58 protein-coding genes, 2 riboswitches and 1 other annotated feature (2 of these 61 running past the window's edge) are annotated in these 57,671 nt (G+C 38.1%); of the genes, 19 read left to right on the top strand and 39 right to left on the bottom strand.

Features of this window, described 5'->3' with window-relative positions; genetic code table 11:
* From V6670_RS02495 to V6670_RS02485, 3 genes are all read right to left on the bottom strand, one after another.
* Nucleotides 1-295 carry the beginning of a collagen binding domain-containing protein gene (locus V6670_RS02495; protein ID WP_338652436.1) on the bottom strand. Its footprint begins 4,895 nt before the window's first position, so 295 of the gene's 5,190 nt are visible here — the first part of the coding sequence; its start codon is at nt 293-295; its stop codon lies off the left edge, out of view.
* A gap of 380 nt (nt 296-675) precedes the next feature.
* Nucleotides 676-1,983, bottom strand: coding sequence for an HD domain-containing protein (locus V6670_RS02490; protein ID WP_080717019.1), 1,308 nt, complete (start codon nt 1,981-1,983; stop codon nt 676-678).
* Nucleotides 1,984-2,569: 586 nt separating this feature from the next.
* Nucleotides 2,570-2,797 carry a DUF1450 domain-containing protein gene (locus V6670_RS02485; RefSeq protein ID WP_036117359.1) on the bottom strand — a complete coding sequence of 76 codons (228 nt, stop codon included), beginning with the start codon at nt 2,795-2,797 and terminating at the stop codon, nt 2,570-2,572.
* Between the two features lie 235 nt (nt 2,798-3,032).
* Between V6670_RS02485 and V6670_RS02480 the strand changes: the two genes are divergently transcribed.
* Entirely contained in the window at nt 3,033-3,683 is a 651-nt protein-coding gene (locus V6670_RS02480) for an RsfA family transcriptional regulator (RefSeq protein ID WP_036117361.1), read from the top strand.
* Nucleotides 3,684-3,724: 41 nt separating this feature from the next.
* Here the strand turns inward: V6670_RS02480 and V6670_RS02475 are convergent, their stop codons facing one another.
* Nucleotides 3,725-4,558, bottom strand: a complete 834-nt coding sequence (locus tag V6670_RS02475; protein WP_141903892.1) for a lipoate--protein ligase family protein — start codon at nt 4,556-4,558, stop codon at nt 3,725-3,727.
* Between the two features lie 154 nt (nt 4,559-4,712).
* Between V6670_RS02475 and hemQ the strand changes: the two genes are divergently transcribed.
* Nucleotides 4,713-5,462 (top strand): hydrogen peroxide-dependent heme synthase, encoded by a 750-nt coding sequence (hemQ, locus tag V6670_RS02470; RefSeq protein ID WP_036117365.1) that lies wholly within the window; start codon nt 4,713-4,715, stop codon nt 5,460-5,462.
* A gap of 42 nt (nt 5,463-5,504) precedes the next feature.
* Here the strand turns inward: hemQ and V6670_RS02465 are convergent, their stop codons facing one another.
* Complete coding sequence (locus V6670_RS02465) at nt 5,505-5,834, bottom strand: hypothetical protein (protein ID WP_338652433.1); 330 nt, start codon at nt 5,832-5,834, stop codon at nt 5,505-5,507.
* The gene (locus V6670_RS02460; RefSeq protein WP_186436126.1) at nt 5,831-6,001 is read right to left on the bottom strand and encodes a hypothetical protein; all 171 of its coding nucleotides are present in this window, start codon (nt 5,999-6,001) and stop codon (nt 5,831-5,833) included. The genes V6670_RS02465 and V6670_RS02460 overlap by 4 nt, the downstream gene beginning before the upstream one ends.
* Nucleotides 6,002-6,247: 246 nt before the next feature.
* On the opposite strand from V6670_RS02460, the gene V6670_RS02455 reads away from it, so the two are divergent.
* Nucleotides 6,248-6,673: a cell wall hydrolase gene (locus V6670_RS02455; protein WP_036117377.1), complete on the top strand. Its 426-nt coding sequence runs from the start codon at nt 6,248-6,250 to the stop codon at nt 6,671-6,673.
* 22 nt (nt 6,674-6,695) lie between these two features.
* On the top strand, nt 6,696-7,031 hold the full coding sequence (gene gerQ / locus V6670_RS02450; RefSeq protein ID WP_004227629.1) for a spore coat protein GerQ: 336 nt from the start codon (nt 6,696-6,698) through the stop codon (nt 7,029-7,031).
* 83 nt (nt 7,032-7,114) lie between these two features.
* Here the strand turns inward: gerQ and V6670_RS02445 are convergent, their stop codons facing one another.
* The 5 genes from V6670_RS02445 to V6670_RS02425 form a co-directional block, all read right to left on the bottom strand.
* Nucleotides 7,115-8,290, bottom strand: a complete 1,176-nt coding sequence (locus V6670_RS02445; protein ID WP_141903893.1) for a M20 family metallopeptidase — start codon at nt 8,288-8,290, stop codon at nt 7,115-7,117.
* A 163-nt stretch (nt 8,291-8,453) separates the two neighbouring features.
* Complete coding sequence (locus V6670_RS02440) at nt 8,454-8,834, bottom strand: DUF423 domain-containing protein (RefSeq protein ID WP_141903894.1); 381 nt, start codon at nt 8,832-8,834, stop codon at nt 8,454-8,456.
* A gap of 26 nt (nt 8,835-8,860) precedes the next feature.
* Nucleotides 8,861-9,127, bottom strand: a complete 267-nt coding sequence (locus V6670_RS02435; RefSeq protein ID WP_036117384.1) for a YwdI family protein — start codon at nt 9,125-9,127, stop codon at nt 8,861-8,863.
* A complete protein-coding gene (locus V6670_RS02430) occupies nt 9,124-9,303 on the bottom strand; it encodes a uracil-DNA glycosylase (protein WP_141903895.1) in 180 nt (59 codons plus the stop codon). Before V6670_RS02430 ends, V6670_RS02435 begins: the two co-directional genes overlap by 4 nt.
* Before the next feature lie 75 nt (nt 9,304-9,378).
* A complete protein-coding gene (locus tag V6670_RS02425) occupies nt 9,379-10,056 on the bottom strand; it encodes a uracil-DNA glycosylase (protein WP_141903896.1) in 678 nt (225 codons plus the stop codon).
* A gap of 175 nt (nt 10,057-10,231) precedes the next feature.
* Here V6670_RS02425 and thiD point away from each other — a divergent pair, with 175 nt between their 5' ends.
* From thiD to bshB2, 4 genes are all read left to right on the top strand, one after another.
* Complete coding sequence (gene thiD, locus V6670_RS02420) at nt 10,232-11,062, top strand: bifunctional hydroxymethylpyrimidine kinase/phosphomethylpyrimidine kinase (RefSeq protein WP_141903897.1); 831 nt, start codon at nt 10,232-10,234, stop codon at nt 11,060-11,062.
* A gap of 176 nt (nt 11,063-11,238) precedes the next feature.
* Nucleotides 11,239-11,520, top strand: coding sequence for a hypothetical protein (locus V6670_RS02415; protein ID WP_141903898.1), 282 nt, complete (start codon nt 11,239-11,241; stop codon nt 11,518-11,520).
* Between the two features lie 548 nt (nt 11,521-12,068).
* Nucleotides 12,069-12,419, top strand: a complete 351-nt coding sequence (locus tag V6670_RS02410) for a YojF family protein (protein ID WP_036117395.1) — start codon at nt 12,069-12,071, stop codon at nt 12,417-12,419.
* 13 nt (nt 12,420-12,432) lie between these two features.
* Nucleotides 12,433-13,122: a bacillithiol biosynthesis deacetylase BshB2 gene (bshB2, locus tag V6670_RS02405; RefSeq protein ID WP_036117397.1), complete on the top strand. Its 690-nt coding sequence runs from the start codon at nt 12,433-12,435 to the stop codon at nt 13,120-13,122.
* A gap of 469 nt (nt 13,123-13,591) precedes the next feature.
* Here the strand turns inward: bshB2 and V6670_RS02400 are convergent, their stop codons facing one another.
* Nucleotides 13,592-14,335, bottom strand: a complete 744-nt coding sequence (locus V6670_RS02400; protein ID WP_141903899.1) for a TerC family protein — start codon at nt 14,333-14,335, stop codon at nt 13,592-13,594.
* Nucleotides 14,336-14,602: 267 nt separating this feature from the next.
* Between V6670_RS02400 and ilvA the strand changes: the two genes are divergently transcribed.
* A complete protein-coding gene (gene ilvA, locus V6670_RS02395; protein WP_058843265.1) occupies nt 14,603-15,865 on the top strand; it encodes a threonine ammonia-lyase IlvA in 1,263 nt (420 codons plus the stop codon).
* 533 nt (nt 15,866-16,398) lie between these two features.
* On the opposite strand, the gene V6670_RS02390 is transcribed toward ilvA, so the two are convergent.
* The 3 genes from V6670_RS02390 to V6670_RS02380 all read right to left on the bottom strand — a co-directional run bounded on the left by V6670_RS02390 (nt 16,399) and on the right by V6670_RS02380 (nt 19,321).
* A complete protein-coding gene (locus V6670_RS02390; protein ID WP_141903900.1) occupies nt 16,399-17,193 on the bottom strand; it encodes an ABC transporter ATP-binding protein in 795 nt (264 codons plus the stop codon).
* On the bottom strand, nt 17,186-18,214 hold the full coding sequence (locus tag V6670_RS02385; RefSeq protein WP_141903901.1) for an ABC transporter permease: 1,029 nt from the start codon (nt 18,212-18,214) through the stop codon (nt 17,186-17,188). The genes V6670_RS02390 and V6670_RS02385 overlap by 8 nt, the downstream gene beginning before the upstream one ends.
* A gap of 84 nt (nt 18,215-18,298) precedes the next feature.
* The gene (locus tag V6670_RS02380; RefSeq protein ID WP_141903902.1) at nt 18,299-19,321 is read right to left on the bottom strand and encodes an ABC transporter substrate-binding protein; all 1,023 of its coding nucleotides are present in this window, start codon (nt 19,319-19,321) and stop codon (nt 18,299-18,301) included.
* Nucleotides 19,322-19,641: 320 nt separating this feature from the next.
* Nucleotides 19,642-19,686: riboswitch (PreQ1 riboswitch) on the top strand.
* 6 nt (nt 19,687-19,692) lie between these two features.
* On the opposite strand from V6670_RS02380, the gene V6670_RS02375 reads away from it, so the two are divergent.
* Nucleotides 19,693-20,175, top strand: a complete 483-nt coding sequence (locus tag V6670_RS02375) for a QueT transporter family protein (protein ID WP_141903903.1) — start codon at nt 19,693-19,695, stop codon at nt 20,173-20,175.
* Nucleotides 20,176-20,246: 71 nt separating this feature from the next.
* Nucleotides 20,247-20,446 (top strand) — a binding site (T-box leader).
* Between the two features lie 57 nt (nt 20,447-20,503).
* Entirely contained in the window at nt 20,504-21,667 is a 1,164-nt protein-coding gene (trpB, locus tag V6670_RS02370) for a tryptophan synthase subunit beta (protein WP_141903904.1), read from the top strand.
* Nucleotides 21,668-21,895: 228 nt separating this feature from the next.
* Here trpB and V6670_RS02365 read toward each other — a convergent pair whose 3' ends face one another.
* From V6670_RS02365 to V6670_RS02290, 16 genes are all read right to left on the bottom strand, one after another.
* A complete protein-coding gene (locus V6670_RS02365) occupies nt 21,896-22,849 on the bottom strand; it encodes an L-threonine 3-dehydrogenase (RefSeq protein ID WP_141903905.1) in 954 nt (317 codons plus the stop codon).
* Nucleotides 22,850-23,200: 351 nt separating this feature from the next.
* Nucleotides 23,201-24,871 (bottom strand): methyl-accepting chemotaxis protein, encoded by a 1,671-nt coding sequence (locus V6670_RS02360; protein ID WP_338652425.1) that lies wholly within the window; start codon nt 24,869-24,871, stop codon nt 23,201-23,203.
* Between the two features lie 499 nt (nt 24,872-25,370).
* Complete coding sequence (locus V6670_RS02355; RefSeq protein WP_338652423.1) at nt 25,371-26,342, bottom strand: BadF/BadG/BcrA/BcrD ATPase family protein; 972 nt, start codon at nt 26,340-26,342, stop codon at nt 25,371-25,373.
* A 21-nt stretch (nt 26,343-26,363) separates the two neighbouring features.
* Entirely contained in the window at nt 26,364-27,365 is a 1,002-nt protein-coding gene (locus tag V6670_RS02350; RefSeq protein WP_338652422.1) for an asparaginase, read from the bottom strand.
* 18 nt (nt 27,366-27,383) lie between these two features.
* On the bottom strand, nt 27,384-28,535 hold the full coding sequence (locus tag V6670_RS02345) for an ROK family transcriptional regulator (protein ID WP_338652421.1): 1,152 nt from the start codon (nt 28,533-28,535) through the stop codon (nt 27,384-27,386).
* Nucleotides 28,536-28,549: 14 nt separating this feature from the next.
* Nucleotides 28,550-29,431 carry a sugar phosphate isomerase/epimerase family protein gene (locus tag V6670_RS02340; RefSeq protein ID WP_338652420.1) on the bottom strand — a complete coding sequence of 294 codons (882 nt, stop codon included), beginning with the start codon at nt 29,429-29,431 and terminating at the stop codon, nt 28,550-28,552.
* A 1-nt stretch (nt 29,432) separates the two neighbouring features.
* Complete coding sequence (locus V6670_RS02335; protein ID WP_338652419.1) at nt 29,433-30,491, bottom strand: Gfo/Idh/MocA family oxidoreductase; 1,059 nt, start codon at nt 30,489-30,491, stop codon at nt 29,433-29,435.
* Between the two features lie 12 nt (nt 30,492-30,503).
* Complete coding sequence (locus tag V6670_RS02330; protein WP_338652418.1) at nt 30,504-31,382, bottom strand: sugar phosphate isomerase/epimerase family protein; 879 nt, start codon at nt 31,380-31,382, stop codon at nt 30,504-30,506.
* A 16-nt stretch (nt 31,383-31,398) separates the two neighbouring features.
* Nucleotides 31,399-32,364: a dipeptide ABC transporter ATP-binding protein gene (locus V6670_RS02325; protein ID WP_338652417.1), complete on the bottom strand. Its 966-nt coding sequence runs from the start codon at nt 32,362-32,364 to the stop codon at nt 31,399-31,401.
* Complete coding sequence (locus V6670_RS02320; RefSeq protein ID WP_338652415.1) at nt 32,357-33,349, bottom strand: ABC transporter ATP-binding protein; 993 nt, start codon at nt 33,347-33,349, stop codon at nt 32,357-32,359. Before V6670_RS02320 ends, V6670_RS02325 begins: the two co-directional genes overlap by 8 nt.
* A gap of 11 nt (nt 33,350-33,360) precedes the next feature.
* Nucleotides 33,361-34,257 (bottom strand): ABC transporter permease subunit, encoded by an 897-nt coding sequence (locus V6670_RS02315; protein ID WP_338652413.1) that lies wholly within the window; start codon nt 34,255-34,257, stop codon nt 33,361-33,363.
* 13 nt (nt 34,258-34,270) lie between these two features.
* Nucleotides 34,271-35,194 (bottom strand): nickel ABC transporter permease, encoded by a 924-nt coding sequence (nikB, locus tag V6670_RS02310; protein ID WP_058843625.1) that lies wholly within the window; start codon nt 35,192-35,194, stop codon nt 34,271-34,273.
* A 68-nt stretch (nt 35,195-35,262) separates the two neighbouring features.
* Nucleotides 35,263-36,846 carry a glutathione ABC transporter substrate-binding protein gene (locus tag V6670_RS02305; protein WP_141903915.1) on the bottom strand — a complete coding sequence of 528 codons (1,584 nt, stop codon included), beginning with the start codon at nt 36,844-36,846 and terminating at the stop codon, nt 35,263-35,265.
* Between the two features lie 490 nt (nt 36,847-37,336).
* A complete protein-coding gene (locus V6670_RS02300; RefSeq protein ID WP_338654441.1) occupies nt 37,337-38,689 on the bottom strand; it encodes an aspartate aminotransferase family protein in 1,353 nt (450 codons plus the stop codon).
* Nucleotides 38,690-38,710: 21 nt separating this feature from the next.
* Complete coding sequence (locus V6670_RS02295) at nt 38,711-40,240, bottom strand: CoA-acylating methylmalonate-semialdehyde dehydrogenase (RefSeq protein ID WP_338652409.1); 1,530 nt, start codon at nt 40,238-40,240, stop codon at nt 38,711-38,713.
* A 23-nt stretch (nt 40,241-40,263) separates the two neighbouring features.
* Entirely contained in the window at nt 40,264-41,676 is a 1,413-nt protein-coding gene (locus V6670_RS02290; RefSeq protein WP_338652407.1) for an amino acid permease, read from the bottom strand.
* Between the two features lie 222 nt (nt 41,677-41,898).
* Here V6670_RS02290 and V6670_RS02285 point away from each other — a divergent pair, with 222 nt between their 5' ends.
* Nucleotides 41,899-43,467 (top strand): PucR family transcriptional regulator ligand-binding domain-containing protein, encoded by a 1,569-nt coding sequence (locus V6670_RS02285; RefSeq protein ID WP_338652406.1) that lies wholly within the window; start codon nt 41,899-41,901, stop codon nt 43,465-43,467.
* Between the two features lie 51 nt (nt 43,468-43,518).
* On the opposite strand, the gene V6670_RS02280 is transcribed toward V6670_RS02285, so the two are convergent.
* Nucleotides 43,519-44,313, bottom strand: coding sequence for a carbon-nitrogen family hydrolase (locus V6670_RS02280; RefSeq protein ID WP_338652404.1), 795 nt, complete (start codon nt 44,311-44,313; stop codon nt 43,519-43,521).
* 96 nt (nt 44,314-44,409) lie between these two features.
* Here V6670_RS02280 and V6670_RS02275 point away from each other — a divergent pair, with 96 nt between their 5' ends.
* The gene (locus V6670_RS02275) at nt 44,410-45,579 is read left to right on the top strand and encodes a pyridoxal phosphate-dependent aminotransferase (protein ID WP_338652403.1); all 1,170 of its coding nucleotides are present in this window, start codon (nt 44,410-44,412) and stop codon (nt 45,577-45,579) included.
* 120 nt (nt 45,580-45,699) lie between these two features.
* On the opposite strand, the gene V6670_RS02270 is transcribed toward V6670_RS02275, so the two are convergent.
* The gene (locus V6670_RS02270) at nt 45,700-46,203 is read right to left on the bottom strand and encodes a PPC domain-containing DNA-binding protein (protein WP_338652402.1); all 504 of its coding nucleotides are present in this window, start codon (nt 46,201-46,203) and stop codon (nt 45,700-45,702) included.
* Nucleotides 46,204-46,325: 122 nt separating this feature from the next.
* Nucleotides 46,326-46,430: riboswitch (SAM riboswitch) on the top strand.
* Between the two features lie 88 nt (nt 46,431-46,518).
* Here V6670_RS02270 and V6670_RS02265 point away from each other — a divergent pair.
* The 6 genes from V6670_RS02265 to V6670_RS02240 all read left to right on the top strand — a co-directional run bounded on the left by V6670_RS02265 (nt 46,519) and on the right by V6670_RS02240 (nt 52,305).
* Complete coding sequence (locus tag V6670_RS02265; protein WP_058843618.1) at nt 46,519-47,349, top strand: MetQ/NlpA family ABC transporter substrate-binding protein; 831 nt, start codon at nt 46,519-46,521, stop codon at nt 47,347-47,349.
* A gap of 105 nt (nt 47,350-47,454) precedes the next feature.
* Nucleotides 47,455-48,480: an ATP-binding cassette domain-containing protein gene (locus V6670_RS02260; RefSeq protein WP_141903928.1), complete on the top strand. Its 1,026-nt coding sequence runs from the start codon at nt 47,455-47,457 to the stop codon at nt 48,478-48,480.
* On the top strand, nt 48,473-49,144 hold the full coding sequence (locus V6670_RS02255) for a methionine ABC transporter permease (RefSeq protein ID WP_338652400.1): 672 nt from the start codon (nt 48,473-48,475) through the stop codon (nt 49,142-49,144). The genes V6670_RS02260 and V6670_RS02255 overlap by 8 nt, the downstream gene beginning before the upstream one ends.
* A 13-nt stretch (nt 49,145-49,157) precedes the next feature.
* The gene (locus V6670_RS02250) at nt 49,158-49,937 is read left to right on the top strand and encodes an enoyl-CoA hydratase-related protein (protein WP_338652399.1); all 780 of its coding nucleotides are present in this window, start codon (nt 49,158-49,160) and stop codon (nt 49,935-49,937) included.
* A gap of 14 nt (nt 49,938-49,951) precedes the next feature.
* Nucleotides 49,952-51,112 (top strand): alpha-hydroxy acid oxidase, encoded by a 1,161-nt coding sequence (locus tag V6670_RS02245; RefSeq protein WP_338652398.1) that lies wholly within the window; start codon nt 49,952-49,954, stop codon nt 51,110-51,112.
* The gene (locus V6670_RS02240; RefSeq protein ID WP_058843615.1) at nt 51,109-52,305 is read left to right on the top strand and encodes a CoA transferase; all 1,197 of its coding nucleotides are present in this window, start codon (nt 51,109-51,111) and stop codon (nt 52,303-52,305) included. The genes V6670_RS02245 and V6670_RS02240 overlap by 4 nt, the downstream gene beginning before the upstream one ends.
* Nucleotides 52,306-52,435: 130 nt before the next feature.
* On the opposite strand, the gene V6670_RS02235 is transcribed toward V6670_RS02240, so the two are convergent.
* The 6 genes from V6670_RS02235 to V6670_RS02210 all read right to left on the bottom strand — a co-directional run.
* Nucleotides 52,436-53,635: a glycine C-acetyltransferase gene (locus V6670_RS02235; RefSeq protein ID WP_338652397.1), complete on the bottom strand. Its 1,200-nt coding sequence runs from the start codon at nt 53,633-53,635 to the stop codon at nt 52,436-52,438.
* Between the two features lie 58 nt (nt 53,636-53,693).
* On the bottom strand, nt 53,694-54,770 hold the full coding sequence (locus tag V6670_RS02230) for a nucleotide kinase (RefSeq protein WP_141903933.1): 1,077 nt from the start codon (nt 54,768-54,770) through the stop codon (nt 53,694-53,696).
* A 101-nt stretch (nt 54,771-54,871) separates the two neighbouring features.
* Nucleotides 54,872-55,507 carry a YitT family protein gene (locus tag V6670_RS02225; RefSeq protein ID WP_141903934.1) on the bottom strand — a complete coding sequence of 212 codons (636 nt, stop codon included), beginning with the start codon at nt 55,505-55,507 and terminating at the stop codon, nt 54,872-54,874.
* A gap of 118 nt (nt 55,508-55,625) precedes the next feature.
* Complete coding sequence (gene ybaK, locus V6670_RS02220; protein WP_036117473.1) at nt 55,626-56,120, bottom strand: Cys-tRNA(Pro) deacylase; 495 nt, start codon at nt 56,118-56,120, stop codon at nt 55,626-55,628.
* A 24-nt stretch (nt 56,121-56,144) separates the two neighbouring features.
* Complete coding sequence (locus tag V6670_RS02215; RefSeq protein ID WP_141903936.1) at nt 56,145-56,870, bottom strand: hypothetical protein; 726 nt, start codon at nt 56,868-56,870, stop codon at nt 56,145-56,147.
* A gap of 297 nt (nt 56,871-57,167) precedes the next feature.
* Nucleotides 57,168-57,671 carry the 3' portion of a VanZ family protein gene (locus tag V6670_RS02210; RefSeq protein ID WP_338654439.1) on the bottom strand. Its footprint extends 72 nt past the window's final position, so 504 of the gene's 576 nt are visible here — the last part of the coding sequence; its start codon lies beyond the right edge, outside the window; it ends in the stop codon at nt 57,168-57,170.

Genomic DNA, 57,671 nt, shown 5'->3' with positions numbered 1-57,671 from the left:
CAGGCTCATCTGCTGCTTTTTCTTCTTCAGGAGCCTCGCCCTCAGGAGCTTGCTCCGTGTTTTCATTTTCCGATGGTGTTGTAGAAAGCTCTTCTTCACCTGTGCTGTCTTCTGTCAAATCTGTGCCATCGTCGACAGGCGTAGATAGGTTTTCTGTCATTCCAGCTTCCGCACCATTGTCATTTGCGACTGGTGGTGTTGAAAGGTCATCTGCTGCAAATGCTGACAGTGGGCTTAGTAGTGTTTGGAACACTAACAACATGGTCAGCATAGCAATGTTCATTTTTTTCCTCATGTCTCTCCTCTTTTCTAATAGATAGAGAGCTTGAATTGTTTGCTATGACGATAGCTTCCTTTCACTGTTTAGGAAAGGCGTGCTACAAACAATCAGTTGCTCCCTCTTTCCTAAAATTAACTTGTCACTCTTGTGAATAAAAGCCAAATTGTATGCTAACATAGGTCATAAGAATTAACAAATTATAGCCTTTTTCACTTTTCATTTTATAAGCACTACTTTTGTGACACCTACAATAATTGGCCTCACCCCCCTTTAGGATTTTTGTTCCATTATAACTAGGGGTCCTGAACAAATTCTAAACAAATCATGTATACATACAAAAAAGCAGTAAACAACGCTCTTATTTAAACGTGTTTACTGCTTTGTTTATTCGTATTTTATTTGCTGTCTTCCCTTAACAGTGTTAAGATTTGTTTTTTAATAGTTGAGTGAATAGAGTCATCCTCTAAGAAATCTAATGGAAAATAGATTTTATGGTCTCGTTTCATACGACCTGAAATGGAATCAACGATGATGGATTCACGCGAAAGCTCTCGTAGCTCGCCATTTTTCATTTCTAGAAAAATCGGCACACGCACCTCTTCCTCCCCAGGTCTATAAAAATCATAGGGCAAATCTGCCGTTGTATCATGAACAAGATAATAATCTGGATTCAGGTCTGCTTGCTTGAAAAGCTCTTGTAGTTTTTGATATTTATCTAGCTCAACACCGGGATCTAAATCAATGTATTGAAATAGCTTACGATTAACAAAGCGACGACTTAAATCACTTAGAATAGCATCACCCTCTTGCATCCATAGCTGAAAATATGTAAAAAGTATACTCTCATCTAAAGCAAGATAATCCTCTAATGTAATAGCATTGCGGAAAAATGCTAAGAAGTGAGTAGGTTCATGCTTAAATGTATAACCTTCTTGGCTTAATTGTTTAACTCTTTTTAAAATATTATTTAAAATAACTTCCGCACTCCGTGACACAGGGTGGAAATAAATTTGCAAGTACATTTGATAGCGGCTCATAATATAATCTTCCACTGCATGCATGCCTGTTGCTTTAATAACCACTTGGTTTTTACGTGGACGCATTACTCTTAAAATCCGCTCCATATCAAAGTGACCATAGCTGACACCTGTAAAATAAGCATCACGTTGTAAGTAATCCATACGATCCGCATCAATTTGGCTGGAAATTAAACTGATGACTTGCTTATTCGGATATGTCTTTTCAATCACTTGCGAGACCTTTTCTGGAAAATCATCTGCTACTTTTCTTAAAACAGCATTTACCTCTGTATCCCCTAATAAAATTTGCCTTGTATAGTATTCATGATCCAGCTCGAAGACATTTTCAAAGGCATGTGAAAATGGACCGTGCCCTAAATCATGCAAAAGGGCTGCACATAATACTAATAATCTTTCCCCTTCATCCCAATCGGGACGACCGACGAAGATATCATCTACTATGCGGCGTACAATTTCGTAAACACCAAGTGAATGACTAAAGCGGCTGTGTTCCGCCCCATGAAATACTAAAAATGTGGTACCTAGCTGACGAACTCTGCGTAAACGCTGAAATTCTCTTGTACCCACTAAATCCCATATCACTTGATCGCGAACATGTACATATCGGTGAACAGGGTCTTTAAATACCTTCTCTTCTTGTAATTTAGCGTTTGCATATGTCATTTGGATAGCACCTCCATTTTGTGATAGTTCTATTATATGCCATAAATCTAGGACTAGCATACTTATTAACTTTTTTCTATAGATACTAACAACCTTTTTTCGCCATATGCCTATTTATTGTAAATTTCTATTGATCTAATATTCACAGCAACTTAAAAATATACAAAGCAAATGCTATACCTAATATGTAGAGATAGCAAAGTGTTGAAAAACAAAACAATGGCATTTTTATGAAAGATGAGAGGTGGGAAAGATTTTCCGTTCAACAAAATTTAGCAAAGCTTTCACAAATCAAACGAAGATAATGGTTGTTGAAATCAATCACTTCTCCACATTGAAAATTAAGAGGCTATCCTTTCTTTAAAAATAGAAATCATGGGCTATTTTATTCACTACTACTAGTATGTAAGACAAAAAAAAGACACTTTTGTAGTACGGTTGATTAGAGTGACGTCTCCCTGGAAAGGACGCTGGCGGAACGGAAATCACCTCCTCACCTTGCCAAAAGGTCATTTTCTACTAATGACAATATCTTTTTTCAACAACATGAAAAGCTATCCCTAACAAATAGAGATAGCTTTTTATTTTACTTATTCTTTAATTTTGCTAAAACCTTTTCCATTAGTTCGTCTTCTGTTAGTGCTGCAACAGGGCGACTATTTACAAAGGTGAATGTTTTTTTGCGTCCTGGGCCACAATAAGAATGACAGCCAATTTCGATGGTTGCATCAGGATCGATTTCCTTTAATTTTGGAATTAACGTCTTTAAGTTAACGGCCTGACATTCATCGCAAACTTTAAATTCGTTTGCCATTTTGTCAACAACCCTTTCTATATAGTATTTTTTCAACAAAATATCGCTCTATTGAACACATGACCTTCACATATTTAAGTATGCAGCATGTGCACAAACCTACATCGGGTATTGTATCGTACTTTTCCCCTTCTATTCAAGCATAATTCCTTCTACATAGATGAATAAAAGGTTAAAAGATTGGTCATGCTAGTCTTACATAACAAGTTCCAAATAAAGGTGGGAGGATTTTAAGATGAGTAAAATAAGACAAGATGCTTGGTTACAAGAAAACGATGAATTATTAGCAGAGGCGGTTATTCGTCATGTGACGGAAGGTAGCACACAGCTCAATGCTTTTGAAGAAGCTGGTGATGCATTAAATCGTACTGCTGCAGCCTGTGGTTTCCGTTGGAATGCGGTTGTTCGTAAAGAATATGAGGAACAATTAGCAGAGGCTAAAAAAGAAAGAAAAGAGAGAATGCGAGTGTTAGGAGCACCAGCGAGACGTCGTGCCTCTAGTATGTTTACCGTGAATAATAGTGCTGCAGAAGGAAAATCAATTCCGCTATCTGCTCTTTCTCTTGATATTGTGATAGCTTATTTACTACGTTTACAGCATTCTGGTGAAGTAGGAAATGAATCTTCAAAATGGAGACAGCTAGTACATGTAACATCTGAGAAAAATAAAAAACTAGAGAAAACTATTACAAAACTAGAGGAAGAAAATCGAGCAATCCGCAAAGATTATGAGCAGTTTGTTCAAATTATGAATCGTGCTCGACGTCTTGTAACACTGGATGAAGAAGAAGAGCGAATTGCACCCGTTTTCAAAATGGAGAAAAACGGAAATCTCGTAACAAGTGGCCCAGTTTATCAATCAGAAAATGGCGATGCGCTAAATTAGCAGCATCGCTTTTCCCTTTTATGTTTCATATAATCAGCCTATTATTTTCGTTCAAGCATTTTGGCATTACGCTCAAATACTCGCTGTAAATAGAAACCGTATAATGTTAATTCTTCATCATAGAAAGATTGTGGACGAACTTCCTCGGACAACTGATGAAGTAATTGCTGTAGACGAATAACAACCCCTTCTACTGTTAAATCGGGGTCAACAAGCTCTGATAATGATGCCATCACTTCAGGTATGATTTGAGGATAAATAAACTTTGTCTCCTCTTGTCGCAAGCTTACTTCATAAAAGTCACGAATGAGTGCCGCACGTTGTGAGCCACTTCCTTCAATACATAAATAAATTTGCACAGCCACCCCTTGGCGTAAGCGTCTTTGTGATATACCAGCAAATTTTTTCCCCTCAATACTTAGATCATAAGAGCCAGGGCAATAGGAGCCTACAATTTCATAAGCTTCTATTTTATCAGCTACTTCTGGAAACAATCCCCTCACAAGGTCTACCATCACATCATAGCCATCGTTTATACTAAGCGACTCTGATTGTTCAGACAATACAATAGAAATATTGAGAACTCCTTCATCTAGCACAACTGCTAATCCACCAGAGTTACGAACGATTGGATGATAGCCTCTAGACTCTAGTAAATCCATACCTTGCTGAACATACGGCAAACGATGATCTTGAATACCAAGCACAACGGATGCCTCATGAACCCATGTACGAATAGTTGGCGGAGAAGTTAATTGTCCAACTAATTGGCACAACGTATCATCCGTTGCAAACGATTCTAATGGTGATCGTTGCTTCGCACTAATGGATTGATCATAAAAACGCCAAATTGGCTGTTGTAAAATACTTTTCATATTGGTACTCCTCTAGTCACTTATCTTCTTCTTAGAATACATCATCTTTAGTTGGTGTCAAATTCGTGAATTACTGTCATGAACTTAGGGATTTTGTACAAACTATGATAAACTAATTTTGAATGGTATTCACTTATAAAGGAGTGTTTCAATAATGAATGAAGCAGCAATTACATTAGATGGATGGTACGCTTTACATGATTTCCGCTCAATCGACTGGGCTTCTTGGAAACTTGTTTCTGCAGAAGAACGTCAAGCAGCAATAGAGGAATTTATTGCTTATTTAGAAAAATTGAACGAAGCAGATATCGCTAAAACAGGCGCTCATGCCTTTTATGCTATCGTGGGTCAAAAAGCTGACTTTATGGTTATGACATTGCGTGAAACAATGGATGAACTACAAGAGATTGAAGCAGAATTCAATAAATTAGCAATTGCTGATTTTACAATTCCTACATATTCTTATGTATCTGTTGTGGAGCTTTCAAACTATTTAGCTGGCGAATCAAATGAAGATCCTTACCAAAACCCACATGTACGTGCACGTTTATACCCAGAACTTCCACGTGCCAAATATGTATGCTTCTACCCAATGGATAAACGCCGTCAAGGGAACGATAACTGGTACATGCTATCAATGGATGAGCGTAAATCATTAATGCGTTCTCATGGAATGATTGGTCGTGGCTATGCAGGTAAAGTGAAGCAAATTATTACTGGCTCAGTAGGCTTCGATGATCACGAATGGGGCGTAACACTATTCGCAGACGATGTATTACAATTCAAAAAATTAGTATATGAAATGCGCTTTGATGAAGTGTCTGCTCGCTATGGTGAGTTCGGTGCATTCTTCGTCGGAAACCTACTTGATAACGATAAATTAGTTAAGTTCTTAACTGTTTAATACACATAGAAAATGCGAGTCCTCCACAAAGGACTCGCATTTTTAAATTTCGTTTTCTTCAGCATTCTCAGATTCAAATATTAAAATAATGATGTGAATAAAGAACCCAGTAAGAACCATGAGAAAAACTAAATACCAATTATATGGTTGATGATAGTATTCTGCTATCCCAACTGCTAAAAAAGCACTGATGATAATGGCTACAAACATACTAAAAATACGCATGGAAACGCTCCTTCTTGAAAGCAAAAATAAAGTCACTTTTAGTATGTCTCGCTCTATCGTTAATATACTTGTAATATAAAAAAAGCGCCATCTCTCTGCGATGACACTTTGTTCATTCATCCATTCAATTTTTACATACTTCCTCAAGAGCCTTCGTCCTTTACTTTTAAAATCAAAATAACTGTTTGAATAAAAAAACCGATTACAACTATGACAATAAAGAGATACCAATGGAGCGGCTGTCCATAAAACTCGCCCAATAGAAAAGCCAGTACCGCACTTAATAAAATTCCAAACCAAACGCCAATTTCCATAAGTACTCACCTCACATGTATTGAATACACATGCAATTCATCCATCTCACATTCCCCTAATTCTATCTTTTTCTATTTACCCGTTTTAACTAAAAGACTATCGGATCTTGTAGCGTTTTCAATTATTTTCTAGGCACTTATCGTTATGATTACTATATGCATAGTAACTTTAATGTGTGATTGTCTTTCTTATCAAAATTGAACATGTCTACAATACCCTCGTGCATATACTGTCTGCGAGGAGGTATGAAAATCGCTGTTATCAAGACGAATGATGCACAGACTGCCCTACTAGCAAGGCTAATGCGTGCCGAAGCAGAAGGTGAAGGAGAGCTAGGCATGCTGATGGTTGGGAATGTTGGCGTTAATCGTGTAAGAGGTGACTGTTTAGATTTTGGTGATATTCGAACGATTGAGCAAATGGTTTATCAGCGTCCGGGAGGTTTTGAAGCAACACAAAAGGGTTATTTTTATCAGCGAGCCCGTGAACAAGACATTCGTTTAGCGAAAAGGGTGATTCAAGGGGAAAGATTTCATCCAGCTACTCGCTCCTTGTGGTTTTTCATGCCAGCAGGGGATTGTCCCGCACAATGGTATGGTCAATGGAATACTGGCAGATTCAAATCTCATTGCTTTTTCTCGCCATCTGAACAAGATTGTCCTCAAATTTAAAAAGAAAGTAGGTTGATAATTGATGATGCCTTATTATTGGACACCAACAACGCAACAACAAATGACTCCTCCTCCAGTCACTCTTCCGAGCGGACGACCACCTGGTCGTGAGGAGTCCTATATAGAAAATATTTTACGTTTGAATCGCGGAAAACCAGCTACCTTCCATTTTTCTTTCGAACATGCTGTGGAACAGGGAAAAAATACAAAAACTGTTCGTGGTGTGGTAGAAGCCGCTGGTCGTGATCATGTCATTATTCGTGAACTAAAATCCAATCATCGCTTCCTATTCCCTATGATTTATTTCGATTTTGCTGAATACGATGAGGAAATGGCTTACTTTAATCAAAATCCATAATGCCATCTTGTAAAGTAAAAATCCGCTATACGCTCACTGACAAAAGTCGATGAGTGTAGGCGGATTTTTATCATTCACTATATTTAGTGCTCTTTTAGATACGTTAAAGTTGCTTTCCCTAAAGTTTTCGCAGCTATTAGCATGGCACGTTCATCAAAATCAAAGCGTGCATGATGATGTGGATAGGCAGTTTCCCATTCCGGCTTTTTAGCACCTGTGAAGAAGAAAGTACCCGGTACCTTTTCTAAATAATAGGCAAAATCCTCCCCAATCATAAACGGTGGACATGTTATTACTTGCTCCACACCTGGAACAGTAGACGCCAACTGTGCTACAAACTCTGTTTCTTTTTGATGGTTATATACAGGTGGATAACCTCTTGTATAACGATATTCATAGCTTGCCCCAAATGCCAGACATGTCGCATTTAAAACTGCTTCTAGTTCCTGCTCCATTTGTGAACGTACTTCTTCTTCAAAGGTACGAATTGTTCCTGCTAAAATCACTCGATCCGCAATCACATTAAACGGATTAATAGCCTCCAAATGACCAATTGTTAAAACAGCTGATTTTAATGGATCAATGCGTCTTGAAACAAGTTGTTGAGCATTGACCACAAATTGTGAGGCAAGGGTAACAGCATCAATGGAATGATGTGGCTCTGCGCCATGACCGCCTTTCCCTTGAACCGTGATTTCTACTTTATCCGCAGCTGCCATAATGGCTCCATCCTTCACTAAAATTTCTCCTAGTGGTGTAGGCGCCCATAAGTGCGTACCAAAAATAACATCTACGCCATCTAAACAACCATCCTCTATCATCGGCTTTGCGCCACCTGGTGCTACTTCCTCTGCATGCTGGTGAATAAACACCACATTGCCTGTTATTTCATCCTTCATCGCATTGAGTGCTTTAGCTAGCCCAAGCAATGTTGCTGTATGACCATCATGTCCACATGCATGCATTTTTCCAGCTACTTTAGATTTATAAGGTACATCATTTTCCTCTTGTATCGCTAATGCATCAAAATCAGCACGTAATGCTACTGTCTTACCAGGTTTTCCGCTACATAATATAGCTACTACGCCTCGTCCCCCTACGCCTTCACGAACCTCATGACCCAATTCTCTATGAAAAGCAGCTATATAGGCTGGCGTCTCCACTTCCTCAAAGGATAATTCAGGGTATTCATGTAAATGACGACGAATCCCTACCATTTCATCATAGTACCCATCTATTAATGCAAATAGTTTTTCCATACTACATAACCTCTCTTTTTGTATTTTCTAAATATTGCAAGTAATAATAGTAGTGTACTATAAATTCTTACAAAATGAATAGGATTTAAATCGCCAACGTAAAAAATTCGTTTATAACAAAAAAACTCTCCTACAAATAATGTAAGAGAGTCTTAACATAAAATTAGCGAGCATGTTTTAAAGCAGATAAAATAATGAGTAACCATCCAGCTAAGAATAGGACGCCACCAATTGGTGTAATGGCACCCAATACTTTAATCCCACTTATCGCCAGTACATATAAGCTACCTGAGAAGAACACAATGCCCAGATTAAAGAAAATACCTGCTAGATTTAATTGCTTTACTTCACCTAATAGTTTAGAGCTCATTAATAGACCAATGACCAGCAGCCCTGTTGCATGAAACATTTGATATTGAACAGCAGTCTCCCAAATACCTCGGCTATATTCATCTAATATTTCCTTTAACGCATGTGCACCAAATGCACCCAATGCCACTGCTAATAGGCCATGAAGAGCACCTGTCACGATAAATCTTTTCATTTCTCGTACCCTACCTTTTAAATGGATTAAAAATCAAAAATGGAGTCACCATTTGCTCCATCTTCTTCAATTTTTGATGTATATAAAGTTGCTTGTTTTGACTCAGACACAAGCATTTGAGGTATATGCTTTGGTGTTGTGATGGCTGGCGTATCGTTTGGAGAATCTAATACCACATCACATAATGCTCGAATAGCTGTAAGTGCCTCCCGAATTTGCTGATCATTTCCTGCATTTTTTGCGCCAGATAATTGTTTTTCAAGTTGCTGTATCACGGCTTGATAAGGAATCATGACATTCTCCCACCTTCTATTTTTGGTACAAATTTTAAACACTCCATGCCTGAAGATTGCTTCACGACAACGGATGGTATTTGCTTTGTTTTAAAGCCATATGCTACACAGGCTCGTGGCGTTTGAGGGTCCCAGGTTACTTTAAAAAATTGACACTTGAAACAATTCACCTTCATTATCGTCCCACACTTTCTTCTATATTAACTGTATCATGATTTATAAAGTGTATAAAGAAAACGATTTGTGCCAATCTATGCTAGACACCAATCAATTGGCTGTTTGCCCCATTCCACCAATTGTTGATTAATTTTTGAATAAGGTTTACTACCAAAGAATCCTCGGTAAGCACTGAGTGGACTCGGATGTGGCGCTTCGAGTATAACATGCGGTGTTTTATATTTACGTATCAATTGCTTTTTACGCTGTGCTGGTTTACCCCACAGTACAAAAATTAGCGGCTTTTCCCTTGCTGCTAATTGGTCGATAACAGCGTCGGTAAATTGCTCCCACCCTTGATCTTTATGAGAATGAGCCTGTCCTGCTCGAACAGTAAGCACAGTATTTAAAAGCATAACACCTTGCTCTGCCCATTTTGTTAATGTTCCATTTGGAGGAATAGGACAGCCTAAATCATCTTGCAGCTCTTGCAACATGTTTCGCAAGCTTGGTGGATGTGGAATACCTGGTTTAACAGAAAAGCTTAAGCCATGTGCTTGATTCGGACCGTGGTAAGGATCTTGTCCTAAAATAACAACCTTTACATCATGGTAAGCTGTTGTATAAAAGGCATTCATCACATCATTCATTGGTGGATAAATCGTTTGCGTCGAATATTCATTTGCTACAAATTGACGTAGTTTGTGATAGTATGGTTTTTTCAATTCTTCTGCGAGTATTTCTTGCCAATCATTCGGGAATACTTGTTTCATCGTTCTTTAAGCCCCTTTCTCTTCTTACAACGGTACAAAAAATCAAACATGAATTCAAGCATCAGTTCAAACTGACCATATGTAAATATCATATTCTGACTATTTTTATAGAATCAGTTTCGGATTATACTAGATGGTAATTTTACAACTCTCAATGATAAAGGAGATCTTTCACATGACTCTAAAAAAAACATTAACAATTGCTGGTTCAGATACATCAGGTGGCGCAGGTATGCAAGCTGATTTGAAAACATTCCAGGAGCACGGTACATATGGGATGGTGGCTTTAACAGTAGTCGTAACAATGGATCCGAATGGCTGGACACATAACGTCACACCATTGCCAACAGAGCTTCTTCAAAAACAAATTGATACCGCCCTTTCAACAGGAATTGATGCCATTAAGACAGGAATGCTTTCAACAGAAGAGATTATTCGTATCGCTGGAGAAGCTATCGCAAAATCTGGCACTTCAAATGTCGTCATCGATCCTGTTATGGTATGTAAAGGTGACGATGAAGTACTGAATCCTGGAAATACTGATGCTATGGTGCAACATCTTCTACCACTAGCAACTATAACAACACCAAACCTTTTTGAAGCAGGACAATTAGCTGGCACAGGTACACCAAAAAACATTGACGACATGAAAATTGCTGCTCGTAAAATTCACGAACTAGGGGCTAAGGCTGTTGTCATTAAAGGTGGAAAAGCATTAGCTACTGAAAAAGCAACAGACCTTTTCTTCGACGGTGAAGCATTCTTCTTATTAGAATCGGAAAAGGTCGCGTCTACTTATAATCATGGCGCTGGTTGTACATTTGCAGCTTCTGTAACAGCCAACCTTGCTAACGGTCTTTCTATTAAAGATTCTGTCATTGAAGCGAAAGAATTTGTATCTGCTGCCATTGCCCATGGTTGGGCGCTAAATGAATATGTAGGACCAGTCATGCATGGAGCGAAATCTCGCTTTGGTGCTCCTCCAGTAACAGTAACTGAAATTTAACATAAAAAGGATGTCTCAAAGAATTTTGGAGACATCCTTTTTTAAAATGTAATTTTAGAAATTACCAATGGTAAACACTCTGTTCATGATGAATCATTTGCTTAATAAAGATAAAAAGTGGACAAGATACGTTAGGGCTACATATCCCATATATTAGCTGTATGGGAGGGGAAAAGATGAAAAAAAACAAGGCAGAGGACTTAACGGAAGAATCAGGTTTACTAGCTGGAGAAATCACCGCTTCAAAAGTTGAAGTAATTGCTTCCATTATATTAACACTTGGTTACTCATTATCCACCCTTGCCACAATATTAGCGCTGCAGGAGGAGGAAGAATTGGCACAAGCCAAAACGACTGAAACACAAGATCAAAATCTTTATATGAAGCAAATGTTTAAACAGTTACAAAATGTCAACAACCGTTTAGATACAATCGAACGAAAGCTTAATCGATACTAATAAATACATAACCAATAGATGAGGTAGTCTCTTTATAGGACGCTTCGCTTTTGGTACAAAAAAACATTTGCTGAATCAAGACAAAAAACCGCGACTCTCCGTCATAAAAGAGAATCGCGGTTTTTATTATATTATGATAATAAGCTTCATTTTTCTTCCTCTTTTCACAGCTACCCTGTTTCACCTGTCTAAGGAACGTCATCTATTGTACCAAGATAGAAATCGTTATTACTAAAATAATACTCCCTTCAACAAGCGGGGCTGTCTACACACACGAATTAGGAAGAAGTTATGGTTGCAATATCTTTTCGGATGTGAAAACGGATACAATACAAAACGACACATTTTGTACATACTATTTTCACACTCCCTATATTGATACATTACAATAATTTTTTCAAGAATATTGCTTGAATACTTATCATAGAATTATAGATAAAGATTCATTTTTTCATGAGTCATTAAATTGTCATAACAATGCAATCAATTTCCCTTTGCGAATTTTTTTTACTATACTAAAAGGAGAAATGATCGAGAGGAGTGTTAAGATGCAAGAAGTACAGGTAGAGACGTTACAGGAATTGCTGAATTCTTTCGCCAACAAAGACGTTTATATTCATCTTGAGACGACAAATGGATCTTATGCAGCACACTATGATGAAAAATTCTTTAATGCAGGTGCTTTTATTCGCAATGCTAAGATTAATTATGAGCTTGCTAAAGTGGTAGATCATGCACCGCATCGTGTTGGTTTAAAATTACCTCACGGCTGGGTTTATGCACAAGGCATTACACATTTTGAATTAGATGATTTAGGCCGTTTATTAATGGCTGGACTAGACTACTCAGGAAAACTGGCGATTGCGCTTGAAATTAGCGAAACGCCATTTACTTACTAAGGGGGACGACTATTTGAATTTACAACCACAACGTCATATTTTAATTGTGTACCCTCACCCAGATGATGAAGCTTTTTCAGTTGCTGGGACAATTGCCTACTATACAAAGAAGATGAATACACCTGTTACATATGCCTGTTTAACATTAGGCGAAATGGGACGTAATTTAGGTAATCCACCCTTTGCAACACGCGAATCTTTGCCTGAAATCCGCCGCAAAGAATTGGTAGCAGCAGCAGAGGCAATGGGTATTCAAGATTTACGTATGCTCGGTTTACGAGATAAAACAATCGAATTTGAAGACGATGAGAAAATGGTAAAAATAGTTGAAGGGTTAATCGAAGAGCTAATGCCTTCATTAATCTTCACATTCTTACCTGACTTTGCTGTCCATCCAGACCACGAAGCCACAGCACGTGCTGTAGTTGAAGCTGTTCGTCGAATGCCTAAGGCTGCCCGACCACAAGTATTAGGCTGTGCCTTTGCCAATGATACAATTGAAAAAAATGGTGATCCACATGTTGTCTATGATATTTCTGAAATGAAAATGGACAAATTAAAAGCATTACAAGCCCATTCATCTCAAACTGGTTGGATGATGCAGGAAACTGAAAAGCGTATTGATGATGGTGAACCAATGAGCGAAAGCTGGCTAAATGTTGAAAAGTTTTATATTGTTGACCCAGATAAATATGTAAAATAAAAAAGGATGATGTCAACGGCAGAAAAAGCAACTTTGCAAGGTGAGAGGTTGATTTCAGTTCCGCCAGCGTCCTGATGTGCCGCTAAATCCCTAGGAGTGACGCTGGCTCCACTCCAATCAACCATTCTGTAAAGTGTCTTTCCTTTTTTCATAGTAGCATAGCGCTCAAATCGCCCATTATCTTTATTCTTAGAGGCGATAAGCTTTTATTTTCAATGTAGAGAAGTAATGAGTGACAACATCTCATAAAGAATAGTGAACACCTTTACTTTATTTGAAAATCTTTGCTAAAAAGGTAACACTTTTGTGGATTGGAGTGGAAGGCTACTTGACTCCCGTGGGACAGCTCGATGCTCGCCCACAGGAAAGCAAGTAGCCTGCAACGGAAATCCATTTTTATCTGTCAATTGACTGTTTTTCGACAATAAGAAAAGTACTGTTCTCATTTTTGAAGAACAGTACTTTTTAATTAGGCAGCTCTTACCCTCTTCATCATATGCACAATGATTGTGATGGAAAAAGCAATCACTAAGAATAGGAAGAATAAGTAATGCGGGATATGAATATTAACAACACTCACTAGCATTTTTAAGCCAATAACACCTATTATAATGAAGGCCGTTGCTTCAAGCTCTGGAATTTTTTCGATAATGATTAAAAACACACCTGCAATTGTCCTCATCATTAATATGCCTAACATACCCCCAATTAAAAGTACCCACACTTGATCTGATACAGCAAAGGCTGCAAAGATGGAATCGATCGAAAAAGCAATATCCATTAGCTCGACAGAAATGACGGTGGCCCAAAAGGTTCCAAAGAGCCGCACCATCCATCCCGATTTTTTCACTTCCTTCACGCTATCCTCATTCCCAATTTGAAGAAAATGAGCCACACAGAGCCAGCCTAAATATAATGCACCTAACACTTTAATAAACCAAAATTCCACAAGATAAACACCTATGCCAATAAATAAAAATCTAAAAAAATAGGCACCTAGCATGCCGTACATTAATGCCCGCTTTCGTTGTTTATCTGGTAAATGTTTAACAAGAACTGCCAATACAAGTGCATTATCCGCTGACAGTAGCCCTTCTATAATAATTAATGAGGATATTAGCCCCCAGGATACAGGGTCCTTTAATACTTCCTGCCACATCGCCCAATCAAAAAATTGCCAATATGTAGATAGAATTCCTTGAATGATTTCCACTACTTACCCTCCTACTTGTCCTCAGCTAATCTAGTATATGCTTGACCATTTTTGTTATGAGAATTGTATTTATCCTGATTCAGCAAATGCTTTTTGTCCCAAAAGTAACGTTTCAGCAATTGCTCGAGGCATCATTTATTCGATAAAACGCTTACATTATAAAATAGACACGGAAAATTTAGAATTTACTAAAAATTAACCACCAAAAGCAAATAAAGTGTGCTATCATAGATAAATGTTTTAAACGTATAACGGAGGATGAATACTATGGAAGTTGCTGATACTAGAACCGTGCAAGTGGAGAATGTCCTGATTGCACATCATTTTTTAAAAGATGTAGTTGTCCATACACCACTACAAAAAAACGATTATTTATCCGAGAAATACGGAGCTACTATTTACTTTAAACGCGAAGATTTACAACATGTGCGCTCATTCAAGCTCCGAGGTGCCTATTATAAAATTAAAAAAATCGAGGAAGAAGCACGCAACGCTGGTGTTGTCTGTGCAAGCGCAGGCAATCATGCACAAGGTGTAGCTTATGCATGTGCTCAATTAAAAATCCAGGCTAGCATTTTTATGCCTCAAACAACACCAAAGCAAAAAATAGACCAAGTGCGAATGTTTGGGCGCGAATTTGTAGAGATTATTTTAGCAGGCGATACATTCGATGACTCTGCTGAAAGCGCCTTAAGCTATTGCGAAGAACACGATAAAATATTCATCCATCCATTCGATGATTTCGATGTCATTGCTGGTCAAGGAACTGTTGCAGTAGAAATCATGAATGACATGGAGGAGCCAATTGACTACGTCTTTGGCAGTATTGGTGGTGGCGGCTTAATGTCTGGCGTTTCTGCCTACGTTAAAAACCTCTCCCCTTCTACTAAAATTATTGGAGTAGAGCCCGCCGGTGCTGGCAGTATGAAGGCTGCTTTTGCTGAAGGGGGCGCTGTGGCTCTTGATTGGATTGATAAATTCGTCGATGGCGCTGCCGTAAAATGCGTCGGCCATCACACTTATGATGTTTGTCGCCGCTATTTAGACGACATTATTCTTGTACCAGAAGGCAAAGTTTGTACAACGATTTTAGATCTATATAATAAACATGCCATTATTGCCGAGCCTGCTGGGGCACTATCAGTGGCAGCTCTTGATTTTTATAAAGAAGAAATTAAAGGGAAATCAGTCGTGGTCATTATTAGCGGTGGTAATAATGATATTGGACGGATGCAGGAGATTAAAGAAAAGTCGCTTATTCACGAAGGCTTACTTTACTACTTCATCGTCAGCTTCCCTCAGCGCGCAGGGGCATTACGTCAATTCCTCACAAGCGTTGTAGGACCTAACGACGATATTACTACCTTTGAATACACAAAGAAAAACAATAAAGAAAGTGGTCCTGCCCTCGTTGGCATTGAGCTTGGCGATCAAGCGGATTATGAAGGGCTGCTTGCACGAATGGATGAATTCGGCTTCAAATACAAAGAAGTAAACAACGACATTCAACTATTTGGCTTACTCGTTTAAAATGAAGAGTCTCACTTCTCTGCAAGTGAGACTTTTTCATTGTGATAAAGTTTATCAATCATTTTTATTACCCTAAATAAAAAACATTCAAACTAGTGCATGAGCGTTTTATATGTTGTTGAAAAAAATAATATCACCTGCGGAAAGTGACATTCTGGCAATGCGAGGGGTTGACCTCCATTCCGCCAGCATCTCCTATATGACGCTAAAAATCCCCTAGGAGTGACGCTGGCTCCACTCCAATCAACTATTCTGCAAATGTGTCTTTTCATTTTCTTTCACACTAACAGTAGTGAACAATGTGGAAAAGCGATGTGTGACAACACCCCTCCATAAAGAGTAGTGAACCCCTTTGCTCAATTTATGGGTTGGAGTGGAAGGCTACTTGACTCCCGTGGGATAGATCGGCATTCCCCCCACAGGAAATCAAGTAGCCTGCAACGGACATTCATTTTCACCATTGACAAAACGCTATTGATGGATTTTTTTTACACTATAAAAAACGCCCATACAAGTGTATGAGCGTTTTGTCATTAACCTAATAAAGCGCGGTCTGAATTCATTTTTTCCCCACGAATGCGTTCAAATTCGGCCATTAAATCTGGGATTGTTAATTCATGCTTACGGTCTTCAGCAACCTCTAAAATAATTTGGCCTTTGTCCATCATAATAAGACGATTTCCTAAATCCAAAGCTTGTTGCATATTGTGCGTTACCATTAATGTCGTTAACTGATCTTTTTCAACTAAATACTTCGTAATACGGGTAATTAATTCTGCACGTGATGGATCAAGTGCAGCCGTATGCTCATCCAGCAATAAAATAGAGGGCTTTGTGAAAGTAGCCATTAACAGTGACAATGCTTGCCGTTCCCCACCTGAAAGTAAGCCTACTTTTGCAGAAAGCCGATCTTCTAGACTTAAACCAAGCATTTCTAATGATTCTTTGAACAAGGTACGACGCTTTTTGTCCACACCGATGTGCAGTCCTCTACCCTTATTTCGTGAATAGGCCAGTGCTAAGTTTTCTTCAATTGTCATCGTAGGAGCTGTTCCCGCCATTGGGTCTTGGAACACACGACCAATGTATTGTGAGCGTTTATATTCAGGCAAATTTGTAACATCATTACCATCAATAGAAACTGTGCCAAAATCAGGTGTTAAGGCGCCTGAAATCATATTCATCATCGTTGATTTCCCTGCACCGTTACTACCAATGATTGTCACAAAATCACCTGGCTTTAAGTGTAGATTAATCTCTGCTAGTGCAATTTTTTCATCTGGTGTTCCTTCATTAAACACCTTATTAATACCATGTAATTTAAGCAAGGCCTTTTCCTCCTTGCTCTACTGTTTTTACTCGTGACAGCTCTGCAGCACGCTTCGCCTTACGTTTACGTTCCTTACTCTTATTGATAAATTGTGGTACGATCAGCGCCAAAATAACGATGATAGCCGTAATTAATTTCATATCTCCTGAATCAAGGAAATCTACACGTAATGCTAATGCTAAAATAATACGGTAAATGATAGCTCCTGCAATGACTGCAAAAGTTGTACGGATAATGGTCTTTGTCCCAAAAATGGCTTCACCAATAATAACCGATGCAAGACCGATGACAATCATACCAATCCCCATACTAACATCGGAGAACTTCGAATATTGTGCGATTAAAGCTCCAGAAAATGCGACAAGCGCATTGGAAAGTCCAAGCCCTAAAATGATAAGTGTATCTGTATTTGCAGAGAAGCTACGAATCATTCGTTTATTATCACCAGTTGCTCGGATAGCTAGCCCGACCTCAGTCTTCAAGAACCAGTCTGCTATTAACTTAATTAAAATCGTGATGATTAATACGACTATCAGCACACTCCATGTATTTGGTACATGCTGAAAGCCCATGCCTTTTAATAGGTTATTGAGAGCAGCATCGATCCCTAAATCACTCCAAAATGCTTGAAACTTTGAAAAAATCGTTTCTGAGTTTAGTAGTGGAATATTCGGGCGACCTATCGTATTTTCTGCAGTTAACCCCATGATGCGCAGGTTAATCGAGTATAACGCAATCATCATTAAAATCCCTGATAATAGTGGATTAATCTTTCCTTTCGTGTGAAGAATTCCTGTCATACATCCAGCAATAAATCCAGCAACAATTGCCACTAAAGTCGCTAAGATTGGGGAGTAGCCAAGCAAAACCATTGTTGCTGCAGTTGCCGCCCCTGTTACAAAGCTTCCATCAACCGTTAAATCCGGAAAATCTAACACCCGAAACGTTAAATATACACCAAGTGCCATAATTGCATAGATGATTCCTTGCTCCACTGCGCCAAATAATGCTAAAAACATCGTTGAATCATCTCCTAAATCTTTTTATTATTTCTACTGCTTATAAATGAAGATAAAGCGGGGATAGTTCTCCCCCGCTTCGATTTATTTTTCTAGAAGTTCTGCACCCCAAGAATCTTTAATTTCAATTCCTAAATCGTCCGCTACTTTTTTATTGATTAATAGTTTCAGATTTTGTGGATATTGTGCTGGCGTCTCGGCAGGTGTTGCTTCACCTTTTAAAATTTTCACAGCCATTTGACCAGCCTCGTAACCGATATCGAAATATTCAAAACCATAAGCAGCTAAACCGCCTCGTGCAACAGAGTCTAGCTCTCCTACAACAAGTGGTAATTCATTTGTATTAGCAACATCAATAACAGACTCTAAAGCAGAAACTACTGTATTATCAGTAATAATATAGAAAGCCTCTACCTTACCAATTAGTGATTCTGTTGCTTGTTTTACATCTGCTGAAGTAGATGCTGACGCTTCTACTACTGTTAAGCCTTGTTCATCCATCACCTTTTTCACTTCTTTAACTTGTGCAACAGAGTTTTGCTCACCAGCATTGTAGACCATCCCAACATTTTTGGCGCCAAGCTCTTTTAGGAATGCGACTGTTTTAGAAATCGTTTCAGGATGTAAATCAATTGTTCCTGTAACATTTTTGCCTGGCTTCTCCATTGATTCGATCAACTGTGCACCAACAGCATCTGTGACAGATGTGAAGATAATTGGAATATCACTTGTGGCTGTTGCCGCTGCTTGTGCAGAAGGTGTGGAGTTAGCAAAAATTAAATCTACGTTTGCACTTACAAGATTGTTAGCAATCGTGGTGTTAAGACTGTTATCTCCTTGTGCAATTTGTGGATCGTAGTCAACTTTTAAGCCAGCATCTTCAATTGCCTTTTTAAAGCCTTCCGTTGCTGCGTTTAATGATGGATGCTCTACAATTTGAGTAATCCCGATTTTATATGTTTTATCCTCTGTATTTCCGCTCTCACTTGCATTGTTCGATTCATTCCCTTTTGAATCTGTTGAACTAGATCCGCTACTACCGCAAGCAGCAAGTAGTAACACTAATCCAAAAAGAAGGAATGAAAGCTTTTTTACACTGTTCTTCACAAATAATCCCCCCGATTATATTCTCAATATCTATCACACTTTATCCAAACAAAGTGTGAATGTATCGCTATATTATCGTTATTATCAAGCTCCGTCAATAACATTATGAATGTTCTGACTTTTAAAACTGACGAAATATTTTAGTTTTTCATTCAATTCGCCGCTTTAAACCGCTAAACTACGCTATTTTAGTTATTTGCTTTCTTTTTAAAAAATAGTAAAAAATATTTATGACAATTTTACGAAGTGTGTCATATAGACAAAAAGTCTGACATTTGACTTCTGCTAGATATCTATAATAAAATATTGTCTTGTGTGAAAGCACCGTGGTTCGTAACCATCCCACGCAAAAAAACTAAGGAGAAATGAATATGAAAATAAAATTTTTAGCAGCAAGTGGTATTATTGCAGCGCTATATATTGCGGTGACAATGCTTGTTGCACCGTTTGGTTTTACAGAGGTACAATTCCGTGTATCTGAAATGTTTAACCATTTAGTTGCCTTTAACCCACGCTTTGCCGTAGGGATCATTATTGGTGTATTGATCTCTAATCTATTTTCACCACTTGGCATTTACGATTTAGTGTTTGGTGTTGGTCATTCGATGATTACACTTGGACTGTTCATTTTAATCTGTAAATATGTCAAAAATATTTGGGCACGTTTAATTATTAATACACTATTATTTACATGCACAATGTTTATCATTGCCTTCGAGTTGAATTTAGCCTTAGAACTACCATTCTTCTGGACTTGGCTAACAGTGGCTGCAGGTGAATTTATTGTGTTAGCTGTTGGTGCACCGATTATGTATGCACTCAATAAACGCCTTCACTTTCATCATTTGATTTAACAGACGAGTCTTTTTAGATTCGTCTTTTTTTCTTGACACTATTCTGAAAATAAACTACAATTCTTTCTAATATAAATGCAAGGAAGAAGAGTAGTAGCAAGCATGGTTACTTTCAGAGAGCTGGTGGATGGTGCAAACCAGTAGTAGGTACTTGTGAATGGACTTCAGAGCAGCCTTATTAAATGTAAGGACGATTCGCTCCCCGTTATCGGAGTAAGAAAGCGCGCAAAAATTGCGAATGAAGGTGGCACCACGGTTACTCGTCCTTTTTAAGAGGATTAGAGTGGCTTTTTTTATGGAAAAATTAGCATAGAGGAGTCGAGTAAAGATGAGTAAAGTAGTAGAGAAAAAAGGTTATTTTGGAGAATTTGGCGGAAGCTTTGTTCCAAAGGAGCTTCAAAATGTCTTAACTATTCTAGATGAGCATTTCCAAAAGTTTAAAGATGATGAAGAATTTAAAAAAGAATTGGATTACTATTTCCGTGAGTATGTTGGTCGTAAATCCCCACTTTATTTTGCAAAAAATTTAACAAAGCAATTGGGTGGCGCAAAAATTTATTTAAAACGTGAAGATCTTAACCATACAGGCTCACATAAAATTAATAATGTATTGGGACAGATTTTACTAGCCAAACGTATGGGGGCAAATCGCGTTATTGCTGAAACAGGTGCAGGTCAACATGGTGTAGCAACTGCTACTGCTTGTGCCATGTTTGGAATGGATTGCACTATTTATATGGGCTTAGAGGATACAAAACGTCAAGCATTGAACGTGTTTCGCATGGAGCTTCTTGGCGCGAAAGTAGTAGCTGTTGATAAAGGGCAAGGACGTTTAAAGGATGCAGTTGATGAAGCATTCGCTGACTTAGTCGAAAACTATGAAACAACGTTTTATTTATTAGGTTCAGCAGTTGGGCCACATCCCTTCCCATCAATGGTTAAACACTTCCAATCTGTGATTAGTCGCGAAAGTCGTGAACAGATTTTAGAAAAAGAAGGAAAGCTACCCGCAGCGATCCTTGCCTGTGTTGGCGGTGGCAGTAATGCTATTGGAGCATTTGCAGACTACATTGCAGATGAACAGGTTCGTCTTATTGGAATAGAGCCAGATCAAGCTGCTACATTAAACGAAGGTTCGCCCGGAGAGCTACATGGCTTCAAATGCTTAGTATTACAGGATGCAGACGGCAATCCACTACCAACCTATTCAATAGCTGCTGGTTTAGATTATCCTGGAGCAGGTCCAGAACATAGTCATTTAAAAACAATTGGCCGTGCTGAGTATGTGACTGTGACAAACAAAGAAGTCCTTGAGGCATTTCAAGTACTTTCGAAGGTTGAAGGGATTATTCCTGCCCTTGAGAGCTCACATGCGGTCGCACATGCTCTAAAATTAGCACCAACTTTATCATCTGAAGAAAGCATTATTATTAATATCTCAGGTCGTGGTGATAAAGACGTGGAACAGGTTTTCCACATGTTAACTAAATAATTCAATAAAAGAGCAACTTCCATAAAAGGAAATCGCTCTTTTAACTATATCAATGATCTAGGTATATTTCAGCAATACTATCATGAAGCTTAGCTTCTAGGAACTGTCAATATTCAGAATACTAATATATTTCAGTTACGTAATTTAATCTATATATGCCAACAATTCTCTTTTATAGACACATAAAAAAACGGATGTAGACTAATTCTACATCCGTTCCTTTAACGATTAGGAAATTGCCTTTTTATGCAGTTTCATTTTTAGTTTTTCTAACATATCTATCGTCATTTTGGCTAAATCATACTCTGCTTTGAAGCCCCACTCTTTTTGAGCTGCATCAATATTTAAAGAGTTTGGCCAGCTGTCTGCAATCGCTTGACGCACCGGATCAACCTGATAATCCATTGTGAAATTTGGTAAATGCTTCTTGATTTCAGCTGCGATTTGTGATGGTTCAAAGCTCATCGCTGTAATATTAAAGGCATTGCGATGAACGAGCTTACTACCATCTGCCTCCATTAAATCTACAATAGCTTGTAAGGCATCTGGCATGTACATCATATCCATAAACGTACCTTCCTGAATATAAGATGTGTACTTACCTTGCTCAATTGCTTCATAGAAAATTTCCACTGCATAATCAGTTGTACCACCACCTGGAGGTGTTACATAAGAGATTAATCCAGGGAAACGTACACCACGTGTATCAACACCAAAACGATTGAAGTAATAATCGCATAATAATTCACCCGCTACCTTATTTACACCATACATAGTTGTTGGACGTTGCAAAGTATCCTGCGGTGTATCTTCCTTCGGTGTAGATGGACCAAATGCTCCAATTGAACTTGGCGTGAAAAATTGCATATTTAACTCACGAGAAACTTCCAATGCATTCATTAAACCGCCCATATTTAAATTCCAAGCTAACAATGGATTTCTTTCAGCTGTGGCTGATAATAATGCTGCTAAATGCATCATCGTATCTGCACCAAAGTCCTTTGCTAAATCGTGCATTCTTTGTCCATCTGTCACGTCCAATATTTCAAATGGGCCCTTAGTATGTTCAAGCTTTCTAATGTCTGTAGCAAGTATATTGTCCTCTCCATAAATACCACGAAGTTTTTCTACAAGCTCAGAACCAATTTGACCAAGTGCCCCAGTAACAATAATCTTTTTCATTTCTCAAAACCTCCACATATGAACAATTGTACTTACTGAAAGTACAAATATATATTGATAAACATTGATTTAATAACACTTTCAATGAAACTCATTATAATGTGTTCGTTTTGAAAATACAACAATTATATTAATAATATTCATTAAAAGGAACATATAATCCCTTACTTCCAGTATATGAGCACTCAAAAAATATTGTGCTACAAAAATATATAAAATACAATTGTACACCTCAAAAATACAAACGATTAAATCTTTCATAAACTAGTTTTGTAACCACGCAAAAAAAGAACCTTCTTTGCTAATTTCTGCAAAAAAGACTCCTTTTCAACATTATTCTTTAATATTAAATTAGATTGAAAAACGTTTAACAGCAATTTGCAAAACTTTTGATACTTTGCGCAATTCTTTAATGTAATTATGGAATTGTTGTTGAGCTGTTAATTGATCTGCTGTTAACGTAGCAACATGCTTAGTGGATACGGCATTCGTATCCGATATAGCTGTTAACATAACCGCATCCTCACTCACCTTTTGGGTGTGAGTGGCTATCTCTTGAACTGTAGCAGATACTTCCATCATATAAGGCTTGATTGTATGTACTTTTTCTAAAATTTGATCAAAACTTGTCGCTGTTTGTCCTGTTACGGCAACACCTTTTTCAGTAGCCAACAACACGCCCTCCATCATTTGTACTGCATAGCTCGAATCTAAATGGATATTTTGTACAATGGATGTAATCGTTTGTGTTGATTGGACTGTTTGTTCCGCAAGCTTCCGCACCTCATTGGCTACAACCGCAAACCCCTTTCCATGTTCTCCTGCTCTTGCTGCTTCAATGGATGCGTTTAACGCTAGTAAGTTGGTTTGTGCTGTTATTTTTTCTATGACCTCAATCATTTGATCGATTGATGAGGCACGCTCAACCAAGTTAAAGATAGCTGTATTCGATTTTTCTACCGCCTGCTTAATCGTCTGCATTTGCATTAAATTAGCCTGTACAATTTCAGTTCCACTCTCAGCATCTCGGGCTGTTTGATGAGCAAAGCTTTCCACGACCTGTACTTTTTCTAAAATGACTTGTACATCATTTAAAACTTCCTCTAAAGAAGCAGTATTGGAAGCCAATTTACTAGTAGAAGCAGCCGTTGAATCTGAAATAGATTGTACATCTTTTGCTATTTTTAACGTTGTTGTTGATGATTGCTCTGAGGATCCTTGCAATTTACCTGTCATTTCTTCTACTTCATAGGCGCTGTCCGTTACAGTATGGAGTAGGCGTTTTACCTCTGTGACCATTTGATTGTAAGACAGTACTACCTCACCAAGCTCATCATGGGCAACATAACTTGCATTCGCAGTGAAATCGCCTTGTTCTGCTCGTTTTAATAATGATTTCAATTGACGTGTTGGTACATTGACTGCCTTAGTTGCAATAAATCCTATCAGAATGACAAGCAACACCACCGATAAGCATACGCCACCTAGTAACCAATAACCAAATTGCACATCTTGTTGATAATACTTCTGTTGATCCTTCGCTTTTTCAACCAAATAATTTTGTGTTTCTTCTAATAATGTATGGCTTTCCTGACTTATTGGTAGAAATGTCTGCGAATAGAACTGCTCTAGCTCACCTTGGTTCAATTGCTTATAGCTCTCAATCAATTCTCCTTGCTTTTTCAGCAAGGATTTAAATTTTTTAATTTGATGACTCATTTTTTTATCAATTTCTTGGCTATCCAATTGTGTTAAAGGCTGTGCCATCTCTTTTAAAATAACCGTCATTTCTTGATAGTCACCCTGAGCATCTACGATAAAATCTAATTGACGCTGTGATTCTTCTAGCTCGTTCAGCCAACCGATTGGGACAAGTCCCTGTGTGTAACTCTCACTTGCATGCCACGACATTTTCCTTAAATAATCCACACTAAATACACCTAGCAATACATTCGATAATACACAAACAATCATGAGTACAAGTAACTTGTCCTTCACCTTTATGAAACGGAAAAAATGCATGATCCCTGGCTCCTCCTCCAACTCTTACCAATAATGATAGTATGAAGATATAAAGCCAGTGTTATGTTTTTGTAAAGATTGCAAGAAGAATTAAGAATTTATGCCCATTATCTAGTTTTATATAGGTAATTTACCACATAAATGACTCCCTACCATTGATCCTTAATTATACTATTTCTGACACCGTAACCTTCCATGCGTTCCAAACGTTTATCGTATTAATAAGGAATGGAGGTATTATATTTGTCTCAACTCAAGAGGTTGGATGTAAGTTTAGTAGTTCATTTTCTTCTACTAGGTGGGATTAGCTGTCTTTTTGTCCACTCCAGTAGTGTAAATTAAGCTCCTTCATCATCAATATTATCGAACATCATGCTTATGGGAATTATTATGACTATTCATAAGTCTTATAAAGGTAATATGTTTAAAGTAGAGGACTAACAAAATGCAAGTAGAGAAAAGACCTTCCTATTCTCTACTTGCTAAATTAAAAGGGGGATTAATTAGTTAAAAACTCCTTAATACTGGCATGATATTGATCGATAAATATTTTCGCTTCATTATTAGGTAGTTTTAATGCGGCTAATGCGGCACCGCCAACTGGTAGGCTATAAGCACCCATAAAGTCATACTGATTGCTATTATTTTTATCAATGGAGGCTAATTTTTCAATAAATAACGTCAACTCATTAAAAACTCCACCAGCTAGCACGACTTTGACACGCGTATCTGAAAACGGATTTTTTTTGTAACAAGCATCTATACTTTGATAAAAAACATGGCACACTTGATCCAGAATTGTGTTCGCTACAGCATCACCTCTTTTAGCGCAATCAATGGCAATCTTACTTAAAGGAGAGATTGTATCTCTCGGATGTCCTTTTCCATAAACAATTTCAATTATTTGTGGAATGGATTGTAATTGAAAATAATTTAATACTGCGGGTGTGAGGCTCGTTTCTGGCCCTCTTTTATCAAATGCTTTAAACACCGCTTTTAATGTGCGAATACCAATATCATAGCCACTGCCTTCATCATCAAAAATATAGCCCCATCCTGCCGTACGCTCAACTCTTCCAGACGAATCTATACTTAGTGTAATTGCACCTGTACCAGAAATCTGTACAATGCCAGACTGACCTAATGTACCCGCATACAGCGCGTTCAACCCATCATTCGACAGTGATAATTGACAGCCTTCAGGTAATAGCGAGGTTAATAATGTGTGGGTAATTTCCTCATTATTATTTTCCGTTACGCCAGATAGTCCCGCATGGCACTTCGTAATTTGATGAAAATCATAAGGTTGTTGTCTTTTTAATTCATTTATTAGTTCTGTTATCGTCTGCGTAAATTGCTCTAAGCTCATAGATGTGGGATTACTTTTACCTGTTTCTGCTAGTGCTATAACTTGCCCACGAAATGTTGAGATTGTCGCAATTGTTTTTGTTCCACCACCGTCAATTGCCAAAACATACAAGTATCTTCACCTCTATACGATTTTAATTGTAGAAACAATTTCTCCTACTTCCTGCCCTGCGTCATTACGCACAAATGAAGGAGACAAGGCTTTAATACGCTCAATCGTTTCTTGATTTGTATACTGAATTTGTTCCAATACAGAAGCAATTACATTCGGCCACGGACTTTCTGAGCCATTCATAATTTTCAAAGCAAAACTTACTCCTTCATTTCGCAAGGCAAAACAGTATACGCCCTGTGCTCCGCCCTTCGCTACAATATTAGGATCTTTTAATAATGCTGTACAAATAAAGTTTTGAGCCGCAATAATATGATTTTCTTGATTCATGACTGCGCTAAGCTTTACTACTGCTTCGCGAATTGGTAGATCATCAATTAATTCTGGCCGCGCTAGCTTTAAATAGGCTATTGCCATATTTTTTAGTGGAATGGCAAAGACTGGCGCGCCACAGCCGTCTATTCCTGTATGAATTTTACCTTCATCATATTCACTCAAATAAGCAATGTATTTTTTTATCATTTGTTGCAATGGATGGTCTGGATGATAATAGTGCTTGAAATCATAACCGTTTGCAAGACATGCAGTTAAAAATCCTAAATGCTTGCCCGCACAATTATGAAATAATCGCCTCTTTTCGTATCCGTGTTGTATATATTGCGTTTTTGGTTCCTCATTTAATGGATATGAAGCTGCACATATTAAATCATTTTCATTAACAGGGATCTTTTCCAACAATGAGACCAGCGCCTCTTGATGATAAAATTCCCCTCTTTGTGACGCCAAAAATAAGGCACTTTCTGTTGAAGTAATCTCGTACTTTTCTATAAAATCAGTCATAAAAATTGGAATGGCTTGAAATGGTTTGGCTGCAGAACGAAAATACACAGGCTCATAATCCTGGCCAACAGAAACGAATTCTTCCTTTGTTAGATTCACAGCACTCATTTGTCCATAATGCACATTTTCCATTAATCCTGAACGATACTCCTTCAAAAATTCTGAGTAAGCCACGAATCAACCAACCTTTCTTTAAACAGACAGCAGCTGCTTTTGTGCTTGTAATGCCGCCCCTTTGACAACTCCCTCTTTTAATTGATTTGAAAACTGCAAATCAAAATAAGGCTGTAGTTCTTTCCATATATACTGTTTGCATTTTTCACTAAGTAGTTTCTGAAATGTTACATTGTGCTCAATAATTTCTCCACTGACGATGACAGCCTCTGGTTCGTATAAACAAACTAAATTATTGATGGCGATAGCTAGAAAAGTGGCTACATCTTGTTGAATATCTACTGCCCATTGCTCACCTTGATCCACACATTGTAAGATTTCTTCTATTGATTGTATATTAAGATTTTGGGGTGTTCTTTTTAGCAAAGTAACTTCTGAAATATACATCGATAAGCAACCCCTCTTACCACAGTGGCACATTTCACCAAATGGATTTATCGTAATATGACTTATTTCTCCTGCTTTATTTTGAATACCACGATACACATCTCCGTTTAGTAATATGGCTGCTCCGATGCCTGTTCCAATGCCGACTAATATACAATTTGAATAAAGGGGCGTATAGATATCACCGATTTCAGCAATGATTTGCATTTTTAATTCATTATCTACGATGACTTCACAACCAAAAATACCATTTAAATCTTCTCTTATATGACAGTTTTCCCATTTCAATTGCTCGGAAGAAACGATAATACCTTCTTCGTTATTAATGACTCCTGGAATCCCTATTCCAATGCCTAATAATTTTTCCTGAGCAATTTGATATTCTGTCATGATATTAACTATTGAACGTTTTAGTAAATGTACAGCTTCTTCATACTGATGCTTGATGCTACATTTGATTTCCTGAAAAGCAATAAGTTTCCCTAAAAAATCTAATATACCAATTCGAATAGTAAAACAATCAATCTCTATCCCTATAGTGTATAAGGCATCTCCACGCATATGAATTAATGTGGGACGTCTACCAATAGCTGTTTCTTCCGATACTCCTTCAAGAATAAAGCCTTCCGCTTCTAGCTCCTGAACGATACGGGTAATAGTCGTAGGGCTCATTTTCGTATATTTTGATAATTGAATTCTTGAAATTGGCGCCATCTGCCTGATTGCGTCAAGCACAATATATTTATTTTGTCTTCTCATTTGTACTTGATCTTGCTTTTTCAAATTTGATTCAACCCCTATTTAAACTTTTCTATGAACTGTACAGCTTCTCTGATGTCTTTTTCGGGATTTGATCTCACTTCTCGTTCAATAGTTAAATAGCCATTGTATCCGATTTCATGCAAAGCTGAAAAATAAAGCTCGAAATTGACATCCCCTTGACCTAATGGAAGTTCTCTGAAAAACTCTCCATTTTCCACCATTTCTTCTATTTTATCATGAGATGTTCCAGATTCGTATCCTAAGTACCCATACACATCTTTTGGATTCGTTGGCTGTAATTGAATGCCATCCTTCACATGTGTATGTACAATATAATTCTTTAAAAGTTTAACGCCAGCTACAGGGTCATCATTCGTTACCATTACCATATTGGCAGGATCAAAATTAACCGATACACCATTTGTCGAAAGCTTATCTAAAAATCCCTTTAAAGTTCTACTCGTTTCTGGCCCTGTTTCAATCGCAAAGTAAGCATCTAATGATGTAGCAAATTGCCCTAATTCTTCACAGGCTTCTAGCATCGTTTGATAGATTGGATCATTCTCATTTTCAGGAATGATGCCGATATGGGTCGTAACGATCGATGTGCCAAGGTCTTTTGCTAATTGCAGAATCTCCTTCGATTTTTTTATTTTCCAGGCATTTTCATTTTTATCTTGAAAGCCGTGCCCTCCTAAATCACCACATAATGCAGAAATCTCAAGCCCTAAATCTAAAATATATTGCTTCAATTCTGCTCTTTGTGCAGCATTTAAATGATCTGGATCTAGCTCACCTGAAACTGCGTACATCTGCACACCTTGTGCACCAACCTCTTTTGCTTTTTGCAATCCTTCACGAATAGGTAATCTAAAGCTGTCTACAATGACGCCAATTCCATTGTTCAATTTCATCATTTTAATAAACGACTTCCTTTCCTTGCATTGCAGAAATATAAATTCCCTCTAAGATTTTCATAATTTCTACTCCATCCTCTACAGGTGCAACTGAATCATACTGATGAAGACAGCAATCAACAAACGTATTGATTTCATTCTGAAAGGCTGTTGCAAAATCAAAGGTTAAATCATTAATTTGAGGATAAATATTTAAAATGGTGTTATGCTCCTCACTTACAATTTTCAACTCAGGCTCTAGTTCTGCTCCACCGTTTGTGCCATATAATTTAATACTGATGTCATCTTTTATGGCATGGAGAGTATAAGAAACGTCCACCATTAGTGATGACCCATTTTCAAATGTAATAAGAGCATTCGCTAAGTCTTCTACTGTATTTTTAGTAGCATCATAGTCTGCTGCTTTATAAAAGGATAAATTTTCAATATGATTTCTATTTCCTAATTGATTGTAGGTATGACCAGTTATACGTTTTACTTTTGGTCTGCCCATTAAATACCAGCATATATCAATCACATGGACACCCAAATCAATTAATGGGCCTCCACCAGATTTATCAATCTCTGCGAACCAGCCTCCTGGATTCCCTAACCTTCTGAGACAAGAGGCTTTAGCATAATAAATATCCCCCAATTTGTTATCGTCAATAAACTGTTTGAGTACTTTGGTATTCGTTGCAAAACGTCTTACATAGCCGACTTGAAATATTTTACGATGTTTTTCCGCAACCTTTTGAATGTTTAAAGCCTCGGCATAGGTCATGGATAAAGGCTTTTCGATAAGCACATGTAAGTCATTTTCTAAAGCAAGAATGGCCAATTCGGCATGTGTATTATTCCATGTACAAATGCTTACAGCATCTACATTTTTGTCTGCAAATAACGCTTCCTTAGAAGAAAAAACATGGGTTGCTCCAAATTGAGCAGCCTTTGCTTTGCCTCGTTCAATAGAGGCATCATACACACCATATAACTCAACTGCTGGATTTTTCATATAGGAGCCTAAATGATAATCGGAAATAGAACCTGTACCGATTACACAAACTTTTAATTTATTCATGTTCTTCCCCCTTTAGAGCTTGCATTCGTCCCATAAACGACGCACATTATCCATCCCTATTTTTGAACCAACTTGACAATCTTCCATACCTTCAAACTCCACCACAATATAACCATCGTAGCCATAGCCTTTAACAAGCTTTATAATCTCTCGTATATTTAGATCACCATGTCCAACAATCGCTCCTCTGATGTAATTGTTATGAACAGTGCGGAACCATTCGCCATCTCCTGGATTTTCATAAAAAGGACGAATATAAAAATCTTTAAAATGCACTGTAGCAGCATAGGAAATATTTTTCATGACACCGATTAGAGGTTCTTCATCAATACATAAAAAATTCCCTACATCTAAGGTCGTTTTAAAGTTATCTCTGTTAACCGCATGAATTAGTTGCTGTACACGATCACTTGTTTGAACATTAAAGCCATGATTTTCAATCGTTGTCGTGATATTAAATTGTTTCGCATAATCTGCAATCAATTGACAGCCTCTAACCATTTCATCAAAATGGTCATTATAATAATGAATGGTTGTTTGCTCCTTTGGTAAAGTAAAGAGTGTAACGTCATGGCGCATAATGTTAATCCCCATATGATGTACTACATCAACATGTTTTTTTAAGCGTTCAACTTCTTCTAAAAAAGCTTCCTCTGTATCATGGATAAAGTTAGCAGGTAGCGAATAGGCTGATAGCTCTAATCCTAGCTCCGCTGCTTTCTTTTTAATTTGAGATGCCAGTTCATAGTTATCTACAACAGTAAATTCATAGGGCACTAATTCGACATGTTGTCCTCCGTTGTCAGCTACCCACTGTAGAACATCAAGAACATTCATTTCTCCCTGCTTCATTTTTTTGACCATACTATATGTGCTTAATCCTACTTTCATTGTGAACACCTCTCTATTAATTGACAAAGTGACATGCAACACTTTGTTCTTCGTTCATTTTTTTCATTTCTGGAATGACTTGCTTACATATATCTGATGCAAGGGGACACCTTGTATGGAAGGTACAACCACTTGGCGGATTTTTAGGGTTTGGAATATCACCTATTAACACTTTTTTCTTTTTTCTTAACGTTGGGTCTGCAATTGGTACAGAAGCAATAAGAGCTTGCGTATAAGGATGCTTAGGATCATTAAATATGGTTTCTTTTCGTCCAATTTCAACAATGGTCCCTAAATACATGACACCAATATAATGACTTATATGTTCTACAACACTTAAATCGTGAGAAATAAAGAGATAGGATATTTTAAATTCCTGCTGCAATTGCTTTAATAAATTCAAAATTTGCGATTGTATCGACACATCCAATGCAGACACAGGCTCGTCAGCAATAATTAATTTTGGTTTTGTTATTAAAGCACGTGCAATGCCTAAACGCTGTCTTTGTCCGCCACTGAACTCATGTGCATAGCGATCTGCCTGTTCAGCATTTAATCCAACCACTTCAAGCATTTCGAGTACAAGCTTTTCACGTTCAGCTTTTGAAAGTTTTGTATGAATTTCTAAAGGCTCCCCAATTAATTCCTTTACCTTCATTCTCGGATTTAATGAAGCATAGGGATCTTGAAAAATCATTTGAACTGTTTGCCTTAAATGCTTTAAGTCTGATTGTTTTGCAGTAGCTACTTCTTTTCCATCCACAACGATGCTTCCACTTGTTGGTGCTATTAATCGAGTGATTAATCTGCCTGTGGTAGATTTTCCACAACCACTTTCTCCTACTAGACTAAATGTCGTACCCTCTTCTATTTCAAAGGAAACATCTATTACGGCATTAACATGTTGCCTTTTTTGAAATAGTCCACCTGCTATCTGAAAACTCTTTTTTAAATTTTCCACTTTTAAAATACTGTTAGACATTAGCTTCCACATCCTTTTTCGCATATAGCCAGCAGCTACATTGACGTGTAGCTGAAATTTTCAATGTCGGTGGACTTTCCTGACGACATATAGACATCGCATGATCACATCGTGGAGCAAATTTACAACCTTTTGGCATATTTTGCGGGGACGGCACTTGCCCATTGATAGAATCTAATACTTCTTTTTTATCTCCTATTTTAGGTACTGATGCAATTAAACCTTTTGTATACGGGTGTTTAGGGCTAGCGAATAGTTCAAAGACATCTGCTTCCTCCACAACCTGCCCTGCATACATAACGACTACCTTATCGCACATTTCAGCAACAACCCCCAAATCATGTGTAATCAGTAAAATAGCCGTCTCATGTTCTTCCTTTAACTTTTTCATCAGCTCTAATATTTGAGCTTGTATCGTTACATCTAACGCAGTAGTTGGTTCGTCAGCAATAAGTAGCTTGGGCTGACAGGCCATTGCCATAGCAATCATTACTCGCTGTCTCATTCCTCCTGATAGCTGATGCGGGTATTCATGAATGATTTCCTCTGCCCTTCCTATGCCTACACTCTTTAACATTTGGATGGCGTGATGTTTACTTTCGTTCTTTGGCAGCTTCAAATGCATTTCGATTGCTTCCATTAACTGCTTACCAATCTTTAAAACAGGATTTAAAGAAGTCATAGGCTCTTGGAAAATCATCGCCATTTGCTTGCCACGAATTTTCCGAATTTCTGATTCAGACATTTTCGTTAAATCCTCTCCATTGAAATGAATAGAGCCATTCACAATTTCACCTGTAGTACCATGAAATAATTGCATGATGGATAATGACGTTAAGCTTTTTCCACTACCTGATTCTCCAACTAAGCCTAATATCTCTCCTTTACGGATTGAAAAATTGACACCTCTTAAAATTTTGATTTCTGTTTTATCACGCGTAAAGGACGTTTCTAAGTCACTTACTCGCAATACATGTTCTGTCATAGGCATTCTCCTTAATTATTTTTAATTTTTGGATCTAACACATCTCGTAATCCATCACCTATTAAGTTAAATGCTAGCACGGTTAAAAAAATGGCAATACCCGGCATAATGACTACATGAGAAGATGTCCCTAAGTAGTCACGGCCACTGCTTAGCATAACTCCCCACTCAGGCATTTCAGGGCTGGCACCTAAGCCTAAAAAGCTCAAACTAGAAGCTGCTAAAATAGCTGTTCCGATACGCATTGTGACGAAAATAATTAATTCACTAATCGTTTCAGGGAAAATATGTTTCCACAGCACTCTGACATGCGAAGCACCCATTGATTGTGCTGCCTCTACGTATACATTTTCTTTCGCATTCAAAGTGGCACCTCGCACTAAACGTGCAAAGGACGGCACACTAAAAATCATGACAGCAATGATGACATTATTAATACCAGGGCCCAATAAGGCTACAATGGCAATCGCTAACAATAAATCAGGGAATGAAAACAGTACATCACAGCTACGCATGATGATTTTGTCAATCCAACCACCAAAGTAACCGCTAATTAAACCTAAAACAGTCCCCAACATTAAGCCTAAAAATACGGCACTAAAGCTCACCATCAGAGATATTTTCGCTCCCACTATCAAACGACTAAAAATATCCCGCCCATATTCGTCCGTTCCTGCTAAATGACTGGCACTTGGTCCCTCTAATAAAGCATCATAATTCGGTTCAAACGGATCATATGGTGCGATATAAGGACCAATAATAGCAACTACAATTAACAATCCTATAAAGATGCTTGCAATCAATGCGGCCTTTTGTTTTTTAAAGGACTTCCAAAATTCTTTAAGAGGAGAGTATTTCCTTTGTGTTTTTTGCACTTGGCTATTTTGCACAGTAGTTGATGAAGTCATTTTATTCCCTCCCTTAAGAATCTAATTGGATTTTCGGGTTTAACACGGTATAAAGCACATCAACAATTAAATTCACTACAATAAATTCAAATGCGAATAACAGCAGTGCTGATTGAATGACAGGGTAGTCTCGAAATGCAATCGAATCGATTAGCAGACGCCCCATTCCTGGAAAGCTAAATACCGTCTCAACTACCACTGAACCCCCTAGTAGAAAACCAAATTGTAAGCCTGCTACCGTTACAACAGAAATTAAGGAATTTCGTAATGCATGCGTCACAATCACGGAATGTTCCTTTAATCCTTTTGCTCTTCCCGTTCTTATAAAATCAGCTTGTAACGTTTCAAGCATGGAAGAACGAGTAAATCGAGCGATCATTGACATAATGCCTGCCCCTAAGGTCAAGGAAGGTAAAATATAACTTGAAAAGCCATCCAATCCACCTGTTGGGAATAATCCTAGCTGTACTGAAAATAATTGAATCAACAATAGTCCCAACCAAAATCCTGGAATTGAAATACCAGAAACCGCTGTTACCATTCCAAAATAATCAGGCCATTTGTTTTTATTGATGGCTGAAAAAACACCAATCATTAAACCAATTAATGTAGCCCAAAACATGGAGAGGAAAGTAAGGTGGAGGGAAGGCATAAACCTTGTTTTAAACATATCAATTACCGGTAATCCAGTTGTTAAGGATGTTCCAAGTTCACCCGTCAACAAATTTTTCATATAATCCACGTATTGTTTAAGAATGGGTTTATCTAAACCCAACTCATGCCGTACATTTTCAACATCTTCTAGCGTGGCATCCTTACCAGCTACTAATCGTGCAGGGTCACCTGGTATTAAATGGATAAACAAGAATGTTAAGATTGAAATAACAATTAATATTGGTATCATTTCAACAATTCTTTTTGCTGTATATTTCCACAAGACAACCTCCTCCTTTCTATGTTGTAGAAAAGGAATTGACCATCATCAATTCCTTTTATTGTGCAACATTACTCAACTTTTGCGTTTTTCACATCGAGTCCACCTGTTGGGTTGACTAACACACCGCTGACATTTGAACGTACACCATATACGACCTCATCTACCCCTAAGAAAATCCAAGGTGTATCTTGATAAACGATTTCCTGTAATTTTTCATACAGTTCAGCCTGACGATCTACATCTGAAATAGAATTCGCTTCATCCATTAGTTGATCTGCCTCAGGATTTTGATAATAGGCTGTGTTTGCACCATTTGGTGGGAATGATACACTATGGAAAAGAGGTTTTGTCGCATTCGTTATATCTGAAGCATAGGCTGACCAGCTCACATACCACATTTGCAATTTCGCATCATCTGGAGTTTGTGCACCGTAGATTTCATCTGACAAAGTACCTTCTTCCATTGATTTGATCTCAACTTTTACACCGATTTGGCTCAACTGTTGTTGAATAAACTGCATGCCCTTCATCGTATCTGAGTTTGTGTTCCCCCAGATTTCAATATCGAAGCCATTAGGATAGCCAGCTTCAGTCAATAATTCTTTTGCCTTTTCAATATTGTGTTCATACATTTTTTGCTGTTTATAATAAACCGTTTTGGAAGGAATAATAGAGTCTAGTGGTAAACCCAGCCCTGCATTTACAACTTTTAAATAAGCTTCTTTATCTACCGCATAATTAAATGCTTGTCGTACTTTAATATCATCCAAAGGTTTCTTATACGTATTTAGCGACACATAATGAGCAATTGTAGAAGGAACTTTATTAATTTCTACATCTTTATTGTTAGAAAGCTCGTCGATATTTTGTGCTGGCACTGGATAGATCACTTGTGCATCCCCAGCTTTTAGCATTGCCACACGTGATCCGTTCTCTGGTACTGGCTTATACGTAATTTTAGAAACACGATCACCACCACCCCAATAGCCGTCGAAGTTTTCAATTGTTAAATGATCCCCTTGTACCCATTCAACAAATTTATAAGGTCCTGTACCAACAGGCTGCTTCGGAATATCAGCTAAATTTTCTTTAATCATTTTTGGGCTGATCATTTTAGCCACTCCGAAACGCGTGATCATTGGTCCGTATGGTTCTTTTAAAGTAACTTTAATTTCATAGTCACCTAGAATTTCAACTTTGCTGATTAAGCTAAAACCACGTGAATATAAACGTAAACTTTCATCATTCATGATTCGTTCAATATTGGCTTTTACAGCCTCTGCATTAAACTGTTCCCCGTCATGGAAAGTGACCCCTTCTTGTAGCTTAAATGTATACTCCAGAGCATCTTCACTAATTGAATAATCATCAGCTAAAACCTTCATAATTTGTCCATCAGCATCAAAGCCTAGTAAACCTTCTAACATGGTCTCCTGTACAGAACTCGAATTTGTATCTCCTGTATTATGAGGATCCATGGAAATAAAGTTTTCATTTACAGCAATGACAAGTTCATTCTTTGAACTTGCTGTGCCTGATTCTGTAGTAGACTTCTCCCCAGTGTTTGATGCATTAGAATTATCTTTCTCTGCGCATGCTGCTAAAAGCAATGTACATAGAATTACAAAAACCAACTTTTTAACATAATTCATCTCATCTACTCCCTTTGTAAAAATATATAAAAATATTTCTTAACACTTAAATTAAGAAATATAATTACTAAAATCACTTATTTTCTCCACTGATGAAAATAAATAGACAAAAAATAAACTATACTTTCATTACGATTAGACAATTCAATTAGAGGAAGACATGACTCTCTCAACTATTACAATTGCTTTTCATCAGAAACTATAGTTCAACCAACAACACCTATTTATTCCACTGCTGAAAATAAGTAATCAAAAAAATATTCCCTACAGGACACTTTTTACATTTAATTATCAGAAAAATTAATTTTTTATTAACTATAAACTACGAAATACAATTTTTCCAGTATTTTTTTATTAAATTTCAGAATTTTATAATTATTTTTATCGAGCTATAATAAATACTACTATCTTGCATCTGCGTTATAAAGCTTCACAAATAAAAGTTCTAAAAGCCTTTACTCTAAGGCTTTTAGAACCATATCAACATTCTTTACAGCTTATTTACACTATCCACAACCACATCGAGTATACGATCAAGATCTTCTTGTACAATATTAAGTGGTGGTGATAGCGTTAAGACATTATTAAACCCTGCAACAGTTGCTCCATTTTTTCCAATGATAATCCCTTGTTCTTTACATTTGGCAATGACAGCATTCACCTTCTCCACTGGTAAAGGTTCTTTCGAGACTTTATCTGCAACTAATTCAATCCCAATTAATAAACCTTTGCCACGCACATCTCCTACATTTGGATGATGCTGTAATTGTTGCTGCAATGTTTGTAGTGTTGCAGCGCCAATTTCCTTGGAACGCTCAAACAACGCTTCTTGCTCAAGAATTTCAATATTTTTTAATGCAACTGCACATGCCACAGGAGAGCCTCCAAATGTATTCACATGGCGGAAATAGCTGTATGCATCTGAGCCCTTAAACGCCTCATAAATTTCACGCTTCACGGCTGTTGCTGACAATGGTAAATAGGCACTTGTAATTCCTTTAGCCATCGTAATTATATCTGGCTTAACACCGTAATTCATAAATCCAAAAGGCTTACCTGTTCGACCAAAGCCACAAATAACCTCATCCACAATCAGTAAAGCACCATGCCTTTTACACACCTCCTCAATGCCTTTTAAATAATTCTCTGGAGGCATAATGACACCGCCACCTGTAATAATAGGCTCTAAGATCATAGCTGCAATTGTGTCACTCAGTTCCCATGTCATCGTTTTATCTACAGCCTTTACACTCGCTAAATCCAATGGCGCAATAGCATCGCTTTCATGCTCACGATATTGATCAGGTGGTGCGACATGGATAAAACCTGGAGATAGTGGCTCGTATTTATATTTGCGCTCCGCCTGCCCCGTTGCCGCTAAAGCCCCAAAGGAGTTACCATGATAAGCACGGTAGCGTGAGACAATTTTATAGCGTGAGCTTTGTCCTTTTTGCTGATGGTATTGCCGAGCAATTTTAAAGGCTGTTTCATTCGCCTCTGATCCACTATTGGAGAAGAAAATAACGTAATCTCCACCAAGTAGTTCATTTAGCTTCTCAGCTAATTCCACTGCAGGCAAATGACCCTGAGATAAAGGTGCATAAGCATTTTTCATCATTTGCTCATGTGCCGCATCTGCTAACTCTTTCCGTCCATAGCCAACATTGACACACCAAAGCCCTGCCATTGCATCAATATATTCCACACCATCTGTATCCATAATTCTTGCACCATCAGACCTCTCTACTACATATGTGGCTTGCGGATTATATGGTTTCATAGAATGCCAAACATATTGCTCATCCTTAGATAATACATCACTTTTAAGATTTGTCTGTGTCATCATCAAACACCCCTCACTATATTAGTTTTTCGCATCATTATTACTTGGGAACGCAAAGGAACTTGTTGTATCCTCCGTTTCATCTGGCCAGCGCTCAGAAATCGTTTTGGCCTTTGTAAAGAATCTTGCCTGATCTGGGCCAAACATATGCCCTTCACCGAACTTAGAGCGTTTCCATCCACCAAAGTTATGATAGCCAACAGGGATTGGTATAGGTACGTTCACACCTACCATGCCGACTTCTATTTCCTCTTGGAATTTCCGTGCTGCTGCTCCACTGCTTGTAAACATGGTTACTCCATTGCCAAGCTCATGGTTATTGATTAAATCTATTGCCTCTTGTAATGAGTTCACCCCTACAACAATACGTGCTGGACCAAAGACCTCTTCTTTAAAGATCTTCATTTCCGATGTGACATTATTAAGGAGGGTTGGGCCAAGATAAAAGCCATTTGACGTTTCACATACTTTCGGATTTCTTCCGTCAATCACAAGATTTGCCCCTTCAGTGACTGCCTCATCGATAGAATGAATAATCTTTCCTTTCGACTCTTTAGTGATGACTGGTCCGAAATCGACGTCTTTTTCTGTATAAGGTCCAACCTTTAGTTGAGAGATTTTATTTTTTAATAGTTCCGTAAACCGTTGCTCGGTATCTTTGCCTACAACAAGTGCACCTGAAATCGCCATACAGCGCTGTGATGCTGCACCATACGCTGCTCCTAAAAAGGCATTCGCCGTTTGTTCTAGGTTGGCATCTGGCATCACAATCATAAAGTTCTTCCCACCACCAAATGCCGCAACACGTTTATTGTGCTTTGTTCCTGTTTGATAAATATATTCAGCAACAGGTGTTGAGCCAACAAATGAGATAGCTTGAATCTCTTTATTTTCTAATAGTTCATTGACAGCCTCTTTATCTCCATTGACAACAGTCCAAATGCCATCTGGTAAACCTGCCTCTTTCCATAATTGACTTATATAGAGAGCAGACATCGGTACGCGCTCTGATGGCTTCAATATAACGGCATTTCCAACTGCCACAGCCATGCTTGTAATCGCAAGCGGTACCATAACAGGGAAATTAAATGGTGCGATAGTTGCCACTACGCCGAGTGGTGATTTGGCAGAAAAGGCATTTATATTACCACCTACATTGACTGAGTACTCTCCTTTTAGCATTTGCGGTGCACTAATCGCCATATCAACGGATTCAATACCACGAACGATTTCACCTTTTGCATCATCCTTTGTTTTACCACTTTCCTGACAAATCACATCGATAAGCTCTTCCTGTTTTTCTACTAACAACTGACGGAATCGATGTAACACTTCTACCCGTTTACCAATTGATCGTTTTTTCCATGCTGGAAAGGCTTCTTTTGCAAGCTGAATAGCATGCTTTACCTCATCTCTTGAAGCAAGTGGTACTCTTGCAATAACCTCTCCTGTTGATGGATTATAAACCTCTGAAAATCGGCCACTTGTACCAGCTACCTCTTCCCCTTGGATAAAATGTGTGAGCGTTTTCATTTCTTGCTGAACTGTCATAATTAGACCACTCCTTTATCGTATTATTGTTCAAAATCGAATTCTTCTTTGCTAAAAATAGAACTTGATTCATCGGGTTGTTTAATCGTCTTTTTCTTTTGAGTAAGCACATAGAAAATCATCACAATAGCGACGACAACGCATGTAAATAAAATTTGTGAGCGCATAGACTCTATAAAGAACATCGCCATTAATAAAGCTGTTGTAGCAAATATTGTGAAATACGTTAAATAAGGGAATAACCACATCTTCACCTTTAATAGCTCTAAATTTTCTTGTTCAATCTTGCGTCGCATTCTTAATTGTGAAAAGGCAATGATTAAATAAAGTATTAAAGTAATCGCACTACAAGAGCTCAGTAAAAACATAAAAACTTTATCTGGCGAAACATAATTCATAATGACTGCAATATACGAGAAAAATGTAGCTGCTAAAATGGCATTGACAGGTGCACCTTTTTTGTTTAATTTTAAAAATGCTTTTGGCGCTTCTCCCTTTTCTGCTAAAGAAAATACCATGCGTGATGTTGCATAAAGTGCTGAATTTAAACACGATAGCACCGCTGTTAACACAACAAAATTCATAATTTGTGCGGCAGCAGGAATTCCAATATAATCGAGTACCGCTACATAAGGACTTGTTAAAATATCGGAGGAATGCCAAGGCAATAGCGTTACAACAACCGCAATAGAGCCCACATAGAAAATTAAAATACGCCAAGTAATGGAATTGGTAGCTTTCGTTACAGCAGCTAATGGTTCATCTGATTCACCAGCAGCAATGGCCACAATTTCTGTTCCCATGAAGGAAAAAATAACAATGACGACCCCCATTAGAACAGCACCAAAACCATTAGGTAAAAAACCACCTTGCCCGACTAGATTGGTCATACCTACAGCATTAAAGTTTGGGGCGATGCCAAAAATAATGAAGGCACCAAGACCAAGAAAGACCACTATACTTGCAACCTTAATAAGAGAGAACCAATACTCGAACTCACCAAATGCTTTGACAGAAAGAACATTCGTTAAAGTAAGTGCTACGGTTAGTAACAAACTTAATAGCCATAAAGGCATCCCGTCATACCAATATTGAATAATGGCTGCCGCTGCTGTTGCTTCTAGTGCAATCGCAATGACCCAGAAAAACCAGTACAGCCATCCAATCATAAAACCTGCCCACGGGCCAATGGCTTCATGCGCATAATGTGCAAATGAGCCACTCGTTGGATTAACAGCTGCCATCTCGCCTAGCATACGCATAACTAAAACAACGATAATTCCTGCAAATATATACGATAAAATGGCCCCTGGACCAGCTAAATTAATAACTGAACCACTCCCCATAAATAGGCCAGCACCGATTACTCCTGCAATAGCAATCATCGTCATATGCCGCTTCTTTAACCCTCTTTGTAAATGCGTTTGTTGCTCCATATCTGTCACCCCTTTTAGTAGATTGCTTGATCGCTTACAAAAATTTTACATGTTTCATAACGTTGAAGTAATAGACAAACTGTAAAATTCTATACTTTTGTTTTAAACATAATGTAAAATAGACTAAATATTCTTAAAATATTATATCAACGAATTTATAAGAAAATATAAATCATTAAACAGAAAAAATACACAATGCGTATAACTAAGGGAGGGGCTAAATTGAGTTCATTTCAACTAAAAGTACTAGATGTTTTGGAAAATAAGTATTTTCATAAGGCAGAGGTAGTTGCAGGTCATGAAGGATTATCAAGAATTATCAAATGGGTACATGTTCTTGAAATCGTACAAGTTGATCATTTTTTAGTTGGTGAGGAGTTAGTATTAACAACAGGAATTAGTCTCCAGCATAGTATCGCTAATTTTGCTGCATTTGTAGAAGCCATCATTCAAAAAAATTGTGCTGCTCTTTGTATTGAGTATGGCTCTTATATTCAGACCGTTCCAGAAGCAATACTAACACTGGCAAACCGGCATCAGTTTCCCATTATTGTTTTTCATGAGGCAGTTCCTTTTGTTCGTATTACGCAGGATTTACATAGCCAAATTATTAATCAGCAATATTTAATGATTTCTTCGCTAGAATCTTATGCACAAGCTTTGAACAAAAATGCTGTCTTAGGACAAAACACTGAAGACATTTTACAAAATATGTATAATGAATTAAAAACACAAATCATGTTCTCCATTAAGGGACGCAATCCTATCTTTTTCCCCAATACGACACACCAAAAACGTCAGCAGCTATTAACATTGAACAAGTCTGCTCAGCAATTTAAACATGGACCTATTTTTATCTTTGATCAGCATTATGCAGATTTAACACTCTATCGAGAGGATGGACTATTTTCAGAGTTTGAATTATTAATATTAGATCGTACAGCAACGGCGCTGGCACAGCTATTAATGCGAGAGTTTTATATTGAGGAAAAAAAGAATATTGAGGATGCTACAATTTTAGTCGATTGGATTGATCAAAAATTATCTAAGGAAGAAATCTATAAATTTATCGTTACACATTACACGGGCTATACACAATCTAGTGGAGCTGTCTTTATATTATCCTCTCCTACTACAATGACAAAGACACAGGAGGATATGGTCTATAGTAAGCTTTATTATCGAAATCTATTTGAGCAACATGGATTTATGCCATTTTTATTCGAAAGAAAAAGCTATATTATTTTTATTTTACTTCATACGAAAGACAGTAAAGCTATTCGTGACATATTGAATAGCATTTTTTCCACACTGCCCAATACCGACTTTTATAAAAAGCAGCAAGCACAAGGTTTTCAAATAGCCGTTGGAAAGGTTGTTTGCGATGTAGAAGAAATTCCTAAAAGCTATCAAACTGCTTTAGAAACTTTATATATTTGCCGCAAAGTGCAAACGTCCTCTTTCTTCTATGATGATTTGCATTTATATCATTTAATCTATAAATTACAAATGCAAGTGAATTTACAGGAAGTGATTTACGATTATTTACAGCCCGTTATTGAGTACGATAAAAAATACAATAGCAAGCTTCTTGAAACATTACAGGTTTATTTACAAACAAATGGCTCCAAGCAGCAAACAGCCAACCAATTATTTATTGTTCGTCAAACACTCTATCACCGCTTAAGAAAGCTTGAAGGTTTACTAGGTGAAAATTTCATGAAAGGGCATAACCGCATTACATTAGAATTTATGCTATTGGCAAATTCATTGATTGAGGATAAGGGCTAGAAAAAAGATGGCACGCTCAAAAGATTACTCCATCTTGAGCGTGCCCCTCTATTAGCCTTTCACGACAACATCATGATATAGTCCTGGTCTGCGGTCGTCATAAACTGGAATTCTTCCACGTACTTCATCGACAATAGAAAAATCTACATCAATCACCGCTACTTCTTCATCCTCTGCACCGATCCAAAGTACTTCTCCCCAAGGCTGTATGATCATCGATTGGCCATTAAAGTTTTCTACCTTTTTTGAAATGCGATTAACTGCTATTACAAAACATTGGTTCTCAATCGCACGAGCTTGCAGCAATGTTTTCCAATGATCAATCCTTGGTGTTGGCCATTGGGCTGGTACAAATAATACCTTTGCTCCTTGTAATGCGTGTGCACGTAACCATTCTGGGAAACGAATATCATAACAAATGACCCCAGCAGCTTCAATATCTCCTAGAGCAAATCGATTCATTTCATCCCCTGCTTCTAAGTAGAGATGCTCATCCATTAAACGGAAAAGATGTGCTTTGCTATATTCCCCTACAAGTTCTCCATTGCAATCAAATGTATACATCGTATTATAAAATTTGTCGCCTTTCTTCGTTGAAACAGAACCACCTACAATATGTACACCAAGTTCCTGTGCTAATTCAGCCAAGAAGGATTTCGTACGTTCACCATCGACATCCGCTAGTTCAGGCAGCTTCTCTAACGCATAGCCTGTATTCCACATTTCAGGCAACACAATGATTTCTGCTCCTTTTTTTGCCACTTCTCGAATCTTGTCCTCAGCTCGTGCAAAATTTTCTTCTACTTTGCCAAAGCCAACATTTAATTGAATACAACCGATTTTCATATCCATTCCTCCTCTAGACAATTATTAAAAAAAGTAATACTATTTGCTTCATATTCTTCAATAATAATTATTATATTCTGAAAAGGGTGATCATGCATGGAATTCTCTAAAAAACTACAGCAACTACCCACTCAATTTTTTGCAGCGTTAGTTCAAAAAGTAAATAATGCCTTAGAAGAAGGTCGCGATGTCATTAATCTTGGTCAAGGAAATCCCGATCAACCAACGCCCCCTCATATCATTCAAGCATTACAGGAGGCGGCTGAAAATCCACAAAATCACAAATATTCACCATTTCGCGGTATCGCTGAATTACGTCAAGCAGCTGCCGACTATTATAAACGTGAATATAATGTGAATCTAAATCCTGACACAGAGGTAGCGATTCTTGGCGGGACAAAAATTGGTCTCGTTGAGCTACCTTTAGCCGTATTAAATCCAGGTGATACGATGCTCTTACCAGACCCTGGCTATCCAGATTACTTATCAGGTGTCGTATTAGGTGATGTCCATTTTGAAGTGATGCCACTTTTAGCTGCAAATGATTTCTTACCTAATTATCATGCATTACCTGATGAAGTGAAAGAGAAGGCGAAGCTACTTTACCTAAATTACCCGAACAACCCTACAGGTGGTACAGCAACACTTGCGTTTTTTGAAGAGACCGTTCGCTTTGCGAAGGAACACAATATTATCGTATCACATGATTTTGCTTATGGGGCAATAGGATTTGACGGTAATAAACCTATTAGCTTCCTACAAGCTGAGGGGGCAAAAGAAGTAGGAATTGAAATGTACACACTCTCCAAAACTTATAATATGGCAGGCTGGCGTATAGGCTTCGCTGTCGGTAATGCCGACATTATTGCTGCCATTAATCTGATTCAGGATCATCTGTTTTGTAGTCAATTCCCTGCTATTCAACAAGCAGCAGCAGCGGCACTTACAGCTTCCCAAGAATGTGTGGATGAACTGCGAGCTACCTATGAAGGTCGCCGCAATGTACTCATTGAAGAAGCTCAAAGAATTGGTTGGCATGTAACGGCTCCAAAAGGCTCCTTCTTCGCATGGCTCCCTGTACCATCAGGCTATACTAGCGAGCAGTTTGCCGATTTATTATTGGAAAAGGCTGATATCGCTGTAGCAGCAGGCAATGGTTTCGGCCGATATGGCGAAGGCTATATCCGTGTTGGTTTACTTGTTAGCGAGGAACGCTTACGTGAAGCAATCCATAGAATCGAACAATTACAATTATTCAACCTTTAACCATGCCATGAGGCTGGGACAAAAGTAAAAATGTTAGACCGATTATAAGCTCGGTCTAACATTTTTTAATTCAGGAAGGAACATTCAACTCAGTGAAAAGAAAAAGTTAGTACATTTTCGCTATTTTTCAATCTTCCTTGGCTGCTGTAAACCGTGTTCTAATGGATAAAATTGAACATGGCCTGTTTCTTCATCAAATTTTCGAAAGTGCTGGATGCCTTGAACCTCAGCTAGCACTATGTCAGCCGTAATAACAGGGTTCCCCCCCTTCATAAAATGCCCCCCTGACACAACGCCCCATTGATCACTCATAGAACCATGGAAATGTGTTTCATATCCCCCATCGCGCTTACATACTACGCCAGAGCCTTGGATCAATTCGAGTGGTCCCTCTTTTTTAATGACATCGCTAAAACTTACGTTAATCTGAGATGTTTCATCAGGTACTAAATAAACAAAGCTACTTTTTTGAAGGCTACCTATACAGCTAACAATTGTTGCTGACTCAATCTGGTTCTCCTCACAAAGTGCCTCTATTCCTTCAATAATGTCTGTACCCATTAGCAGTCGGGCACTCACAACCTTGCCAAATGAACCTATACCATAATTAACTCTTACAGACATTGCTATCCCTCTTTCATGCCAAAATATTATAATAATATAAAAGATTTAAAAAATATTTATTGACTTACTATAACCTATAAATTATATTAGTTCTATCGGAATTACAAAAAAATATGATAAATCTCTTATCAAGAGTAGCTGAGGGACTGGCCCTATGAAGCTCGGCAACCTCCTTTTAGAAGGAAGGTGCTAAATCCTGCAAACGATTATCGTTTGATAGATAAGAGAGGACATTTTTTCATGAGCCTCTCTTAGTTTGTAAGAGAGTTTTTTTATTTTCAAAAACCGATAAAAACAATCTTGGAGGTAGTTTTCATGAAAAAGAAAAATAAATTTTTAGTAGGTTTAGCAAGTCTTACATTAGCAGCAGCTCTAGCAGGTTGTGGCTCTAAAGAAGAGAGTAAAGGTCAAGCTGAAGCAATTAATGAAAATAAAATCGTCGTAGGTGTCACGTCTGGTCCACACGAACAAATCGCAGAAGTTGCAGCGAAAGTAGCCAAAGAAAATGGGCTAGAAGTAGAGCTTAAATCATTTTCTGATTATGTTTTACCTAATACATCCTTATCTGAAGGTGATCTTGATGCGAATAGCTATCAACACGAGCCTTTCCTCGATACGTTTAATAAAGATCATGATACAGATTTAGTACCAGTAGGCAAAACAATTTTAAATCCAATGGGTATTTACTCTGAAAAATATAAATCCTTTGATGACATTCCGGATGGTGCAACGTTTGGTTTACCAAATGACCCAACAAATGGTGCTCGTGCCCTCTTTGTTTTACAAGAAGCAGGCTATATAAAATTAAAAGATGGGGCAGATTTAACAGCCTCTATCCGTGATGTAGAAGAAAACAAAAAGAATTTAAAATTCATCGAATTAGAGGCAGCTCAAATTCCTAAGCAGCTTAGTGAAGTAGATGTAGCAGCTATTAATACAAACTTCGCATTGGAAGCTGGCATTAATCCTAAAGATGACGCTATTCTTTTAGAATCTACTGACTCTCCATATGTGAACTATATTGTGGTACGTGCAGAAAATGAAAATGACCCAACAATTAAAAAGTTCGTTGAGGCTTACCAATCTGATGAAGTACGTCAATTCATTGAAGAAGAATTCAAAGGTTCAGTAATCCCTAGCTGGTAATACATTCAGGAAGCTTCTAGTAGCTGAAGAATCTGCCGAAATTCCTCTATGGAAAACGAGCAGATTCTTGCTTTTTAGGAGCTTGAGAAAGGAGCAATCAATCGGATGATTCAATTACAAAATATCTCAAAAGAATATAAGACGAAAAAAGACATCATTAAGGCTGTAGATGGAATCAATCTCCATGTAAAAAAAGGACAAATTCATGGTGTGATTGGCTATAGTGGTGCAGGTAAAAGTACACTCATTCGTTGCGTCAATCTACTAGAGCGACCTACAGCTGGAAAAGTGTTAATCGACAATGTGGACATTACTGCCCTTTCTCTTCATGAATTACGGCAAACACGCCAAAAAATCGGGATGATTTTCCAACATTTTAATCTATTAAAAACGGCAACCGTTTACAATAATATTGCTGTTCCTTTAAAGCTACTTGGCTATAACGAGAAAGAGGTAAAAAACCGTGTGGCTAAATATGCTGAAATTGTTGGATTAACAGACAAACTAGACAGCTACCCTAACCAACTTTCAGGTGGGCAAAAGCAACGTGTTGCTATTGCACGTGCCTTGGCACAGGAGCCAGAGGTTTTACTTAGTGACGAAGCAACAAGTGCACTCGACCCTGAAACAACCGAAGCCATTCTTGAATTGTTATTAAAAATCAACCGTGAATTAGGCATTACGATCCTGCTGATTACACATGAGATGAATGTCATTCAGAAAATATGTGATGAGGTTTCTGTTCTTGAATCAGGGAAAGTGGTGGAATTTGGTACAGCTATTGAACTTTTTGCTAAACCGAAGCATCCTACAACGAGAAAGTTTTTAAATACGATTTCACAACGTAATTTATCCCCTTCCCTGATCGAGCAGTTAAATGTTTCAGGCAGTGTCATTCGTTTAACCTTCCTAGGTGAAAGTACTGGTAAGCCATTACTAGCAGAAGTTACGAAAGTGTATGATGTACAACCAAATATTTTAACGGCAAATATTATTGAATTAAAAAACGGCATTGTTGGGAACATTGTGGTGCATTTACATGGAGAGCTTCACATTGTCCAAAAGGCACTCACATATTTTACGGAAAATGGCGTCGCGGTGGAAGAATTAGGAGGCGAATTCAATGAGTAGTATTCAAAGCTTCATTACAGATTGGTCAGATGTAATTGGCAAATCAATTATCGAAACATTTCAAATGGTCGGAATTTCTTTGTTGTTTTCCATTCTCATTGGGATTCCATTGGGGCTATTAATCGTATTAACACGACCAGGTCAATCCTTTGACAATAAATTTTTATATCAATTTTTTAATTTAGTCATCAATATTATACGCTCTGTTCCATTCATCATTTTATTATTCTTCATCCTACCTTTTACTAAGCTGATCGTCGGCACAACAATTGGGGTTAAAGGTGTTATCGTTCCGCTAGTTGTCTATACAGCTCCTTATATTGCTCGACTGATGGAATCTGCGCTATTAGAGGTGGATTCGGGAGTGGTAGAAGCCTACACAGCCATGGGTATTAAACGTCGCCATATTATTTGGCATGTGCTATTACGTGAAGCTCGTCCATCTATTATTTTAGGCTTAACAATTGCCACAATTGGTTTAATCGGTGCTACGGCTATGGCAGGAATGGTTGGTGCTGGAGGATTGGGTGACCTCGCCTATCGTTATGGTCATTTACGCTATGAGGTCGATGTTATGTATGCAACTGTCTTTATCTTAATCATTCTTGTGCAAAGCATTCAATCCATCGGCAACCGCTTCGCTGCGAAATTGAAAAAGGATTAAGAGGAGAATGACAATGACAACTGAAATTTATGTAGAGAAAAATGGTTATATTGCAACGTTAGTGTTAAACCGACCTGATAAACGGAACTCCTTATCAAAGGCGATGTTTCAGAACATAATAGAGCAACTTGAGCAGTTACGTGTAGATTCTTCTATTAAGCTATTAATTGTCCGTGGCGTTAATGAAGTAGCCTTTTCATCTGGTGCCGATATTAGCGAGTTTTTAGATATTCGTTATGCCGCGGACAATGCCAAAGCCTATAATGATTTGGCTCTAAAGGCGATTGATACCCTCTATAAATTTCCTCAGCCGACAATTGCTATGATTCAGGGCTTAGCCATTGGTGGTGGCTTAGAACTAGCCAACGCATGTGATTTTAGAATAGCGACACCAAAGAGTAAGCTTGGCATCACAGCGGCGAATATTGGTATTGTCTATAATCTTGAAAGTACAAAGCGTCTCATCAATCTTGTTGGTGTTGCCAAGGCGAAAGAGATTTTATACACAGCCAACATTTTTACGGCACAAGATGGAAAAAACATTGGTTTAATCACAGCCTTACATGAGCCAGAGGATATTGAAAGTGCCACGCTGCATTTTGCTGAACATCTATTAAGTAAATCATCCATTGCAAACGCAGGCATAAAAAAAATGATCCAAGCAATTGTAGATGGTGAAAACGAAGAAAGCGATGAGCTGGCACAGATCGTTCTTAATTCATTTAGTTCAGATGATTATAACGAAGGTATTCAAGCCTTCTTAAACAAAAGAAAGCCTATTTTCAATAAATAAGTGAGGTAGTAACGATGACAAACATAACTGATGGTGATCTACTCTTAAAAAATATTACTGCACAAGCCCCCTTCCCCATTTGCTTTGCAGATTTAGAAAGGGCCGTAGCGGAAAAAATCGAAGCTGGACCTTTTGGCTATATCCGTTCAGGTGCTGGTGGTGAACAAACACTGCGCAATAATCGTGCAGCTTTCGAAAAGTATTCTATAGTTCCTCGCTTTTTAAATGATGTTTCAAATGTTCAAACATCGATTAATTTGTTTGGTAAAGCATACCCAACTCCATTGCTCTTTGCTCCCGTCGGCATGAACGGAATGGTTCATGATGAAGGTGAGCTTGCTGTAGTACGTGCTGCCAAGCATTTAAACATGCCCTATATTCAAAGCACCGTTTCCACTTATGCACTTGAAGAAGTTGCTCAAGCTGCTCCTTCTGCAACAAAATGGTTTCAATTATATTGGTCTACTAATGAAGAAATCGCTTTTAGTATGGTGGCACGAGCGGAGGCAGCCGGATTTGAAGCGATTGTTTTAACTGTCGATACAGTAATGCTTGGTTGGCGTGAAGAAGATGTCCGCAATCAATTTTCACCATTGAAGCTAGGCTATGCACGAGGCAATTATATGAATGATCCCGTTTTTACAGCCACTTTACCTGATGATTCATTCGAGTCCTACGTACAAGGTGTCTTGCAAAATGTCTTCCACCCAACACTTAATTGGGAGCATGTTCGAGAATTAAAAAAGCGTACAAACCTTCCTATACTATTGAAGGGAATTTTACATCCTGAAGATGCGAAGCTAGCTATCGACAATGGTATTGATGGCATTATTGTATCAAACCACGGTGGCCGTCAATTAGATGGTGTTATTGGTTCACTTGATGCACTTCCTGCTATTGCGAAAGTTGTGAATGGACAAATTCCTATTATTTTAGATAGTGGTGTCTATCGTGGCATGGATGCTTTAAAAGCACTTGCTTTAGGAGCGGATGCCGTTGCAATCGGACGCCCTTTCGTCTATGGGCTAGCCCTTGAAGGACAACAGGGCGTCGAAAAGGTGATGACCAATCTTTATGATGAATTAAAGGTTTCCATCGCTTTAGCAGGTGCGACCTCTGTCAAAGGATTACGCAACATCACATTAGTCAAACATGATGGGACTGAGGTTAAATGAAACAAGCATTACAAGGATTAAGAGTTGTTGATTTATCGCAAGTATTAGCTGGTCCTTATTGCACGATGGTCTTAGCAGATATGGGTGCAGAGGTTATCAAAATTGAGAAGTATCCAAATGGAGACGATACCCGTACAATGGGTCCTTTTATAAATGAAGAAAGCCATATGTATATGATGGTCAATCGCAATAAGAAAGGGGTTTGTATTAATTTAAAAACGCCAGAGGGATTAGCTTTATTTAAAGAGCTTATCCAATCTGTTGATGTCCTAGTGGAAAACTATCGACCAGGTGTCACAAAAAAGCTTGGTATTGATTATGACACATTAAAAGCTATCAATCCTGGTCTTATTTATTGCTCTATTTCAGGCTATGGACAAACGGGTCCGTATAGTCAAAAGGGTGGCTATGATATTATGGCACAGGGTCTGAATGGCTTAATGCATATGACGGGTGAAGCGGATGGTCGACCTGTAAAAGTCGGCTTTGCTGTGAATGATATTGCTGCTGCTCAAACAGCATTACAATCTATTTTAATGGCCTATATTTATAAGCTGCGTAGTGGTGAAGGGCAATATATTGATGTTTCCTTAGTGGAGTCAGGTCTAGCATGGACTGTATGGGAGGCCGCTGCTTACTTTGGACATGGCGAACTACCGGAGCGGACTGGAACAGCACATCGGGTATCCGCCCCCTATCAAGGTTTCAAAACGCAGGACGACTATATTTTAATAGGTGCTGGCAATCAAAAGCTATGGGAGATTTTTGCAACAAAAGTTATCAACCGACCTGATTGGTTAGACAATCCCCTCTTTGCTACCAACTATTCACGTGCCCAACATGTGAAAGTACTGGAGGCAGAAATTGAGAGCGAATTAATCAAGCATCAAGCTATTTACTGGCTAGCGCTATTGGATGAACACGGCGTACCATCTAGCCCAATCTATTCCTACGATCAAACATTAAATGATCCACATATTCTAGAGCGTGGCATGGTCTTGTCCTATGAGCACCCAACTGCAGGACCGATGCGTACATTAGGCTTCCCAGCCAAGTTCTCACAAACACCAGGTCACCTAACAAGTGCAGCTCCTACTTTAGGACAACATAATGAGGAGATTTTACAGGCTTTGAATATCTCCGCTGAAGACATTCAGCAATTAAGAACAGCCAAAATTATAGGTTCGAAATAAAGCTATCGACTACTTTCAGGTGGCTATCGATCAGTTATGAGCTACTATCGACTATTTTTTCACTTTTATCCACCACTTTCAACTTTCTATCACACAAAAAGGCTCCCCCATCCATGAGGAAGCCTTTTTCTTATTGAATAACGCCTAATTCATGACCAACTTTTTCGTAAATCGCAATCGCATCATCCAGCATTTCTTTTGTATGTGCCGCCGTTGGCATATTACGAACACGTCCTGTACCTTTTGGCACAGTTGGGAAAACAATTGATTTTGCATAAACGCCTTCTTCAAAAAGACGTTTTGAAAATTCCTGTGTCAGCTTTTCATCCCCAATGATACAAGGCGTAATCGGTGTTTCAGATGCACCGATATTAAAGCCAAGCTTCTCCAGTCCAGCTTTTAAATAGTTGCCATTATCCCAAAGCTTATCGTGTAGCTCTGTTGAATCAATCAGCATTTGTACAGCTGCTGTAATGGCTGCTACATCACCAGGTGGTAGAGCTGTTGAGAATAGGAATGGACGAGAGCGAACTTTCAGCCAATCAATTAAATTTTTCTTACCTGCTACATAGCCACCTACAACACCAATAGCTTTTGATAGTGTACCAATTTGGAAGTCAATTTCTTTTTCTAATCCAAAATGCTTCACAGTTCCTTTGCCTTTACCTGTTACACCTGAACCATGTGCATCATCGACATACGTAATTAAATCAAACTCTTTAGCAATTTCCACAATCTCAGGTAATTTAGCAATATCACCATCCATTGAGAATACACCATCTGTTATGACCATGATTTTATTGTATAATCCTGATTCTTTAGCTGCTTTTGCCTTAGCACGTAGATCATCCATATCGGAGTGATTAAACGCAATGATTTTCGCCTTTGATAAACGACAACCATCAATAATAGAGGCATGGTTTAATTGATCAGATAGAATCGCATCATTTTTATCCATCACAGCTGAAATGGCTGCCATATTACAATTAAAGCCAGATTGATAAGAAATAGCCGCTTCTGTTCCTTTAAATTCAGCAAGCTTTTCTTCTAATTTAACGTGCAAATCAAGTGTCCCGTTGATTGTACGAACAGCACCTGCACCAACACCGTATTTATCAATTGTCTCTTTGGCAATACGCTTTAATTCTTCATTTGTTGCTAAGCCAAGATAGTTGTTAGAGGATAAGTTAACAAGATTTTTGCCACGGACTTGAATAATCGGGCCATTAGCTCCCTCTACTGGATCAATTTCATTGTATAAGCCTTGTTCATGTAAGGCTTGTAGGTTTTCATCTAAAAATGCATTCAATACTTTTGACAAGCGTATCATCCTTTCCTAGGAAAACTGTTCTAGCTCCTAGTTTAGCACATGCAAGCCATTAGCTACATTACTTTGTTAATCTTTCGAATAATGGCGCTGTTTTTTCACGCCATAGGGATGCGGATAGACAATTATCCACTAGACGGCGGATTGTATATTCGGCTTCAGCATAACGCTTTGAATGACCCATTGCATCCTGGATAGCTTCTTTGTAGTGTGCTCGAACTGCCTCAATTGCTGTTTCTGCCTCCTCTGAAAGTGCACAATGTTGCCCAATATCAAAAATCCTGTCCCCTAATCTACCATCCTGTGGATCAAAGACATGGGGCTCTGTGCTATCAAAGATACAGAAATTAAGCTCTGGAATAATGACCATATCCACTGAACCTGCATCTAAACCACACCATATAATTTGTGCATCAAGACCTCTAGCATTGGCCTCATCCGCTAAACCCTTCATTAATGAAGACTTACCTGTACCAGGCTTACCTTTAATCATGAAGCGAGTCGTTATACTTTTTGTAATACTTTCAACGGTATTTTCCGCACCTCTAGGCGTTAATGTTCCAAGTAAACGATGTGTCCGTATACCCGTTTTATTTAAAACAATTGACTGGAACACTTCTGTCTTTAAATTTTCCACTTGTTCATTTAATGCCTGCCAGTTCATACAGCTTTGCGTGATAATCTCCCAGTCATCATGAAGCTTGATTGCCTGATCCAGCTTTGCAATACATTTTTCACGCCAAGTTGCACGCTCCTGCATCGCCTCAGCAAGCTGCTCCCCAACCTTTTCAAGCTGTACTTCCTCTAAACAATCATAAAAGGACATGACGCGATGCTTTGTACCGAGTAAAGTTGGCTCGATATTCCATTCAGAGGCCCATACAAAAAGTCTGTTGCAGCCCTTTACATAAACGGCCTCAACTACTTCCTCTAATAAAGCATGCTTAAACCATTCGACTGCAAAGCCCTGCTTCACATAAAAATACCCTAGCTCTTTTAACAGCTCTGATCCTTTAAATGTGGGGGCACCTTGCAAAAAGTAAACAAGCTCCGCCTCTTCTATCATCTCTTTATATAAATGTTTCACACCTTGCCCAGTCAATGCGTGTCCAAAATAATACGTTACATTTCCATTCAAATGTCGTTCCTCCTTTAGCTTCTGCCCTGCATTATATGAAAGAACGCTAAAAAAGATGAAAAGCTACTTCTATCTTTTACAGATCTAAGTAGCTTCATCGTTTAATAGAATGGCTTCATTCCTTCTATATTCCCAATACATTTCATTAATATTTTACGACAATACGGTAATGAATATTGCACAATATAGCCTGAGGTTAGAGCGATTAATACTGTCCCTACGCCAACTGGTCCTCCTAAAAGCCAGCCAACAATGGTCACCAGAACTTCGATGCCCATTCTGGCTGTTTTAATCGAGCCACCAAACTTCTCAACAAGTATCATCATTAAAGTATCTCGTGGACCTGCACCCATATTCGGTGCAATATACATCCCACAGCCAAAACTCAAAACAAATAAACCAATGATAAAATATGTAATCTGTAAGCCATAAACATCAGTAGATGGCAGCACCAAATTAAATACATCAATGAAGGAGCCGATGAGCAGCATGTTCAGCCAAGTGCCTATCTTTGGCCATTCACGTAACACAATCGATGTTGAAGCAACTATAAAGAGCCCTGTTATAATAGACCATGTCCCAATACTTAACCCAAAATTTTGAAATAACCCAACATGCAAGACATCCCAAGGGCTTGTGCCAACAATCTTCCCCTTTATGGACATCGTGATACCAAGTGACATCACAATTAGGCCACTAATAAAAAATGTCCAACGCCACCCCATTATCTTACGCATTTCCTATCCCTCTCTCTATGCATGATATTGCTCTAACTGTATCACATTTTCTATAAAAAATTGAGAGACCGCGCTTGTACTTGATTGTCCATTATACATAAAGAAACTACCCATTCTCTCATGCATGGGTAGTTGTAATAGGGGCAAGCTGTGCCTTTGTCATATTTTTCAAGTCGTCTAGCTGAACATGGATTTGCATACCTATTTTCCCCGCACTCACAATAATACTATCTTGCCCTAGGGCAGATTCATCTATTACTGTTGGATATAACTTCTTCATCCCCACTGGTGAACATCCGCCACGTACATAACCGGTATAACCAAGTAAATCCTTTACCGCTAGCATTTCGATTTTCTTTTCCCCTACTACCTTTGCGGCAGCTTTTAAATCCAGCTCCTCTGCCACTGGAATGATAAATACAAATAGCTTTTGTGCGCTTGCCTTTGCTACCAATGTTTTAAATACACGCGTGACAGGGTGACCAATTTTTTCTGCAACAGAGACACCATCAACTTGACCGTCTCCCGTTTCATATTCAATCACATCAAAATGGATTTTTTGTTGTTCTAATAATCGAATTGCATTTGTTTTCGCATGCTTTGCCTTTGCCATGTCAATAATCTCCTATCTACAGCATCAGGCTATCAAAGAGAACATAGAGTCCGTGTCTGGACGATAGCCATTTTTCGTCATTTGAACATGAGCCGCATATTTTTCCGATACCTGATGGAATGTTCTTAATTTAAATGCAGTCTCATAGTTCTTACCGAAAATTGTATCTGCAAATGGATCCAATTTCAATTCCTTCGAGAAACGTTCAGGAACCTTCACTTCCATGATGTCACGTACAAAGGATGGCTCTTCTTCGTCTATTTTGCCCTCTTCAGTATATGAATCGTTTAATATATGTTGTATTTGCGCATTCACGCTTTGTGCCACCCGTAAATCTTGAGGAGAAGGCTCTGTCGATGCTAATGCGGCATGTCGCACCTGCTCTAAAATTTGCAAGGTGTCATTTTGCTCTGGATTGGCGACAGTAGAAGATTCTGCGCTATCACTAGTACCTTCTTTATAGGATCGCTCATGAGCACGTACATTCTTTTCTGTTTGCCGCAAGTCTTCCATTATGGCTTGCTGTTGAGGAGTAACTTCTTTTGACTTTTCTTGTTGCTGCTCAAATAAATCTTGATCGGTACGCCCTAACAGTAGATTTTCAAGTTCAAGCAATGCTGGATTTTTCTTTGGCTGAAAATACATCGCATTTTTGCGATAAGCTTCTCCGGCTTCTTTTCGCTGCAAGATTTTTTTACGATTATATTGCGATGAAATTCTCTCTTGCTCCCTTAAATTTGATATTTTCATAGTTTTCACCTCGCCCTTCTATCTTCATATGCTAATAAGATACTAGATATGAAAATATCTTCTTTCACTATATCTATACCGTCTGAACAGTTTCTGTACACTCATTATCGGAATTTTCGCTATTAAATTCAAGCAAAAATTAATACTAACCACCTAAAGAGATACTAATTATTTTTAGAGGTAGGTATAAAGGCTCTATTTTTAAGCGTATAATCCTTACATTCATTTTACAGTAAGCACTCTTTAAACAAAGTTTTTATTAACGCAAAAAACAGCCCTTAAAACAGGACTGCTTTCTCATTTTTTAGGTCTAATTAAGATCCCTTTATAAGCTATATAGCCAAGCCATGCGCCAATCGTATTCAAAATTAAATCATCAATATCCGCTGAGCCCACTGTAAAAATGAATTGAATGGTTTCTACAGCAAGACTAGCAAAAAAGCCCAAACAAATAATGACCCATGCTTTGCGAAATTTTTTCGACAATAATGGCAATAAAAAACCCATTGGAGTAAAAATTAATAAGTTGCCAAGAAGGTTAACGATTATGATATCCCAATTAAAATATTGAGAGTAGTTTATATAGCGGAGAATCGTTTCAAAGGGAACAAAATTAGTAGTTAGTCGCCAACTACTATAATCAAACAAACCTAAGTCGCCGATAGAATAATCGCCTTGCAATAAAACAACTACTACATTTACTAAGCGATCAATGACCAATTTATAAAAAGCCATAAATGAATAGATGCTAAATAAGATCCACCCCATGACCTTGAGGGGCAAATAATATGTATCAATGAC

The sequence above is a fragment of the Lysinibacillus sp. Y5S-8 genome, assembly GCF_036894365.1.
Lineage (GTDB): Bacteria > Bacillota > Bacilli > Bacillales_A > Planococcaceae > Lysinibacillus > Lysinibacillus fusiformis_D.
This window is presented reverse-complemented; position numbering and strand designations above follow the sequence as displayed.

Bases quoted from the DNA above. Each gene is read 5' to 3' on its own strand.
- V6670_RS02340 (WP_338652420.1), bottom strand. From the start codon at position 29,431: ATGATGAAATTGAACAATGGAATTGGCGTCATTGTAGACAGCTTTAGA.
- V6670_RS02275 (WP_338652403.1), top strand. From the start codon at position 44,410: ATGGAATTCTCTAAAAAACTACAGCAACTACCCACTCAATTTTTTGCA.
- V6670_RS02280 (WP_338652404.1), bottom strand. From the start codon at position 44,313: ATGAAAATCGGTTGTATTCAATTAAATGTTGGCTTTGGCAAAGTAGAA.
- V6670_RS02255 (WP_338652400.1), top strand. From the start codon at position 48,473: ATGAGTAGTATTCAAAGCTTCATTACAGATTGGTCAGATGTAATTGGC.
- V6670_RS02425 (WP_141903896.1), bottom strand. From the start codon at position 10,056: ATGAAACAAGTATTCCCGAATGATTGGCAAGAAATACTCGCAGAAGAA.
- gerQ (WP_004227629.1), top strand. From the start codon at position 6,696: ATGATGCCTTATTATTGGACACCAACAACGCAACAACAAATGACTCCT.
- V6670_RS02365 (WP_141903905.1), bottom strand. From the start codon at position 22,849: ATGAAAAAGATTATTGTTACTGGGGCACTTGGTCAAATTGGTTCTGAG.
- V6670_RS02475 (WP_141903892.1), bottom strand. From the start codon at position 4,558: ATGAAAAGTATTTTACAACAGCCAATTTGGCGTTTTTATGATCAATCC.
- V6670_RS02360 (WP_338652425.1), bottom strand. From the start codon at position 24,871: ATGCATTTTTTCCGTTTCATAAAGGTGAAGGACAAGTTACTTGTACTC.
- V6670_RS02300 (WP_338654441.1), bottom strand. From the start codon at position 38,689: ATGACACAGACAAATCTTAAAAGTGATGTATTATCTAAGGATGAGCAA.
- V6670_RS02445 (WP_141903893.1), bottom strand. From the start codon at position 8,290: ATGGAAAAACTATTTGCATTAATAGATGGGTACTATGATGAAATGGTA.
- V6670_RS02260 (WP_141903928.1), top strand. From the start codon at position 47,455: ATGATTCAATTACAAAATATCTCAAAAGAATATAAGACGAAAAAAGAC.
- V6670_RS02330 (WP_338652418.1), bottom strand. From the start codon at position 31,382: ATGAAAGTAGGATTAAGCACATATAGTATGGTCAAAAAAATGAAGCAG.
- V6670_RS02385 (WP_141903901.1), bottom strand. From the start codon at position 18,214: ATGTTTTTAGCATTATTTGGCGCAGTGGAGCAAGGAATCATCTATGCA.
- V6670_RS02215 (WP_141903936.1), bottom strand. From the start codon at position 56,870: ATGAAAATATCAAATTTAAGGGAGCAAGAGAGAATTTCATCGCAATAT.
- V6670_RS02245 (WP_338652398.1), top strand. From the start codon at position 49,952: ATGACAAACATAACTGATGGTGATCTACTCTTAAAAAATATTACTGCA.
- hemQ (WP_036117365.1), top strand. From the start codon at position 4,713: ATGAATGAAGCAGCAATTACATTAGATGGATGGTACGCTTTACATGAT.
- V6670_RS02375 (WP_141903903.1), top strand. From the start codon at position 19,693: ATGAAAATAAAATTTTTAGCAGCAAGTGGTATTATTGCAGCGCTATAT.
- V6670_RS02250 (WP_338652399.1), top strand. From the start codon at position 49,158: ATGACAACTGAAATTTATGTAGAGAAAAATGGTTATATTGCAACGTTA.
- V6670_RS02415 (WP_141903898.1), top strand. From the start codon at position 11,239: ATGAAAAAAAACAAGGCAGAGGACTTAACGGAAGAATCAGGTTTACTA.
- V6670_RS02485 (WP_036117359.1), bottom strand. From the start codon at position 2,797: ATGGCAAACGAATTTAAAGTTTGCGATGAATGTCAGGCCGTTAACTTA.
- V6670_RS02240 (WP_058843615.1), top strand. From the start codon at position 51,109: ATGAAACAAGCATTACAAGGATTAAGAGTTGTTGATTTATCGCAAGTA.
- V6670_RS02235 (WP_338652397.1), bottom strand. From the start codon at position 53,635: ATGATACGCTTGTCAAAAGTATTGAATGCATTTTTAGATGAAAACCTA.
- V6670_RS02305 (WP_141903915.1), bottom strand. From the start codon at position 36,846: ATGAATTATGTTAAAAAGTTGGTTTTTGTAATTCTATGTACATTGCTT.
- V6670_RS02325 (WP_338652417.1), bottom strand. From the start codon at position 32,364: ATGTCTAACAGTATTTTAAAAGTGGAAAATTTAAAAAAGAGTTTTCAG.
- ilvA (WP_058843265.1), top strand. From the start codon at position 14,603: ATGGAAGTTGCTGATACTAGAACCGTGCAAGTGGAGAATGTCCTGATT.
- trpB (WP_141903904.1), top strand. From the start codon at position 20,504: ATGAGTAAAGTAGTAGAGAAAAAAGGTTATTTTGGAGAATTTGGCGGA.
- V6670_RS02410 (WP_036117395.1), top strand. From the start codon at position 12,069: ATGCAAGAAGTACAGGTAGAGACGTTACAGGAATTGCTGAATTCTTTC.
- V6670_RS02335 (WP_338652419.1), bottom strand. From the start codon at position 30,491: ATGAATAAATTAAAAGTTTGTGTAATCGGTACAGGTTCTATTTCCGAT.
- V6670_RS02265 (WP_058843618.1), top strand. From the start codon at position 46,519: ATGAAAAAGAAAAATAAATTTTTAGTAGGTTTAGCAAGTCTTACATTA.
- V6670_RS02480 (WP_036117361.1), top strand. From the start codon at position 3,033: ATGAGTAAAATAAGACAAGATGCTTGGTTACAAGAAAACGATGAATTA.
- V6670_RS02320 (WP_338652415.1), bottom strand. From the start codon at position 33,349: ATGACAGAACATGTATTGCGAGTAAGTGACTTAGAAACGTCCTTTACG.
- ybaK (WP_036117473.1), bottom strand. From the start codon at position 56,120: ATGGCAAAGGCAAAGCATGCGAAAACAAATGCAATTCGATTATTAGAA.
- V6670_RS02490 (WP_080717019.1), bottom strand. From the start codon at position 1,983: ATGACATATGCAAACGCTAAATTACAAGAAGAGAAGGTATTTAAAGAC.
- V6670_RS02315 (WP_338652413.1), bottom strand. From the start codon at position 34,257: ATGACTTCATCAACTACTGTGCAAAATAGCCAAGTGCAAAAAACACAA.
- V6670_RS02440 (WP_141903894.1), bottom strand. From the start codon at position 8,834: ATGAAAAGATTTATCGTGACAGGTGCTCTTCATGGCCTATTAGCAGTG.
- V6670_RS02290 (WP_338652407.1), bottom strand. From the start codon at position 41,676: ATGGAGCAACAAACGCATTTACAAAGAGGGTTAAAGAAGCGGCATATG.
- V6670_RS02430 (WP_141903895.1), bottom strand. From the start codon at position 9,303: ATGAAGGTGAATTGTTTCAAGTGTCAATTTTTTAAAGTAACCTGGGAC.
- V6670_RS02435 (WP_036117384.1), bottom strand. From the start codon at position 9,127: ATGATTCCTTATCAAGCCGTGATACAGCAACTTGAAAAACAATTATCT.
- V6670_RS02295 (WP_338652409.1), bottom strand. From the start codon at position 40,240: ATGACAGTTCAGCAAGAAATGAAAACGCTCACACATTTTATCCAAGGG.
- V6670_RS02270 (WP_338652402.1), bottom strand. From the start codon at position 46,203: ATGTCTGTAAGAGTTAATTATGGTATAGGTTCATTTGGCAAGGTTGTG.
- V6670_RS02225 (WP_141903934.1), bottom strand. From the start codon at position 55,507: ATGCGTAAGATAATGGGGTGGCGTTGGACATTTTTTATTAGTGGCCTA.
- thiD (WP_141903897.1), top strand. From the start codon at position 10,232: ATGACTCTAAAAAAAACATTAACAATTGCTGGTTCAGATACATCAGGT.
- V6670_RS02455 (WP_036117377.1), top strand. From the start codon at position 6,248: ATGAAAATCGCTGTTATCAAGACGAATGATGCACAGACTGCCCTACTA.
- V6670_RS02460 (WP_186436126.1), bottom strand. From the start codon at position 6,001: ATGGAAATTGGCGTTTGGTTTGGAATTTTATTAAGTGCGGTACTGGCT.